This is a genomic window from Autumnicola psychrophila (assembly GCF_031846645.1).
Lineage (GTDB): Bacteria > Bacteroidota > Bacteroidia > Flavobacteriales > Flavobacteriaceae > Autumnicola > Autumnicola psychrophila.
In genome coordinates this window covers 1-57,671 of record NZ_JAVRHN010000013.1, presented here as the reverse complement: position 1 = coordinate 57,671, position 57,671 = coordinate 1, and the positions used below count along the sequence as shown (strand labels likewise).

At 37.7% G+C, this 57,671-nt stretch carries 37 protein-coding genes and 1 tRNA gene; 14 read left to right on the top strand and 24 right to left on the bottom strand.

Features of this window, described 5'->3' with window-relative positions:
• Positions 1–107: 107 nt before the first annotated feature.
• Together RM541_RS15100 and RM541_RS15095 are read right to left on the bottom strand one after the other, a co-directional pair.
• Positions 108–2,384: a xanthine dehydrogenase family protein molybdopterin-binding subunit gene (locus RM541_RS15100; protein ID WP_311500969.1), complete on the bottom strand. Its 2,277-nt coding sequence runs from the start codon at positions 2,382–2,384 to the stop codon at positions 108–110.
• Between the two features lie 25 nt (positions 2,385–2,409).
• Positions 2,410–2,874, bottom strand: a complete 465-nt coding sequence (locus RM541_RS15095) for a (2Fe-2S)-binding protein (protein WP_311500968.1) — start codon at positions 2,872–2,874, stop codon at positions 2,410–2,412.
• 757 nt (positions 2,875–3,631) lie between these two features.
• Here RM541_RS15095 and RM541_RS15090 point away from each other — a divergent pair.
• The 3 genes from RM541_RS15090 (at position 3,632) to RM541_RS15080 (ending at position 7,413) form a co-directional block, all read left to right on the top strand.
• Positions 3,632–4,777: an MFS transporter gene (locus tag RM541_RS15090; RefSeq protein ID WP_311500967.1), complete on the top strand. Its 1,146-nt coding sequence runs from the start codon at positions 3,632–3,634 to the stop codon at positions 4,775–4,777.
• Positions 4,778–5,286: 509 nt separating this feature from the next.
• A complete protein-coding gene (locus RM541_RS15085; protein WP_311500966.1) occupies positions 5,287–6,630 on the top strand; it encodes a glucuronyl esterase domain-containing protein in 1,344 nt (447 codons plus the stop codon).
• A gap of 27 nt (positions 6,631–6,657) precedes the next feature.
• Complete coding sequence (locus RM541_RS15080; protein WP_311500965.1) at positions 6,658–7,413, top strand: ThuA domain-containing protein; 756 nt, start codon at positions 6,658–6,660, stop codon at positions 7,411–7,413.
• A gap of 351 nt (positions 7,414–7,764) precedes the next feature.
• Here RM541_RS15080 and RM541_RS15075 read toward each other — a convergent pair whose 3' ends face one another.
• From RM541_RS15075 to RM541_RS15055, 5 genes are all read right to left on the bottom strand, one after another.
• Positions 7,765–8,685, bottom strand: coding sequence for a glycoside hydrolase family 2 TIM barrel-domain containing protein (locus RM541_RS15075; protein ID WP_311500964.1), 921 nt, complete (start codon positions 8,683–8,685; stop codon positions 7,765–7,767).
• Complete coding sequence (locus RM541_RS15070) at positions 8,630–9,577, bottom strand: sugar-binding domain-containing protein (RefSeq protein WP_311500963.1); 948 nt, start codon at positions 9,575–9,577, stop codon at positions 8,630–8,632. Before RM541_RS15070 ends, RM541_RS15075 begins: the two co-directional genes overlap by 56 nt.
• A 103-nt stretch (positions 9,578–9,680) precedes the next feature.
• Entirely contained in the window at positions 9,681–11,189 is a 1,509-nt protein-coding gene (locus RM541_RS15065) for a RagB/SusD family nutrient uptake outer membrane protein (protein WP_311500962.1), read from the bottom strand.
• Positions 11,190–11,199: 10 nt separating this feature from the next.
• Complete coding sequence (locus tag RM541_RS15060) at positions 11,200–14,232, bottom strand: SusC/RagA family TonB-linked outer membrane protein (RefSeq protein WP_311500961.1); 3,033 nt, start codon at positions 14,230–14,232, stop codon at positions 11,200–11,202.
• A gap of 133 nt (positions 14,233–14,365) precedes the next feature.
• Positions 14,366–17,704 (bottom strand): CRTAC1 family protein, encoded by a 3,339-nt coding sequence (locus RM541_RS15055; protein WP_311500960.1) that lies wholly within the window; start codon positions 17,702–17,704, stop codon positions 14,366–14,368.
• A gap of 640 nt (positions 17,705–18,344) precedes the next feature.
• On the opposite strand from RM541_RS15055, the gene RM541_RS15050 reads away from it, so the two are divergent.
• The 6 genes from RM541_RS15050 (at position 18,345) to RM541_RS15025 (ending at position 30,084) form a co-directional block, all read left to right on the top strand.
• A complete protein-coding gene (locus RM541_RS15050) occupies positions 18,345–21,014 on the top strand; it encodes a substrate-binding domain-containing protein (RefSeq protein ID WP_311500959.1) in 2,670 nt (889 codons plus the stop codon).
• 242 nt (positions 21,015–21,256) lie between these two features.
• Positions 21,257–22,600, top strand: a complete 1,344-nt coding sequence (locus RM541_RS15045) for a sugar porter family MFS transporter (protein ID WP_311500958.1) — start codon at positions 21,257–21,259, stop codon at positions 22,598–22,600.
• A gap of 10 nt (positions 22,601–22,610) precedes the next feature.
• Positions 22,611–24,203 carry a glycoside hydrolase family 32 protein gene (locus tag RM541_RS15040; protein ID WP_311500957.1) on the top strand — a complete coding sequence of 531 codons (1,593 nt, stop codon included), beginning with the start codon at positions 22,611–22,613 and terminating at the stop codon, positions 24,201–24,203.
• Positions 24,204–24,207: 4 nt separating this feature from the next.
• The gene (locus tag RM541_RS15035; RefSeq protein WP_311500956.1) at positions 24,208–27,363 is read left to right on the top strand and encodes a SusC/RagA family TonB-linked outer membrane protein; all 3,156 of its coding nucleotides are present in this window, start codon (positions 24,208–24,210) and stop codon (positions 27,361–27,363) included.
• Positions 27,364–27,373: 10 nt separating this feature from the next.
• Positions 27,374–29,089, top strand: coding sequence for a RagB/SusD family nutrient uptake outer membrane protein (locus RM541_RS15030; RefSeq protein ID WP_311500955.1), 1,716 nt, complete (start codon positions 27,374–27,376; stop codon positions 29,087–29,089).
• A gap of 98 nt (positions 29,090–29,187) precedes the next feature.
• Complete coding sequence (locus tag RM541_RS15025) at positions 29,188–30,084, top strand: carbohydrate kinase family protein (protein WP_311500954.1); 897 nt, start codon at positions 29,188–29,190, stop codon at positions 30,082–30,084.
• A gap of 277 nt (positions 30,085–30,361) precedes the next feature.
• On the opposite strand, the gene RM541_RS15020 is transcribed toward RM541_RS15025, so the two are convergent.
• Positions 30,362–32,176 carry an RNA-directed DNA polymerase gene (locus tag RM541_RS15020; protein WP_311500953.1) on the bottom strand — a complete coding sequence of 605 codons (1,815 nt, stop codon included), beginning with the start codon at positions 32,174–32,176 and terminating at the stop codon, positions 30,362–30,364.
• 441 nt (positions 32,177–32,617) lie between these two features.
• On the opposite strand from RM541_RS15020, the gene RM541_RS15015 reads away from it, so the two are divergent.
• A complete protein-coding gene (locus RM541_RS15015) occupies positions 32,618–33,832 on the top strand; it encodes a site-specific integrase (protein ID WP_311500952.1) in 1,215 nt (404 codons plus the stop codon).
• A gap of 149 nt (positions 33,833–33,981) precedes the next feature.
• Here RM541_RS15015 and RM541_RS15010 read toward each other — a convergent pair whose 3' ends face one another.
• From RM541_RS15010 to RM541_RS15000, 3 genes are all read right to left on the bottom strand, one after another.
• Positions 33,982–35,220: a Shedu immune nuclease family protein gene (locus RM541_RS15010; RefSeq protein ID WP_311500951.1), complete on the bottom strand. Its 1,239-nt coding sequence runs from the start codon at positions 35,218–35,220 to the stop codon at positions 33,982–33,984.
• A gap of 94 nt (positions 35,221–35,314) precedes the next feature.
• Positions 35,315–36,295: a nucleotidyl transferase AbiEii/AbiGii toxin family protein gene (locus RM541_RS15005; protein WP_311500950.1), complete on the bottom strand. Its 981-nt coding sequence runs from the start codon at positions 36,293–36,295 to the stop codon at positions 35,315–35,317.
• Position 36,296: 1 nt separating this feature from the next.
• Positions 36,297–37,019 (bottom strand): DUF6088 family protein, encoded by a 723-nt coding sequence (locus RM541_RS15000; RefSeq protein WP_311500949.1) that lies wholly within the window; start codon positions 37,017–37,019, stop codon positions 36,297–36,299.
• An 894-nt stretch (positions 37,020–37,913) separates the two neighbouring features.
• Between RM541_RS15000 and proA the strand changes: the two genes are divergently transcribed.
• Together proA and RM541_RS14990 are read left to right on the top strand one after the other, a co-directional pair.
• A complete protein-coding gene (gene proA, locus RM541_RS14995; RefSeq protein WP_311500948.1) occupies positions 37,914–43,703 on the top strand; it encodes an anti-phage protein ProA in 5,790 nt (1,929 codons plus the stop codon).
• Between the two features lie 57 nt (positions 43,704–43,760).
• Positions 43,761–44,549: an ion transporter gene (locus RM541_RS14990; RefSeq protein WP_311500947.1), complete on the top strand. Its 789-nt coding sequence runs from the start codon at positions 43,761–43,763 to the stop codon at positions 44,547–44,549.
• A 599-nt stretch (positions 44,550–45,148) separates the two neighbouring features.
• Here the strand turns inward: RM541_RS14990 and RM541_RS14985 are convergent.
• From RM541_RS14985 to mce, 12 genes are all read right to left on the bottom strand, one after another.
• Entirely contained in the window at positions 45,149–45,607 is a 459-nt protein-coding gene (locus tag RM541_RS14985) for a DUF6730 family protein (protein WP_311500946.1), read from the bottom strand.
• 18 nt (positions 45,608–45,625) lie between these two features.
• Positions 45,626–46,489 carry a relaxase/mobilization nuclease domain-containing protein gene (locus tag RM541_RS14980; protein ID WP_311500945.1) on the bottom strand — a complete coding sequence of 288 codons (864 nt, stop codon included), beginning with the start codon at positions 46,487–46,489 and terminating at the stop codon, positions 45,626–45,628.
• Positions 46,486–46,782 (bottom strand): mobilization protein MbpA, encoded by a 297-nt coding sequence (gene mbpA / locus RM541_RS14975; protein ID WP_311500944.1) that lies wholly within the window; start codon positions 46,780–46,782, stop codon positions 46,486–46,488. Before mbpA ends, RM541_RS14980 begins: the two co-directional genes overlap by 4 nt.
• Before the next feature lie 116 nt (positions 46,783–46,898).
• A complete protein-coding gene (locus tag RM541_RS14970; protein WP_311500943.1) occupies positions 46,899–47,798 on the bottom strand; it encodes a DUF8464 domain-containing protein in 900 nt (299 codons plus the stop codon).
• A gap of 239 nt (positions 47,799–48,037) precedes the next feature.
• Entirely contained in the window at positions 48,038–49,261 is a 1,224-nt protein-coding gene (locus RM541_RS14965) for a primase-helicase family protein (protein ID WP_311500942.1), read from the bottom strand.
• 33 nt (positions 49,262–49,294) lie between these two features.
• Positions 49,295–49,585, bottom strand: coding sequence for a helix-turn-helix transcriptional regulator (locus RM541_RS14960; protein ID WP_311500941.1), 291 nt, complete (start codon positions 49,583–49,585; stop codon positions 49,295–49,297).
• A 124-nt stretch (positions 49,586–49,709) separates the two neighbouring features.
• A complete protein-coding gene (locus tag RM541_RS14955; RefSeq protein WP_311500940.1) occupies positions 49,710–50,384 on the bottom strand; it encodes a hypothetical protein in 675 nt (224 codons plus the stop codon).
• A 547-nt stretch (positions 50,385–50,931) separates the two neighbouring features.
• Complete coding sequence (locus RM541_RS14950) at positions 50,932–51,492, bottom strand: hypothetical protein (protein ID WP_311500939.1); 561 nt, start codon at positions 51,490–51,492, stop codon at positions 50,932–50,934.
• Positions 51,493–51,500: 8 nt separating this feature from the next.
• A complete protein-coding gene (locus RM541_RS14945; RefSeq protein ID WP_311500938.1) occupies positions 51,501–51,854 on the bottom strand; it encodes a hypothetical protein in 354 nt (117 codons plus the stop codon).
• Entirely contained in the window at positions 51,844–53,184 is a 1,341-nt protein-coding gene (locus RM541_RS14940) for a hypothetical protein (protein WP_311500937.1), read from the bottom strand. The genes RM541_RS14945 and RM541_RS14940 overlap by 11 nt, the downstream gene beginning before the upstream one ends.
• A gap of 453 nt (positions 53,185–53,637) precedes the next feature.
• A tRNA-Ile gene (locus RM541_RS14935) sits at positions 53,638–53,711 on the bottom strand.
• A gap of 107 nt (positions 53,712–53,818) precedes the next feature.
• A complete protein-coding gene (mce, locus tag RM541_RS14930; RefSeq protein ID WP_311501014.1) occupies positions 53,819–54,253 on the bottom strand; it encodes a methylmalonyl-CoA epimerase in 435 nt (144 codons plus the stop codon).
• Positions 54,254–54,476: 223 nt separating this feature from the next.
• On the opposite strand from mce, the gene rbfA reads away from it, so the two are divergent.
• Together rbfA and RM541_RS14920 are read left to right on the top strand one after the other, a co-directional pair.
• Positions 54,477–54,872: a 30S ribosome-binding factor RbfA gene (rbfA, locus tag RM541_RS14925; protein WP_311500936.1), complete on the top strand. Its 396-nt coding sequence runs from the start codon at positions 54,477–54,479 to the stop codon at positions 54,870–54,872.
• A 1-nt stretch (position 54,873) separates the two neighbouring features.
• A complete protein-coding gene (locus tag RM541_RS14920; protein WP_311500935.1) occupies positions 54,874–56,076 on the top strand; it encodes an ABC transporter permease in 1,203 nt (400 codons plus the stop codon).
• A 478-nt stretch (positions 56,077–56,554) separates the two neighbouring features.
• Here RM541_RS14920 and dusB read toward each other — a convergent pair whose 3' ends face one another.
• The gene (gene dusB, locus RM541_RS14915) at positions 56,555–57,547 is read right to left on the bottom strand and encodes a tRNA dihydrouridine synthase DusB (RefSeq protein WP_311500934.1); all 993 of its coding nucleotides are present in this window, start codon (positions 57,545–57,547) and stop codon (positions 56,555–56,557) included.
• Between the last annotated feature and the right edge of the window lie 124 nt (positions 57,548–57,671).

Below are 57,671 nucleotides of genomic sequence, written 5' to 3'. Positions count from 1 at the left end.
TCTGAATTTGTCATGTAATTTGTTTGGGCCGGTGACTTAGAATTTTTTCCCCTTCATCCTCCACCCAACATTTGAATCTGATCTTTTTCATTTTAGAAAGCAATCTCTCAAGTTTTAATCTCCCGGCTTTCAGTTTTTATCTCAGGCAGGAATGGTTGTTTATAGATTCTTTTCCCGGTTGCCCTGTACAATGCATTTGCCAGAGCTCCCTGCACTGGAGGAAACGCAGGTTCTCCAAGGCCTGTAGGATCGATGCCATTCTCTATAAAATGTACATCAATTTTCTTTGGAGCTTCACGATGGCGAATTAGCCTGTAAGAATCAAAATTACTTTGTTGGCTTACCCCATCTTTAAACGTCAACTCGCTATAAAGTGCATGTCCAATCCCATCTATCGTCCCGCCTTCAACCATGTTTACTGCTGCATCGGGATTGACCACAATTCCGCAATCTACCACACAGGTAACTTTGTCAATGACGGGTTGATTATCTTCCAGGTCCATTTCCAGAACCTGGGCTACATAGGAATTATGGCAGTAATATGCAGCAACACCTCTGCCTGAAGCCGTACTTCCAGTATTCCAACCTGATTTGTCTCTTACCAGTTCCAGCACAGCTGCATAACGGGCCGGATCATAATCATTATTTTCTCCCACAGGTTCTTTACCTGCACGTTCAAGCATATCGAGACGAAACTGAATAGGATCTTTACCCATTTCTTCAGCTAATTCATCCAGAAAGGATTGTTCTGCTCCTGCAATAAAATTGGACCTGGGTGCTCTAAAAGCTCCTATGGAAATTTGGGAGTCTATGGTCCAGCTTTCCGCAAGGTAATTATCTACAGCCCCCGCCGGAAAACGATTGGCAAAAAGCGGACTTTCACCTACTCCCCCTGCATTTACATGAAAGGCAGTAAGATTATTGTTGCCATCCAGGGCAGCCCTGTAGGTCACCTGGTAAGCCGGTCGATAAACACCATTGGTCATATCGTCCTCGCGTGTATACACGAGTTTCACAGGCGCCCCTACTTTATTAGAAATAACAGCCGCTTCTACTAGAAAATTTCCATAAAGCCGGCGGCCAAAACCACCACCCATACGGGTCATTTGTATATCTATATTTTCAAGGTCCAGTCCTAATCGCTTACTAACACTTTTTTCTGCAAACTCCGGGGTTTGGATAGGCCCTAGCAATTCTGCTTTTCCATTGGTGACGTTAGCAAAGAAATTCATTGGCTCCATACAGTTGTGTGCAAGAAAAGGGCAGCTGTAGGAGCGCTCGATTACACGTGCTGCATTTTTAAAAGCTGCCTCAGGATTACCATCCTTCCTTACCATTTCAGATTCTTCAGGACCAATATTTGCCATTAAGGACTCATGAGTTTCAGAATTTTCGAGTCCGAGAGTATCCCTCAAGGCAGGAGATTTTTCAAGAATTACAATCTCTTCTGTCAGCTCCGGTTTCAGGTCCCATTCTACCTTTAAGGCTTTTTTAGCTTTCATCACCTGCCATGTAGATTCACCTACTACCACTACGAGTTTTGAAAAAGCAGCAACGTCGCTCCATTCCTTTTCCATATCGTCGGGATAAGTGTCTATGGTAAAAACATCCTTTATCCCCGGCATTTTCCTGGCCTCATCTGCATCCATGGATTTAAATCGTAATCCGAAAGCAGGCGGTTGAACGATCATGGCAATAAGCATATCATTCCGATTGACATCAAGACCAAATAAGGGCTGACCTGTAACTATCTTTTTAGCATCCACATTTTTTCGTGAGGTGCCTATAATTTTAAAATTATTATTTTCTTTAAGCACTACTTCTTCAGGCACTTCTACCTTTGCGGCAAATTTCGCAATTTCCCCATAGCCAATAGATCTGTGACTTCCTGAGTGAGTTATAACTCCGTTTTCCACAGTAAGTTCAGAAAGCGGAACATCCCATTCCTTTGCCGCAGCGATGAGCAACATTTGTCTCGCTGTAGCTCCTGCCATTCTTAATGGTTCCCAGCTTTGCCGAATAGATTGGCTTCCTCCTGCAATTTGCCTCGAGAAGATATCTGTGTTTAATGGTGCCTGTTCTACAATCACGTTGCTCCAATCTACATCCAGTTCCTCTGCAACAAGCATTGGCATAGCAGTTTTTACATTCTGGCCGATCTCCGGATTAGGAGAATAAATGGTCACTACTCCATTATCACCTATTTTCAGATAACCATTTATTTCGAACCACTCCTCTGGCATTTCCAGCGCCATTTCCTTTCCGCTTTCCTCTGCCGCACGTTTACATGCCAGCCAGTTAAAACCTATTAGTAATCCTCCACCGGCAAGAGAGACATTCTTAATAAATGATCTTCTGCCCATTCCTGTTTTTACTTTACTCATTTCTTTCGGATTTGATTAACTAAGGTTATGCGATCTGAGAATTTGAAGCTGTTTTAATGGCAGCTTTTATTCTGGTGTAGGTGCCGCAGCGGCAAATATTGCCGTTCATGGCATTTTCTATTTCAGCATCACTGGGACTGGGGTTACTGTTGAGCAGGGAAGCGGCAGACATGATCTGGCCTGCCTGGCAATAGCCACATTGGGGCACATCGTGCTCCAGCCACGCCTTTTGTACAGGATGATCCCCTTCTTCAGAAAGTCCTTCAATTGTAGTTACCTTATTCTCTTTAATTGATGAAACGGGAAGCTGGCAGGATCTAATGGCATTACCATTTAAGTGTACAGTACACGCACCACACTGCGCAATTCCACAACCGTATTTTGTTCCCACTAATTTCAAATGATCTCTTAAGACCCAGAGTAACGGAGTATCAGGATCAACATCTACCGAGAGGTTTTTCCCGTTTATATTTACATCAAATTGCGCCATGATTAACTTCTATTTTAGTTTACGTTTATTAAAGTATGAAAAAAAATATTATGAATAGTTAAATTCCGAGAAAATAGAGGTCTAAAATGTACCGATTTAGTGGAATTTGATCTGAAGTATTCTCACTTAATACTTTTACAGGTGAAAATAAAAATTTCCTAATTCCAATTAGCCCCTAGTAGTGCAGCTTAATTTTGCCGATTGGTGTGAGCCAAAAAATGCCAGTTATCGGGCAAAAGAGATCATTTAAAAGGGAAATTTTGGCTGAAAGAGATTTTGAGATTTCACTATACGCTAAATTCTGCATGTTTGATATTTTGAAGATGATAAACAGGACTAGTAATGATCAATGCCAGACTTTATTAGACTTTTGATTCTTTAATTAAGGTCAAAACAACCTTTGGAACCTGAAAATTTCTTTTCATAGTCAATTAAAGAAAGTACCCTTCTAAAGCCGACCCTCAAAAAAGCACAATTTTGACCATCTATTAAAACGGGCATCAGTTATTCTTTAAACATCTTCTTTATCGGTTACCAATTCCAATTATCGATCAATAGCAGAATGCAAAAAAAGACATTCTTAAGGGTAGATTAAAATTAATTTAGAAAAACGCTATTTATGCTCAGTTTCAGTCCTCAGACTGTGCAGGTTTCTTTTTCTTCCGAAGAATTAGATGTTTCTAAAGAAAAAATAACGTTACATTACCTTTTCTGTTTAAGAATTACCCCTGATATTTGCATCTTTTCAAATTGTAACATGGAAAACAGGAAGAAACAACGCGTTGCATTGAGTATTTATTTTTTTCTTTCGGGCGTCTGTTTTTCAACCTGGGCTTCACGTATTCCCACAATTAAATCTGCTTTTGATCTTAATGAAGCTGAACTGGGAAACCTCCTACTCACCATGCCGGTAAGCTCCCTTATAGGATTGCCAATTTCGGGCTGGCTTGTTTCCCGCTTTAACAGTCGCCCTCCTTTACTGGCTTCGGTTTTATGCTTTTCGGTAGCACTTATAGGAATTGGGTATGCGGACACTCTCTTCTTGCTGGTTATTGCGATATTTCTGTTTTCCTTTTGTATGAGGATCCTAAATATTGCCATGAATACCCAGGCGATAACCCTTCAGAAAAACTACGGAAAGAAAATTAACGGATCTTTCCACGGACTCTGGAGTACCGGCGGACTTACGGGTGTAGGTTTTTCTACCTTAATGCTTAAACTGGATGTCCCGATGCTGGAGCACCTGGCGATGGTTTCTGCTATTACTTTTATTGCTGCAATTGTCTCCTACAGGTTCCTTCTTACCAACGACCGTGCACCGCAGGGCAACAAATTAAAACTGGGGAAGCCAGATAAATTTATCCTTTATCTGGGGCTGCTGGTATTTTTTGCTGCACTTTGTGAAGGGGGAATGTTTGACTGGAGCGGTGTCTATTTTAAAGAAGTAATTGGGGAAGATATTTTTACTCTGGGGTACTTTATCTTCATGGTTTTTATGGCTTTTTCCCGCTTTATTTCCGATTTGCTCGTGGACCGTTTCGGAATGAAAAGGATGTATATTTACAGCTCACTTTTAATTTCCATAGGAATAATTACAGTGATTATTTTTCCGTATTTCTGGCCTGCAATTGTCGGGTTCAGTTTTGTAGGAATGGGAGTGGCTTCTATAATCCCAATGACATTTACCTTAGCCGGAACCTCATCTAAATATTCTCCCGGAATGGCAGTTTCTATTATCGCTACCTATGCGATTGTAGGGATGCTTCTTGGCCCACCGCTAATTGGATATCTTGCCAACGCTTTTAATTTGCAATTATCGTTTATTCTCTTTGTAGTTTCGGGGTTAATGCTGATTCCGGTTTCACAGCTATTTTTTCGGTATAAATATAAAGAGGAAGCATAGTTATTTTGGGCGTAGTTACGGCTTCAGGAGAATTCTCTTGTTTTTTTCCATGCTTTATAAAACATTCTTGCCAAATAAATTCACTTTCAAAAAATTCTTGAGGTAGTATTTGAAGCTGTTGCCGGCCTGTAGGCTTGCTTTTGAAATTTTCAATAAACCTATGCTTATAACAGGCTTCTGAATATTAAAATGAATCAGCTAATCACAATTAAAAAGAAGCAATCGTTTTCTTTAACCACACTACTGCGAGCATAGCATAGTCAAAATGCAGTACTGCAGAAAGATTTTAGTAGCCTGGATAATGTAAAGTTACAAAAGTGGAGTAGCGGTTTTGTATTATGACTCTGTGATGATGTATTTCAAAAAATTTCTTACATTTATCGAAACCGATTGCATTGTAATAATCTTATTTATAAAAAATAGAGAATAATTTTTCTTTGATCAAGAAAAAAAGTTTAGTAATAAATGCAGGTTCGTCTATCCCGAAAAAACAGTAAATTCTCTAATAAATGAACAAATCCTTTTATACCTTTTTGGTTACACTGGCTCTAGCTTCCCAGTCCTTTGCACAGTTTTCGCAGCAGAACAGAGACAGTGTTAACAGGTTAAGTAATGAAGACCACCAGTTAATGATGAAGAAACTGGAAATTGAAGAATTACGACCAGGCCCCTCGGGGAATCCTGAGGATCCCAATGCTGCAAATTCTGATGAATCTAAAGCCTCGCCCTATACAAGCTTACCCGATCCCCTGGCATTTGATGATGGTTCCAAAGTAAAATTTGCAGAGGATTGGGAAAAACGAAAGGCCGAAATTAAGGAACATTTTGATCGTGAAATTTATGGACGGGTTCCTGAAAACGTTCCTGATGTACATTGGGAAGTAACCAGCACAACAGATACAGTTATTGGTGGATATGCTGTAATTCAGAAAAACTTGGCAGGCCGGGTAGATAACTCTGCCTATCCCGAAATAGATGTTGAGATTGAATTAAGCCTTACCACCCCTGCCACAACGGGTGAACCTGTTCCCGTTATCATGGAATTGGGCTGGAACTGGCCTTCGCATATCCCACGGCCAGCTACGGAAGGAACTCCCTGGCAGGAACAATTACTGAAGAAGGGCTGGGGCTATGCCGTCCTGATCCCCACCAGTCTCCAGGCTGATAATGGCGCCGGTTTACGTGAGGGCATTATTGGTCTCGTTAACAAAGGGCAGCCAAGGAAATTGGATGACTGGGGAGCGCTGCGGGCCTGGGCATGGGGAGCCAGCAGAGCTTTGGATTACTTCGAAACCGATCCCACCGTGGACGCAGAACGTGTGGGAATAGAAGGCCTTTCAAGATATGGCAAAGCTGCTATTGTGACTTTTGCCTATGACCCTCGTTTCGCCATTGGTTTTATAGGCTCTTCCGGAGCAGGCGGAACCAAGATTTTGAGACGGGAATATGGTGAGCAGGTAGAAAATCTCGCCTCTTCAGCTGAATATCACTGGTTTGCTCCGAATTTCATAAAATATGCAGGACCTCTAACGCCAAATGACCTGCCGGTAGACGCGCATCATTTAATAGCAATGGCCGCTCCAAGGCCGGTCTTTATTAGTTCTGGCGATCCGGAAGTAGAAGGAAAATGGATAGATGCAAAAGGAATGTTCTTAACTGCTGTACATGCCAGTCCTGTTTATGAACTCTTTGGCAAATATGGGATGGGCTCGAGTAATTACCCTCAGGAGCATAGGGCACTGCTGGACGGGGAAATTGCCTTTCGTGAACACAGGGGTGGACATACCGTAGTCCCAAATTGGCCCTATTTTATTGAATTTGCAGATAAGTATTTTTCAACTGAAGAAGATTAACTATATTAAACGACTAAACTTAAAAACGTGAAAAATCTAATTATCCTTTTCGTACTACTTTTTGCCATGCAGACATCTGCTCAAAACCAGTTTAATGTCCTCCTTTTCACCAAAACTGCCGGATGGCATCATAAGTCCATAAACGAAGGAGTTACAGCAATGCGAACTATGGCTCAACGGCATAGTTTTGATATGCAGTGGCATGAGGACGCCACCAGGTTTAATGATGAATTTCTTGAACAATTTGATGTTATCGTTTTCCTGAACACTACAGGTGATATTCTAAATGATGAGCAACAAGATGCATTTAAAAGGTTTATCCAGTCGGGTAAAGGTTTTGTAGGCATTCACAGCGCCTCGGATACAGAATACGACTGGCCATGGTATAACGAGCTGGTCGGGAAAATGTTCCACATCCACCCTTTGGAGCAATCTGCTATGGTAGATGTCGTGGACACTAACTTTCCCGGAATGGAAATTTTTCCAAAAAGGTTTCTATGGACTGATGAGTGGTATGAATTTCTTCCGGAAGAGTACTCTGAAAATTTAAACATCCTGCTTAGTGTAGATGAAGAATCTTATGATCCGGAGGTTCAATGGGGTGAGAAAGTCGGCAAAGGAATGGGCGAGCATCCAATAGCCTGGTATCAGGATTTTGACAACGGAAGGTCCTTTTATACAGGACTGGGCCATATCGCGGAAATTTATAAAGATCCTTGGTTTTTACATCACCTATACGGAGGTATCTACTGGGCTGCCACGGGAAATGGAATTAAAAAATAGTTACTGATCATATTTAGAAATAAGGACATTTAATCTAATCTATCATCAAAAGAAATTTTTCTTCATATTTTTCATTTAATTGTACTGGTGGGGTTTGTATTTACCCTCTAATTCTGAAAATATAAATTCGAAAAATACAAACGAAGATGCAAAAGTACAGGTAGCGGATACTTTTGCATTTTCCTGAATTAAAAGAAGACCGCTGTAAATCATCCCATGACGGGAAGAATATATAATGACAAGAAAACCTTTATAGAAACCTAATAATAAGCAATTTGCTAGCGCAGATATATCAAGATATTAAAAAAACCGGGATTTTAACACATCCCGGTTTTTCATATTTCTTATAATCTAGTCCAGGCTTTCGTAATAATTCTGAAGCACGAAATAAGCTTTCTTCTTTTCCCCGGTTTCGGAAATTAGTCCTTTTCTATTCCAGAAATTCTGATAGACTGGATGTTGTCTTCTCGGAGATTTAAAATCAACCAATATCCAAGGAGTCATGCCTCTTAAACCATCGATTTTATTCAACATTTTTAACTGCTCCTCATAAATAAATTCCTGGTGCTCCTCGCTCCACATAGTTTTTTTAACACCGTGAAAACCTGCCAAAGCTCCTCCTCCAAATTCGGTTATAACTACAGGTTTGTCAAAATGAATATCGAAGGTATATTTGGACAATTCTCCAGGCTTGTCCCAGTACCAGCCTCCATACTCGTTAAAACTTGCCAGGTCCAGCTTCGCACCCAGAGGATCATCAACTGTTACCGTGTAACCTTCCCGTTCTACTTCCAGCGCTGCTGCCACAAGGCGGCTATCATCCAGACTCCTGACTTTGGATACCAGATTACCCATAAATTTGTTTCTCGCCTCTGTAACGGGCGTTTCATTTCCAACAGACCAAATGATGACACTCGCCCTGTTCTTATCACGTTCAATTGCCGCTAATAATTGATTTTCGGCGTTTTGATAAGTTGCTTCATTCTCCCAGGAAATTGTCCAGTAAACAGGAATTTCTGCCCACACCATTAATCCCATCTCATCTGCAAGACGTATCATCTTCTCATTATGAGTATAATGTGCTAAACGAACAAAGTTGCAGCCCAAATCTTTTGCCCACTCGAGCATCATTCTCATATCTCCTTCTGTCCTTAACCTTCCTTCAACTAGTGGATTCTCATCGTGTATAGAAATTCCTTTAAGGAATACTGACTTCTCATTTAGCAATGATATCTTTACCCTGAGTTTTAATGGTCCTGAAACCAATATCATCTTTAACATTTTCGTTTCCTGCAGAAATTTCAACTTTGTAGAGAACCGGATTGGTTGGAGACCAATACATAACATTGCTAACGGGAATTTGAAAATTAACTTTTCCGGACGCATCTGTATTAAACGATTTATTTATTCCAAGTTCAGGAATTTTAACCAGAACAGTGCTCTTTCCGGAGACACCGTTTAGCTGCACATAACCGTTAATAACATCCATGTTATTATCGGCCAACTGCACCTTATAATCAGAAATAAAAGTTTTAGGAGTGATTATAAGATTCACATCCCTTGTAATTCCGCCATAGTTCCACCAATCGGTATTCACGGTGGGGACTTCATCTTGTTTCCTGGTATTATTGACCATAACAACCAGAAAATTTTCCCCGTCTTTCAGGTTCTCTGTAACTTCAAACTGAAAGGGCGTAAAACCTCCTTTATGAACTCCAAGTTTTTCACCATTCAGGTAAACATGTGCTTCATAATTTACTGCACCAAAATGGATAAAATACCTGTTATTCATTTCCGGGGAGATCGTAAAGTCCCTTTTGTACCACAAGGTGCCCTCGTATAATTCCAGATTCTCCTCCTGTGAATTCCAGTCGCCCGGTACCGTTAAAGTGGGTGAAAGGTCAAAATTATATTCTATACGTCCCTTGGTGTTGTCGTCATTCAAATTTACAAAGAAACCACCCTTACCCGACGGACTTTCATCAAAAGGCTCCTGCCTGTAATCCAGGTAACCCATTTGATAAGGGTCTATAATGTAGTTCCACCTTCCATTAAGGCTCATTTTCTCCCTATTTTCCACATTTTGAATAAGCCTTTGAGAAAAAACTGGAAAGGAATAAATTGCAGCAATAAGAACTAAGACAAAAAATTTTATAGATTTCATTTGATTCACAATTATTTTGAGGATTTATTTAATATTTGATTGGTATAAAAAAAGCCCCTTCAATTTAATGAAAGGGCTTTTAAGTTCAATATTAAAAAGGAGATTAATATCCAGGATTCTGATCTTCCTGACCAATATTTTCATTCGCTGAAATTTCATCATTAGGAATAGGCCATAGTTCGTTCTTTCCTGCCTGGAAACCATATTCTGAAAGATAATCTGCAGCAAGTCCCCATCTCACGAGGTCAGGGAAACGTACTTGCTCTCCTGCCAGTTCAACCATTCTTTCATGAACAATAGCGTCAAATACTTCTTCCTGAGAAAGATCCATAGGAAGAGGGTCTAACTCTGCTCTTTCCCTTACCTCGTTAATGTAACCAATAGCTTCAGATTGATTTCCCAGAGCATTTTCAGCCTCAGCCATCATTAAAAGAACATCGGCATAGCGAATCACTTTCATGTTTATACCCGAAGCCTGATCCTCATTAACATCTTTATAATAATTCTGATATTTCCTCCAGGCTGCTCTTCTTTCAAGAGGTATATAAGTTTCACCTTCAGGAACTGGAGATGGTGCAGGACCTGTACGAATTACTGTTTCACCTGCCCAAGAATCTCCATCGGTATAAAAAGTTTCATCAAATCTGATATCTCCCTCTTCGTATTCATCCAGAAGATCTTCGGAAGGATAAACGTTGAACCAGTCATTAAAACCATACTCCTGACCACGGAAGGTGACTTCATTTGCATCTTCACCAGAGGAATTGGAATTCCACACTGCAGAGTTACCAAGGTCATCATCAAACTGAACTTCAAAAATAGATTCAGGTCCAAATTCTTCCTCTTCCCTGAAATTAGCGAAATAATCATCTTCTAAAGAATATTCACCATAGATATCATCAAAAGCATCGAGTGCCTGCTGATATTGTTCTCTATAGAGATGGGTTTTTCCTAAAAGTGCATAAGCAGCACCTTGAGTCGCTCTACCATTTTCTGTACGGTCTTTTTCCCATAGAGATTGACTGGCATCATTTAAATCTGTCACTATCTGATCATATACCTGTTCCCTAGGAGTACGGGGAAAACCAGAACCGTCATCAGGAATATCAGTAATTAGTGGAATATCACCGAAACGGGTCACCAGTAAGAAATAGTAAAAAGCTCTCATATATTTAGCCTCCCCAATAAACCGGGCCTTCTTTTCATCACTTAAAAGCGAAGAAGGAATAGCATTAATCCTTTCTTCATTATTAATAACAAAATTAGCTTTATTTATACCTCTGTAGCAAGAGTCCCAGTACCAACTGATAGGCGGGTGGCTTGCATCAAAAGAATATTCAAGAAAAGCTCTCTTATCAGCTTCTAGTTGAGGGTTACCCGCATTTTCATGAGACATATTATCCATTTCAAAGAAATAAAGTCTCGTGTACAGTCCAATTGTCTGCATATTAGCGTAAATAGCATTTACAGCTGACTGCACCTGGGCTTCTGTCCTAAAATAGGTCTCAGGAGAGAGACCACTGGGGTTGCTTAGTGCGAAATCTTCTTCATCACATCCATTTACAGCGAACAATGTGACAAAGCTCATTAAAATTATTTTGATTTTTTTCATAATTATTTTTTTAAAATCCTAATTGAAGACCAAATGTTATAGACGTAGGCTGCGGATATAATCCGCGGTCTATTCCTATAGCCCCTGCGCCCTGGAAAAGAACATTATCTACACCAATTTCCGGATCCAGACCAGAATAGTCCGTTAGAGTAATCAGATTCTGACCGCTCAGGTATATTCTCAAATTAGAAAGCGATTCACCAAATACATTTTCATCAAAAGTATATCCAATATTTAAATTCTTTAATCTGGTATAAGAGCCATCTTCTACAAAACGATCTGATGCATTAAGGTTTTGCGGTGCTCCCAAAGCACGAGGTATAGTATTTGAAGTACCCTCTCCTGTCCAACGGTCTAATACAGCTACTCCACTATTAAATAATCTTGGCATACCCTCAAGATCGTATAAATTTGTATTATAAACATCCTGACCATATGCTCCCTGGATAAATAAGGAAACATCAAAACTTTTGTACTGGGCACTTAAATTAAGACCCATGGTAAGCGTTGGATAAGGATTACCTATTACCGTCTTATCTGCCGCAGTTATATCACCATCCCCATTAATATCTACAAACCGGATATCCCCCGGCTGCACCACTGTTTGATCAGGATTTGCAGTGTAAACCTCATCTATCTCAGCCTGGTTTTGAAAAATACCATCAGTCTTTAAACCATAGAAGTGAAATAAGGCTTCCCCAGGCGCAATCCTGGTAAGATATTCATTTTCAAAAAACCCTCCCTGTACCTGATCAAGGCTTCCAATTGAAAGAACCTCATTCCTGCTGGTTCCCAGGTTTAAATTGGCAGACCAGGTAAAATCTCCCTCGTAATCATTAAAACCAAGGTCAGCCTCAAAACCATTTGTCTCTACAGACCCTACATTGGAAGCTATTGTGGGTACGTTATAACCCAAACTAAGCGGCAGTGGTAATTCATAAAGAAGATCATCACTACGGTTGCTATAATATTCCAGAGATAATGTAAATGTATTATTAAAAATGCCCAGATCAAGTCCAATATTTTTCATTGTAACTTCCTCCCATTTTAGGTTTGAATTTGGAAGGCCCTCAGCAGTAGTACCTTGTAGAGCTGCACCTGCAAATGGATAAATAAAACTTGTAACCAAAGTTGAAGAATAACGATAATTACCAATCTGATCGTTACCGGTTGTACCCCAGCTACCTCTGATTTTTAAATTGTTGATATCGGAATCTTCCATAAAGCTTTCTTTAGCTACATTCCATCCTGCAGCAACAGACCAGAAATTACCCCAACGGTTATTAGCACCAAAACGGGTGGACGCATCTCTACGGAAGGAACCTGCCAAAATGTATTTCTGATCGAAATTATAGTTAATACGGCCAAGGAAACCAACTCTTCTGTATTCAGATGATGAGGATGATAAATCAGATTGATTGTTGGAGACTTGTTCAACTTCATCACTTATAGGATTTTGGCTGTTGGCGTCAAGGCTTTCGCTGTCAATCCTTTGGTCCTCTGCTAATGCAAGAATCTCGAAATTGTGCAAATCTGCAACATCGAACTTGTAATTTAAACTTTGAGTAAGGGTTAGGGATTGATTCGTTCCGCTGTTTTTAGTAATCTGTGCAAATGCTATAGATCCTGTTGAACCAATACTATCATCGTTGTAAGACGGAATAAAGGTGTCGTTATTATACTTGTAATAATCCAAACCTGCCTGACTTTTAAAAACAAGCCCATCAATTATTTCATATTCAGCAAAAAGACTACCTAAAATGGTGACACCTTTATTTACTGCACTTCCTATGGTTTGCACACGAATAGGGTTTGCAGCATCCTGTCCATCCACTGGGCTGTTAGGACCCTGAAAGCCCCCTAAATTATCAGGATTATAGACCGGTAAGTAAGGAGCTGATTTTATAGCGTGTTCTATTAAGGACCTACCTCCGTCGGCTCTTTCAGGACTTTGCACCGTGAAAGCCACATTCAGAGTTTGTCCAAAGCGAAGCTTTCCAAAATCAAAATTACTATTAGATCTAAAATTGAACCGCTCAAATTCTGTTTCAACAATCGCACCTTCCTGATTAAGGTACCCTCCGGAAAATCTGAAATTACTATTTTCACTACCACCAGAAAGTCCAAGGTTAAAACTTCTTAGAACTCCTGTTCTGAAAAGTTCATCCTGCCAGTTTGTTTCGTTGTCAAGTAAATCTGCATACTGGGGATTTGTAATACGTGCCGGAACAGGATCTGATATTTCTCTAGCATATTGTATATACTGCTCTGTATTCAAAACATCATAACGATTGCTGTTGAACTGCACCCCGGAATAGGAATCAAAACTTAATTGAGCTTTTTGAGAAGCTTTTCCTGATTTCGTGGTAACAAGTACGACACCATTCGCACCTCTGGAACCATAAACTGCGGTAGTAGAGGCATCTTTTAGAACTTGTATATTCTCAATGTCGTTTGGGTTAAGACTACCCAGTCCACCTGCAATAACACCATCTATAACATATAATGGGTCGTTGTTATTAGGTGAAGCCAATCCTCTAATCCTTACTGCAGGGGAGTTTCCCGGCGCACCTGAGTTGATAACCGTAACACCTGAAGCTCTTCCCTGAAGCGCCTGCTCTGCAGTAGCTACTGGAAGACTGTTAATTTCTTCTGTATCTATAGAAGAAATGGCTCCGGTTACCTCGGCCCTTGACTGAGTTCCGTAACCCACAACTATAACGTCATCTAAAGACTGTGCATCAGCAACCATATTTATGTCTATAACAGACCTTCCATTAATTGCTATTTGTTGTGTCTCATAGCTAATATAGCTAAAAACAAGTCGGGCATCAGGCCCTAAATCTTCTTCCACTTCCAGAGAATAATTTCCATCAAAATCTGTTGTAGTACCAGTTGTTGTTCCTTCGAGTATCACGTTAACTCCGGGAAGCGGACCATTTGCATCAGTAACTGTTCCTGTTATGACTTCCTGGGCTGAAATAAATCCACAGCAAAGAAAGCACATGAAAAACAGACTATTTTTAAAGTAAATTTCTCTCATATTGATTAATTGTATGTTAGTTGTTTTAAATGTAGAAAAATAATTCTAATACGTAATCGTTTTCGACGAAAATTATAGCAAAGCCATAACATCATAAAGTATTTACTACAACATTGGTATTAGATACTGCCTTCTATTGAGTTTCTGCCAACTGCTCGGGATTTACTTCCACGAACTGCAACAGATCATTATTTTTAACCGCAACAACCACATTTTTGTTTCGAAAGCTTAGTGATAACATATCTTTGACATCTCCCGGTATAAAAAATCCTGATTTAGCAGGTTTTGTTGCCTGAAAATTACCAGCTCCGTCTCCTTTTAAGAACATCCCATATCCCGCGTCATTCCTGGTCGTCTCCACTTCTGACCAAAAGAGGTTTCCAGCAATTAAAGCATCAATATTTCCGTCATTATTGTAATCGTCTACAAGAATTTGGTTTATTGAAGAAATTTGAGCTTCCGAAGGTAGTTCATGCCTCACAAATTTACCGTTTCTGTTTTCCAGATAAACACTCGCAAAGGATTTTACCTGATAGTGAAGTGAATTCTCTAATTCTTCCTCTGTATACACATCTTCGAGAGTAGCGGTTGAAAAAGATTGATAATCGGGAAACTTATTTTTTATTCCCGGAATCTGTTGCGAAGAGCATTCCCGACCACGTAAAGGAAATTTTTCTCCTTCATTATAATAGCTCAATACAATATCCTGTTTATCATTCTGGTCAAAATCATTAAAGTAGATATCGAACGTCTCATCTTCATTGGCCGTGTATTTGTAATTGCGCCCTAGGTTACCAACCAAAAAATCCTGATCACCGTCATTATCAAAATCGCCGGATTTAATGCTCCACCACCACCCTGTAGTGTCTGAAGTTAAACCAAGGTTTTCTGAAACTTCAGTAAACCCTGTTTCTGAATTTTGGAAAATCCTGATAGGCATCCATTCCCCTACAACAATTATATCTTCCCATCCGTCTTTATTAATGTCCGTAATTTCAGCACTTGTTGCCATACCTAAAGACTGGAATTCCGGAGCTATGTTCTTCGTGATATCAAGATATTTGGCCTTTCCATTTTCTCCAACGTTCTTCAGTATATACGTTTTTGCAGGCAAAGGGTAATGTCCCGGGACCAGACGTCCTAATACTAAAAGGTCCTTTTTGCCGTCTTTATCAAAGTCGGCCTGATAAACTCTGGATCCACTGGTGCGCATTTCAGGCAAAGCTGACTCGTCCTTACTAAAATTCCCCGCACCGTCGTTAATGTAAAGTCTGTCCTGCAGATATTTGGAATCAGGTTCAAATTCGTTTCCGCCACTCACAACGTAAATATCATTATAACCATCTTCATTCGCATCAAAAATCAGGGCACCCAAATCTTCATACTTTTTATCCTGCTCAAATGCCGCACTCCTTTGTTTTTCGAATCCCAATTCATTCTGAAAATATAAACCTGCTTCATGATTGGAAGCAGCCCCTATAAAGAAATCCTCTTTACCATCTCCGTTTAAATCACCAACTGCGGCACCCGGACCAAAAGTAGAAGTGCGATGAGGAAGAAGAACCTCTTTAACAAAATCATTGTACTCATTTTCAACATGGCGATGTTGTGGAAAAGAAGTTGTATCCTTTATTGTTGCAAAGAGCTGATTGCTTACATCACTTTCTTCTTCTGTAGTCTTGTTTGAATTTTTATAGTTAAAAGTAAGTGACTGATTTGATTCAACATCTTTCATCGTCTCAACTTTACCATCTGGCCAGACAACTCTTATTTCATCAATAATTTCAGCTTTTGACAGACCGAAATGCAACATAGGCGCAACAGAAGACTGGAAGCCTCTTGTAAGTGTAAGCTCCTGCATTTGTTCTATTTCATTAGCCTTTACATAAGCCCTTGCACCTAATCCAAATGAGTTCTTCTCATTACCTTCAAACTTTATCTGAACAAAATTGTTTTGTTCTGAACTGGTATTTTCAAAGAAAGAAGCATGGTCATCTATATTGTTAATGACGATCTCTAAATCCCCGTCATTATCTAAATCTGCATAGATAACACCATTAGACCACCCTTCATATTCAATACCCCATTTTTCATTAGCTATTTCAAAAGAGAGATCGCCATTATTCTGAAACATGAAATTGTCAATCTTTTCAGAAGGAATATTCATGCTTTTTTCAAGTTGATTTTCTTTCACCAACCTCGTATCCTTTAGACTATTGAAATAATCATTATTATTAATTTCTCTTCTTGTGCCATTTGTTACAAATAAGTCTTTATGCCCATCGTTATTAAAATCAGCAAACAAAGGACCCCAACTCCAATCTGTAGAAGAAGCTCCTGTTATTCGGGATAAATCAGCAAAAAAGGGATTATCATCTTCAAAAACACCGGTATTTGTCTGAAGGGTGTTTTGCATGTACTGATAGTGAAAACCAGCATCTACAGTACTCCAAAATAGATCTGGGTTCATACTTGCCATGTTGGCTTTTTTCCTCCTGTTTTTCTTAGCAGACATATCTACCTGATATATATCCAGATTCCCATCATTATTATAGTCTGCTATATCCACACCCATACCATAAAAAGCAGTATGTGAGGTGGCATTTTTCACAACTTCCCTAAAAGATCCTTCTCCATTGTTTATATAAAGATAATCGGGCGAACTGAAGTCATTCGAAATATAAATATCCGGCCAACTGTCATTGTTCAGATCCCCCACAGTAGCAGATAGTGAAAGCCCAAAGCTTCTTACTCCCGCTTCATCAGTCACATCTGTAAATTTACCACCATCATTGCGCATTAAGTGATCAGATTCAAGATCGCTTACATTCTTCATCTTATATTCGTAAATAAAATTAGGAGAATCGAATCTGGTTGGGGGATAATTGGCTATATAGACGTCCAGATCTCCATCTTTGTCATAATCAAAAAAGGTCGCCTGTACACTATTACCAGGATCATCGAGACCATATTCTTCTGCTTTTTCAACAAATGTTCCGTCTCCGTTATTTATAAAAAGCTGATTGTTTTTTGGGCCGAATTTTCCACCTACAGAGAGGTATATATCCAGGTATCCATCTCCATTCACATCTGCCATGGTAACACCTGTATACCAGCGATCATCTCCGGCAACTGCTGCAGTTTGAGATATATCTTCAAAAACTAGATTTCCCTTATTAAGATACAGCTTGTTAGGTACTTGATTTCCGGTGAAATAAAGATCTTCCAAGCCATCATTATTGATATCTCCGGCAGCAACACCTCCCCCCATGTAGATATAGGAATAACTAAAATAGTTAAGAGAGTCGTTCTCTGTCAAGTTATTACTGAATTCAATTGCGGAACTTTGGGAAGAAACCTTTCGAAAGATTTCAGTTTCTGATGATTCAGATGATCCAATTTCATCCTCGTTTTTACAACTGCTCAGTGAAACAAACGTAGCAATTATCACCATTTTTAAGAAAATCCTCATTACATACCGCTATTTGACAAAATGTCTTTAACATTAAATTAACGGGTGTAATTTAAGCAATTCTCATTCTCTGAAGAGAAATTTATAAAATTATTAGTCTTGTTTCAAAAGCTTCATATGTCACAGTCCCTTTAAGTCTAACAAAAGAAACAGTAACTACCTCTAGAACAATAGGCTTTCAATTAGATTTAAAGATCGAGCGTGACAAATTCTTGGGGTAATTTAAAATGGAAAGCAACGATTTCACGTTGAGGATTTTGAGAAGAATTATCGGAAGATTACAAATCTTTTACATAATAAAAGTGTTTGTATTTTTGGAATTAGGTCATAGAGGAAATTATTCCGGCGGAAAAATGTTCCATATCCACCCTTCGGAGCAATCTGCTATGGTAAATGTTTAAGTCCAGCATAGGCAAATAAATTTATTCTCTATCTTTCAAGTCTATTGTAGACTTATTTTATTCTAAAAGAGAAGAATATGAGGCAATAAAGAAGTCATTAAGAAAGAATTGAAGAATTTTTATTATTCTTAATTAAAATAACGGAGAATCTACTCTCTGTTTCATTTTTATTGAAAGTTATGAAGAATCTGTGTTGTATAGTTTTCATTATTTTCTCGTTTTCTGTGATCTCTTGCGAGATGAATAGGAAACAAGATGATATTTATACAATAGGGTTTGTACAGGCGATGACTACCGATAATTGGCGGAAGGAAATGAACAGAGCAATGCAGGTAGAAGCTTCAATGCATCCAGGTTTTAACCTTGTCATTAAAGACGCTCAAAATGATGTTGCCAGGCAGATTAAACAAATAGAAGAGTTTATTTCTGAGGATGTAGATATTTTAATTGTCTCCCCAATTCAATCGGTTCCTATTACTCCTGTTGTAGAAAAAGCAATGAATGCGGGGATTCCCACAATAGTTATAGATCGAAAAATTGATGGAAGCAATTATACAGCATACGTTGGAGCAAATAATGTTGAAATTGGTAAAAACGCAGCTAATTATATTGTTTCCAATTCAGACCAAAACCAGGAGTTAAAGCTCGTTGAGATTACCGGTTTACAAACTTCCTCTCCTGCTTTTGAACGCAGCCAGGGTTTTCAAGAGGTGTTAGCCAATCATGAAAATATAAATATTGTTGCTACAATAGCTGGAGATTGGGAAAAAACTTCTGTAGGTAATCATTTGGGGTCTATTCTGGACTCAGTGGAAAGTATCGATTATATTTTTGCTCATAACGATCGTATGGCAATGGGAGCCTGGGAAATGGCCCGAAGTAAAAACCTGGAAGATAGCATTCAAATTATTGGAGTGGACGGGCTCTTTGGCCCAAGTGGCGGAATTCAACTTGTAAAAGAAGGCATTCTTACAGCTACAGTGCTTTACCCTACTGGCGGGGCTGAGGCTATTAAGCTTGCCATTCAATTACTGGAAGGAGACCAAATTGCTAAAAATAATCTTCTGAATACGGTAGTAATAGATAAGTTGAATGTAGATATCATGCAGAACCAGTTCAATAAAATGAACCAGCAGCAAAATGATATTGAGCAGCAACAAACAGTAATTAAGGAACAGGTAATAACCTATAATTCGCAATCCAATCTTTTGAAGATTATGGCTGGCTTAATACTTTTGCTTTTACTGCTTGGTACCTGGGCTGTTTACCTTGTATTTAAACTAAAAAAGCGAAAACGCATACTGGAGCTAAACAATGCAAAAATAATTACCCAACGCAATCAAATTGAGAAATTTGCAGAGCAATTAAAGATATCCAATGAAGTAAAAATTAATTTTTTTACAGCCCTTTCGCATGAATTTAAAACCCCGCTAACTCTAATTACTAGCGCTATTGAAAGTATAGCACAAAATCCACATAAGCAACTTAAAGAATTCGCTTATGAAACCAACCTTATTAGCAAAAATTCCGGTAGGTTGTTACGACTTATTAATGAACTGCTGGATTTTAGAAAATTGGAAAGTGGGAATTTTTACCTTAAGCCATTAAAGACTAACCTTTACGAATTTATAAGAAATATATATGAAGATTTTCAAAGTGAAGCGTTAAGGAAATCCATTGATTTAAAACTGGAGGCTGACAATAAAGGACTGATGGTTTATGTAGATAGAAATATGATGGATAAAGTATTTTTTAATATGCTATCCAATGCTTTTAAATTTACCCCTAAAAACGGAAAAGTTATAATTAGCATCAAAGAAAACGGTCAGGAAAAGGTTGACGTGCTTTTTAATGATTCGGGGATAGGAATACCTAAAGAGGATTTTCAAAAAATATTTGATCCGTTTAGACAGGCTGGAAATAACACCAAACCCAGTTCCGGACTTGGTCTTTATATTACCAGGAAATTTGTAGAACTACATAAAGGGAATATTTCAGTTTCATCACACCAGGGAGCGGAATTTAAAATTGAATTGCTGCAGGGTAAAAAGCATCTTTCAGAATATAAAGTTTCAGAAAAGGATTTAAAACTTCAGCAAGAAGAATCAGAAAAATTACTGGACAGTAATTTCATTCCTGAAGAGCTTCCTGAGCCTATAAATGAAAATACTGAAACCATTTTGATTATTGAGGATAATGAAGATTTATCTTATCTCTTGAAGAAGAGATTGCTGGCAGAATACAACGTAGAACTTTCTGATGGTTCAGATGCCATTGAAAAAGCACTGGCAATAATTCCAGATGTAATTATTTGTGATATTCATCTTCCGGAGAAAAATGGTTTTGAAATTTGTAATGAACTTAAAAGCGATTTACGCACCTCTCACATTCCCACTCTAATTCTTACTGCACTAAGCGATAAAGAATCTAAGATAAAGGCTTTAAGAGCTGGCGCAGACACATATATATCTAAACCTTTTAACTTTGAGATTCTAAAAGAATCTTTAAGAACTGCTCTATTTAACAGGGAAAAATTGCGCTACTATTATACTAACAAAATAGATCAGGTAAAGGACAATGCGTTTGAAGATTCAGAACAAACATTTCTTAAGAAACTAAACCATATCATTGAAAAGAATTTAAAGTCTACGGGTTTTAATGTAGAGGACCTGGCGCAACAAATGGAAATTTCACGGGTGCAACTGTATAGAAAAGTAAAAGCGATAATGGGAATTAGCATTAGCGATTATATAAATTCTCAAAGATTGAGTAAAGCAAAAAGTCTTCTACAGGAAACCCACTTAAACATCTCTGAAATTGCATATGAAGTTGGTTACACCTCTCCCGGTTATTTTTCCACATCTTTTAAGAACAAGTATGGTTCTACTCCAAAACAGTTCAGAAACTAACCTGAAAAAGCTATATCGATTTCGAAATCAGATCTTCCCCATGTATCAGAATTAAACTTCTTGTATCAAATTTAAAACTATAACGGTTTCGTTAATTTCATATCACAAACTTAACTAACTGTAAAACAGTGAGTTAAACATATTTTGCATTTATTTAACAATTTTATAATTATTTATCAAATTACTAAAATACAGGCAGCAGTTTTAAACATAGCTTAGTTTCATCAATTAGAAATTACGATATGAATAAAATTTTTGCCTGGTCAATTAGTGCCGCCTTAGCAGGTTTTCTGTTTGGATTTGACACCGTGGTAATTTCCGGAGCCGATAAACAGCTACAGGAATTATGGGGAACTTCTGATGCCTTCCACGGATCTATAGTTATGGCGATGGCACTTTGGGGAACTGTAGTAGGTGCCATTTTTGGAGGAATTCCCACAAATAAATTTGGAAGAAAAAATACCCTAATAATAATTGGAGTGCTTTATCTTCTTTCAGCATTAGGCTCGGCCTTCGCAAATGATCCAATTACTTTTGCTGTTTTTAGGTTTATTGGAGGTTTAGGAGTTGGAGCCTCTACTATAGCCGCGCCAACCTATGTTTCTGAAATCGCTCCTCCAAAACAAAGAGGCCGTTTGGTATCCTTATACCAATTTAATATTGTACTCGGAATATTGATTGCGTTTCTATCCAATTATCTACTGCGAAATACTGGGGAACAACCCTGGCGATGGATGGTGGGGGTAGAAGCTGTTCCGGCTGTAATCTACCTCATTTTTGTACTATTTATACCAAGAAGCCCCCGATGGCTAATTGCAACTTCAAGAACTGCGGAAGCAGAAAAAGTATTAAGGATAATTACTCCTGAAGGTGATATTAAGGCTAAAATGAATGAAATTCAGAGTCAGTCTGATAGTGAGGATACCAGCGAAAGCATTTTTATGAAAAAATATCGCTTCCCTCTGATTCTGGCGTTTTTAGTGGCATTTTTTAATCAATTATCAGGAATTAACGCCTTCCTTTATTACGCTCCGAGGATTTTTGAAGCAGCTGGCCTTGGAGAAAGTACAGCACTATTAAGCAGTATTGGTATAGGGGTGGTAAATTTAATCTTTACACTTTTCGGAGTATTTCTAATTGACAGATTGGGAAGAAAACAGCTTATGTTTATTGGATCTATAGGTTATATCGTATCACTCTCACTTGTCGCGTTTGCTTTCTTTCTGAATTGGGGAGGATTGTGGGTACCAATTTTTCTATTTCTTTTTATAGCAGCCCATGCAATAGGCCAGGGAGCGGTAATCTGGGTTTTTATCTCTGAAATTTTTCCCAATCACCTGCGCGCTTCGGGACAGGCTTTTGGATCTTCCACTCATTGGATTATGGCAGCAATGGTGCCCTCTGTAATTCCCGTTCTTTTCTCCACAATTGGACCCGGCTATGTTTTCGCCTTTTTCGCCGTAATGATGGTCTTTCAGCTCTTCTTTGTCATTTTTATGATGCCGGAAACAAAAGGTAAATCTCTGGAAGAGTTAAGTGAAGAATTATCTGTGGGTAAACAAAAAATTAAATTTAAAAACAGTTAAGCTAAATCATATGAAAAAACTAATTCTAATTTCTGCTTTTTCCTTATTCTCAGCACCTGTACTGGTATCCTGCCAGGGGGGAAAAGAGAATACCGGAGACAAAACTGAAGAAGTCGCTATTCAAAGTGACCTTGACTTTCGTCCTAATTTCCATTTTACACCCGATTCCGGATGGATGAACGACCCCAACGGAATGTTTTACTTAGATGGAACTTATCATTTATTCTTTCAACATAATCCCGATGATAATGTATGGGGACCGATGCATTGGGGACATGCCACCAGTACAGATCTTATTACCTGGGAAGAACAGCCAATAGCGCTAGAACCCGATGAACATGGAACAATTTTCTCTGGAAGTGCAGTTGTTGACCACAACAATACTTCCGGATTGGGTGACGGTAATACGCCCCCGGTAATTGCAATTTTCACCTATCACGATGCCGAAGCAGCCGATGCTGGTGAGGATGATTTTCAGACGCAGGGGATTGCATACAGCCTGGACAAAGGACAGACCTGGACTAAATATGAGCAAAATCCGGTTCTTCCTAATCCCGGAATAAAAGATTTTAGAGATCCAAAGGTAAATTGGTATGAAGAAGATCAGAAATGGGTTATGGCTCTGGCCGTTCAGGACCACATTAGTTTTTATTCCTCTCCCAATTTACTTGAATGGGAACGTGAAAGCGATTTTGGACAGAACATGGGCGCTCATGGAGGTGTTTGGGAATGCCCCGACCTGTTTCGAATGACTGTAGAAGAAACAGGAGAAGAGAAATGGGTTTTACTGGTGAGTATAAATCCCGGTGGACCTAATGGAGGTTCTGCTACACAGTATTTTGTAGGAGATTTTAATGGAACAACTTTTACTCCAGATGAATCGCTTAACAAAATTGGAGAGGAACATGATTACTGGATAGATTTTGGGAAAGATAACTACGCCGGTGTAACCTGGTCAAATATCCCGGAAACCGATGGGCGGGATATCTTTATAGGCTGGATGTCTAACTGGCAATATGCAAATGAAGTTCCTACAGAACAATGGCGTAGTACAATGACGGTGCCCAGAAATCTAAAATTAAAAACAGATGGTGATAGCTATAAGATCTATTCTTCTCCTGTAAAAGAACTGGATAAATATATAGTAAACACTATTGAAAAAAGAGAAATGCAAGTTTCAGAAGGCACGGCCATAACTACAGATTCAATAAATCTCGCTAAAGCACATCTCACTTTTGATATTACCAATCTGGAAGACAAAACATATGAATTTGCACTACTGAATTCTGTTGGCGACACCTTAAAATTTGGATATGATCATAACGATAAACAATTTTATGTAAACCGAAAAAATTCAGGATTAACAGGGTTTAGCGAGACTTTTACGGAGAAAAAATCGACTGCAACAAGAACTTCAAAATCTGAAAATTTACCCGTAGAAATAATTCTGGACAAAACTTCTATTGAGCTCTTTTACGATAATGGTGAAACTGTAATGACAGAAATTTTCTTTCCCAGACGTCCATTTGAAACGCTGAAAGTAGTGGGTGATGACAGCTTCATTATAGAAAATGTAAAAATTAATCAACTAACATTAAACTAATTATATGAAATACAAAGCACTTATAGTATGTTTTATCCTGCCCTTGTTTGGTTGGGCCCAGGGGATAGAAGTGAGCGGTACGGTTACTTCTGCCGATGATGGAATGCCTTTACCGGGAGTTTCCATTATGGTAGAAAATACAGATAAAGGAACCGTTACCGATTTTGATGGAAATTTCGACTTAGAAAATGTAGGGCCAGACGCCACTCTTGTTGTTAGTTATGTAGGATTTCAAACCCAGAATGTTCCTGTAAATAATCAAAATGTTCTGGAAATATTACTTAAAACCGATCAACAGCAATTAAGCGAAATAGTAATTACTGGTTACGCGAGAGAACGAAAAGTAGACCTGACCGGAGCAGTGAGCGTGGTGGAAGTATCTCCTATTAAAGAACAAAGCATGAGTTCGGGAAGTCCAATTCAGGCAATGCAGGGACGTGTTTCCGGCTTATTTATTGAAAAATCCGGAGATCCTACGGGAACCAGTAACAGGATCCTTATTAGAGGGGTTACTACCCTTGGAAACAACGATCCTTTATATGTTATTGATGGAGTACCGACTGTTAGGCAGGAAGTATTTGCCAGTATTAATCCCAGTACAATAGAGACAATTCAGGTTCTTAAAGATGCCTCTGCTTCTTCTCTTTACGGAGCCAGGGCTGCCAATGGGGTTATTATCGTTAGTACCAAAAACTCTGTAAACGATCAGAAGCTTAGTGTCACCTATAACTCAAATGTTTCTTTTCTATCAGAAAAACCACAACGGTACGAAATGCTTAGCGCTCTGGATAGAGGCAGGGTTCTTTTTAGAGCTTCTGTTAATGATAATGCTGATCCTAACAGTGGTTATGGTGAAATTTATAATTTTAACTGGAATGAAAATTTCGATAATCCTGTTCTTAACAGTCTGGAGGTTCAGCCTTTTGTTGGTGGAGATCAAAATGTTCCTGTAGGTGATACAGATTGGCAGGATGAAATTTACGAAACAGGATATGTTTTCAATAACGATCTTACCGTTTCGGGAGGATCAGACAAAGCTTTTGCTTTACTAAATTTAGGTTACTTAAAAAATACAGGTATATTAAAATATACAGGTTACGAAAGATATACAGCGAGATTAAATTCTAATTTTAAACTTTTTAATGACAAGGTACGTTTCGGGGTCAATTCACAATTTGTGACTTCCAGCGAAACTCTGGCTTCTAATGATTTAGGAAGTGCACCAACACCTGGGCTGGGAATATCCCTGGCGCCAACCATACCTGTATATACTGCAGATGGCTCCTTTGCAGGGCCCCTGGGATCTGGATATTCAGATAGGAATAACCCTCTTTACATTCAGTATATAAATCGCTGGGACAATACCAACAGGACCTCAATTTTTGGGAACATCTTTGCTGAAATTGATTTGTTAAAGAACCTAACTTTTAGAAGTAGCCTGGGTCTTGATTACAATGATTTTAAAAGTAAAGATATTGAACCCACTGTGCAGAATGGGTTTATTACAAGAACTAATAATAGTCTCATTTTTGATACCAATAAATTTACCAGTATGATCTTCACAAATACCCTCAACTACAATCTTGAGGTGGGCGATCATAGAATAGGAGTTCTATTAGGTACCGAATCTATTAAAAACGATTTTAAAAGCATTGTAGCTTCAGCCGATGGCTTTGCTGTAGAGACAGAGGATTATTTTACTCTTTCTGCTGCCACAGGTCAAAGAACTTCCAATGGCATTTCCACCGGTAGTCGCCTCTTATCTCAGTTCGGAAAAATTAACTACGGTTTTTCTGACAGATACCTTGCTTCTTTTACATTGAGAAGGGATGGATCATCTAAATTCGGGCAGGAGAATCGATATGGAACTTTTCCAGCGGCCACTGTTGGCTGGAGAATAAGTAATGAGGAGTTTTTAAAGAATAATCAAATTCTTAACAACCTAAAAATAAGGGCAGGTTATGGTGAGGTTGGAAACCAGGCAATTGGGGATGTAGCGAGGTTTGGCTTATTTGAAGCAAGGTATGGACCAAACCAGAATATTTACGTTCCCGACTTTTTTAACATTTATTATAATGTTGGTACGGCCTATGACCTGGGTGGCAACAACACAGGAAATCTTCCTTCAGGGTTCGTATCCATTCAGGCTGCTAATGAAGGTTTAAGATGGGAAGAAACCCACGAAATAAACATAGGAGTCGATTTTGGCTTGTTGAACAATAACATTGCAGGTTCTTTTGACTATTTCACACGGGACACAGAGGGGATTCTTATTCAACCTCCTATTGCCTCTGTAATAGGAGAAGGTAGAGACCGCTTCTTAAATGGCGCTACAACTTCAACAAAAGGTTGGGAACTTTCCCTTGCCTATTCGGAGACATATGAAAACGATCTTTCTTTTGCAGTTTCTACTAATTTTGGAGCTTTTAGAGATGAAATCACTGATCTTCCTGAAGAAGTTAGAACTGCTTATGCTGGCACGGCACAAAATTCAATAATTGGACATTCTCAGTTTTCCATTTTTGGATATCGTACTGACGGGTTATTTCAAAGTCAGGAAGAAGTAGATAATCATCCCTCAGGAGGTGTGCAGATAGGCAATGCCCGCCCGGGCGGAATTAAAATTGTAGATATAAATAATGATGGTACCATAAATTCTGATGACCGCGATTGGTTAGGCACTACCCTTCCAGATTTGGAATATGGAGTAAGAATAGATATGGGTTATAAGAACCTGGATTTTTCCATCTTTGGATCAGGTGTTACAGGAAGAATAGGTGTAGATCCTTATATTTTCTGGAATAACTTTGCTCAAGGTAGAGAAAATGCAGGCCCCGGCACGTTAAGTGCGTGGTCTCAGGAAAACACCAGTACTTCAGTTCCGTCTTTATCCCTTGTAAATAATTTTACAGAGACTTCAGATTACATTTATAGAAACAATTCATATTTCAAAATAAGAAATATACAATTAGGATATTCTCTTCCAGAAGATCTTATCTCAAAATGGGGAGGAATGAGCAATATGCGTTTTTATGCCCAGGGAGAAAACCTCATTTGGTTTACTCCAGATGGATATATTGGTTCTGATCCTGAACGTACCGATGTGAACAGAATTCCCGTACCTACTACCCTTTCTGTTGGATTAAGTGTAAACTTCTAAAAAATATAATATGAAAAAATATAATAAATTATTCTCTGCTATAGCTTTGGTAATCACCTTTACCGCCTGTAGTGATGAGTTTCTGGAATATCAACCTGAAGGAGTACTTTCTTCAGAAAATGTGGCTACTGCTGAAAATGCTGAAGCCCTTGTAGTTGCTGCTTATGCCGGCATTGCTAACGATGAAATGATCGGGCCTATAACCCACCAATGGGTATACGGAAGTGTTCGCGCAGATGATGCCTACAAAGGTGGTGGCGGCCGTGGAGATGTTGATGTAGTAGACCGTTACGAGCAATATAATCTTACCACTCCAGATTATGGAGACTGGATGGCACCAAGAACCTGGACAAACTATTACAAAGCGATTTCACGGGCTAACTTTGCCTTGCAGGTAATAAAAGAAATTCCCGGGGAGTCTTATTCAGAAAAGACAGAACGCATTGCTGAACTCCGTTTTTTAAGGGCACATTCTCACTTTATGCTAAAACTGCTTTTTAAAAGCATTCCTTACATTTCAGATGAATTAAGTGATGAGGAAATATTGGAAGTTTCAAATGATCTTCCAAATGATGAGCTATGGAACAAAATTGCTGAGGATTTTATTTTTGCTTTAAACAACCTTCCTGAATCGCAGGAAGAAGTTGGAAGGGCAGATAAAAGTGCAGCGGCCGCATATATGGCAAAGCTTAGATTATACCAGGCTTATGAACAAAACGAACAGCATGCAGTAGTAAACATTAATGCCTCCCGCCTGGAAGAAGTAATAACTTATACCGATGAAGTTATTGGAGACCTCGCGCCAGACTTTGCGCATAACTTCCTGGATGGATTCGAAAATGGGCCTGAATCAATATGGGCAGCGCAGTTTTCTATAAACGATGGAACTGAGGTGGGAAGAGTAAGCTATGTTACCGGATTAAATTCTCCAACAGGAAATCCATTGTATGGCTGTTGTGGGTTTCATCAGGCAAGTCAGAACATGGTCAATGCTTTTAAAACCGATTCCAACGGACTGCCTTTACTGGACACCTTCAATGAATCAGACATGACAGACCTGGACTTTTCTGGGAGTATCGATCCGCGGTTTGATCATACAGTGGGGTTTCCTGGAAGACCATTTAAATACAGAAACACTGTAATTGAAGAAGGAGATATGGTGTACAAAAGAAGTTGGGCAAGGGATCCGGGTGTATACGGCTATTATGGTAATATGAAAGAGCAGCAGGCACCCGATTGTTCATGCCTGGTAAAAGAAGGCCCTTTTATTGGAACTTCAGTAAATTATGAATTTATCAGGTATGCAGATGTGCTGTTATTTAAAGCAGAAGCGCTTATACAATTGGACAGACTTGAGGAAGCCCGTCTTTTAATAAATGAGGTACGACTCAGGGCCGCCTCCAGTACCACACTTCCTCTGGAAGCCGGTGCCAGTAACGATTATAATATAGGGATTTATGAATCTTTCCCATCCAAAGAGTATGCTTTTAAGGCTTTAATGTTCGAAAGACGTCTTGAATTTGCCATGGAGGGCTGGCGATTTTTTGATCTGGTAAGATGGGGCATAGCTGAAGAAGTTTTGAATGCCTATCTGGAAGAAGAAGAGGAAAAGAGAGATTTTCTTTCGAATGCATTTTTTACAGCAGGGAGAGACGAATACTATCCTATTCCTCAAAGAGAAATTGATTTTACAGGAGGGTTATATCAACAAAACCCCGGCTATTAATTTATTAAGGTAAGGAATTTGTAAACCTGTAAAAAGAAATCCAATTTTCTTTTTATAGGTTTACTACTATTCTATTAAACTTTTGAAATATTGGTATTATGAATTTAAAAGCAGTTTGTTTTGGTGAAATACTTTACGATATTTTTCCTAATGAAGAAAGAATAGGTGGCGCTCCATTAAATGTAGCTTCAAGACTATCAGGGTTAGGAATTAAAACCGAAATGATTAGCAAAGTTGGAGATGACGAAAAAGGCGAAAAGCTGATTTCATACCTAAAATCTAAAAATATTAAAACTGAAAATATAAGCAAAGACACTGAATATTGTACAGGAGTGGTAAACGTCACTCTTTCAGAAAGTGGCTCAGCTACCTACGATATCGCACATCCTGCAGCCTGGGATAAAATCAGGATATCAGAAGGAATAAAAAATTCTGTAAAGGAGGCCGATGCTTTTATCTTCGGAAGTTTGGTTTGCCGCGATAAAGTAAGCCGGGAAGCACTTTTTAAACTTTTACCCGAAGCAAAATACCGGGTCTTCGATATTAACCTGCGCCCCCCATATTATGAAAAAGAAACTTTGGTAAAACTAATGGAGCAGGCAAATTTTATAAAATTTAATGATGATGAATTATTTGAAATTGCTGAAATGCTTGGTTCCCCTTATAATTCCTTAGAACAGAACCTTCAGTTTCTTTCAGAAAAGACAAATACAAAAGATATATGCGTCACCAAAGGACGTCACGGTGCGGTTTTGCTAAAAAATGGTACACGCTATTATAACAGTGGTTTTAAAATGAAGGTAAAAGACACAGTGGGCGCGGGAGATTCGTTCTTAGCCAGTTTAATTGCCGGATTGCTTAAAGAAGAAGACCTGCAAAGAACATTAGATTTTGCCTGTGCAGTGGGCGCTTTAGTAGCCGGGGAAGAAGGCGCAAATCCGATTCTAAGTAAGAAGAGAATCTATGAATTTAGCCGAATACCTGAAAAAGAATAAGCTTCAGAAAACCGGGCCTCATATACCTCGCAGGATCTAAGTTAATATCCGGCCTGGAACTGTTCTAAGCGCGTTTCAGAACTCTACACAGACTTTTACACTACCACAGAGTTTACAGACAACTACGTGCGTTTAAGTGCTATTTTAAAAGAGTTTGAAGTCAAAGATCATATAGATCAGCCATTTCTACAAATCAAAATGATTGATCTAAATAGAAAAACCTTGCCCCTTTATAGAAGATTGGATGAAAAAAAGGAAAATTTTAAGACGGTGATGTTTATTTGATATTATACTGTAGTTCAATCCATTTTTTATAATAGGGATCATCAATGTGGTGTCTGATCTTCTCTTTTATGTTATCATCATTTTGATAAACTGAACTATTTAAAAAGGAGCAAAGGACTAGAAATTTATTTAATGGATATATTTTATATTTATTTTTAGGGAAAAGATACATACTAACCTTTCTTTCAATCTCAGTTGAGTTTTTAAACTCAATTAACGTATTAGCAATAGACACTACTTGTTGTTCAGCAGTAGAAATTTGGCTCTCTAAAAACTTCTGTACTTTATCTTCCTTAAACATAAATAATCTCGCCATTATAGAGGTAACCTGTCTCCTAGAAAAAGGATGAGTTTTCCATATATTTTTATATTCCTCAATGAAATTAAATAATTCTACTGGATGATCATATTTTGTTTTGACCCACAACAAGCAGTAAAAATCGAAAATTTGTTTCCTTGATTTGCTGAAATATTTGATTTTTGCTATTGCGTTTTTAATAAATTCATCGCCATCTTCATTTAAGGGGATATTCCAATCCGTTATCAAATGACATATACTAAATAAAGAAATATCATCGTGAAGTTTTAATTCGTCGAAAATTTCTAGAACCACTCGTGAAGTTCGTTTGCTATAGCCTAACATTGAAAGATAATATAATAAATTCGGTCTTATCCCAGGGGTCTCATTGTATAGCTTAGGCACATCTTTCAAAATACGTTTGGAGTTAAGTTTTCCAAATGCAGTAATGTATCTTTTTGTTACTTTTTCAAAATATTTAGCACTAGCATTATTTTTCAGATGTTTTCTAAATCGTCTACTTAATTCTGAACCACTTCCTAATTCCTGTCTATTTTCAAAACTATCCAGAAAACGATTTTCTTCAATCAGAAAATGAAATTCGGCTTCTTTGGAATTATAAATATTAGTTTTTTTAAGGTTAAGGGCAAGCCCCCTGCTTTTCAGAACATCTGAAGCAGAACTTAAGGTATTAACCGCCTCTTCTCTTGTATCAACTCCTATAGTTACATCATCCATCCAACGTATAAAGTTGTTGTTCGTTTTCTTCATCAGGATTGAATCAAATTCAAAAAGAAAAGAATGAGCCAATAATCGAACTGCTTCTAAATTGGAGGTGGGCAGTCCTCGCCCAGTGTAGGGTAAGTAATCAGGAAGCCAAGAATTCCGTTCAAGAATTCCAAAAAGTATATCTAATAAAGATTCCTTCTTATCTATGTATCCCGTTATGATCTTTCTTAATTCGGGGATATAGATTGAGTCATAATAATTAGAGAGATCAGTAACAATGATTAGTTCTTTTTCCTCATTGAAACTGTATATTTTTTTTTGCATTTTCTTCCAATTCTTCTTCCAGTCGAATCCATAATCATCTTTATCTTCTTTAAGCTGATAAGGTTTTTTTAGGTTATGCCTATCCCTAGAATAAAATGAATTTTTAGAAGGTTGATTGGAAAGAACTTCTTTGCTAATCCATTCAGTTATAATTTGGAGCACTAAGGCATCTATCGGTTGAGGAATAATTAAATGTCTACAGATTCCGAATTTTTTTTCAATTCTATAAATTAAAGGTTTTGAACTTGAATACATTCCATTCAAGATATCAGTTCTCAATAATTGAGCTCTTGAATCAATATTATAATTAAAGTCATAATAATCGTAAATATCTAGAATATCAGTCTTTCTTAATTGATCTCGCACGACTTTCCTCCATATACTGCTAATGTAGTTCTTGGTGAAAATTTGGGCTAATTCTTCTCTCCTTAATTGATGGAAACGATCAGTTATCATTGATTAGTTGAAGTTAATGATTAACAAACATAAGAATTTAATATTATAGGGATTAAACCGCGTTTAAAAGCAAGAAGTTCAAAAATGAGAATTTAAAAATTTTCTAGTATAGCTATTTATCGCTAATAGCGATGGGGTAACAACAAGTACACAAGAATAAATAATATAAGTATTTAGTCGTCCCCTCATTAATCCCCTGCAATAAAAAAAGCCCTACAAACATACTGTTTATAGGGCTTCACAAGCGTTAAAAGTGGTCCCACCTGGACTCGAACCAGGGACCACCTGATTATGAGAAGTTGAATTTGAGTATCTTTTATTTTCTTTTACCTTCCTATGTATTGATATTCAGTATTTTATGAATTTTTATTTTGCAGCCATTTTCATATAATTTATCTTTAAAAGACAATTTGTTGTACCTATGTTGTACCCGTTTTATAAATGCATATGATAAACGTCAGGATAGTTTTACGGAAAAAGCGTCTTTCAAATGGAGACTTTCCGGTATGCCTAAGGGTTACGAAAGACCGAAAAACAAAATATTTTAAAACCATTTTTAACGCCAATGAAGATGAGTGGAATTCCAGTGCAGGTAAATTTAACAAACGAAACGCTAACTACCTCCAGAACAATAGGCTTTTAATTAAATTTCAGGATCGAGCGTTACAAATTCTCGGAGAAATGAAAATTGAAAGTGACGACTTCACATTGGAAGATTTTGAAAAAAAATATCGTGTTCTTTCAAATCCGGTCCAAAATAATGTTTTTACTTTTTGGAACGAGATTATTGAGGAAATGACAGCGGCCGGAAGAATTGGAAATGCTAGAGTAAATAAAGAGGCCTATAAATCAATTTTAAAATTTAATGGTTCTAAAAATCTGACTTTTAAAAACATCACACCAACTTTTCTTAATAAATATGAAGTTTTTATGCGGGCAAGAGGTGGGACCGATGGCGGCATAGGGGTTCCTATGCGTGCGCTACGGGCACTATATAATTTTGCCATTGAACGTAATATGGTTAAGGAAGAGTATTATCCATTCAAAATCTATAAAATCTCGAAGCTAAAAGGGAAAGGATTGAAAAAGGCATTGAGTATGGAGCAAGTAAAGAAAATAGTCACACTTGACTTGGAGCAATATCCTTGGTTGACCAACAGCCGTAATTTTTTTGTCTTTAGCTTTTATACCCGAGGAATGAACTTTGCCGACATGATGAAGCTGGAGTGGAAGCAAATCGATGATGATAAAATTTATTATACCAGATCCAAAACTAAAGGAACCTTCATCATTAAAATAGTTCCTCCAGTTCAGGATATCCTGAACTTCTATAAAGAACAGAAACGAGATACGAAGTATGTCTTTCCCATTCTCTTACACGATAACCTTACCCCCTCCCAGGTTGCAAACAGAAAACATAAAGTACTTCAAAGATATAATCTTCAATTGAAGGAAATTGCTGAAATCTGTGGGATTAATAAAACACTAAGTAGTTACGTAGCCAGGCACAGTTTCGCGAATTGTATGAAGCAAAAAGGCGTAGCAACTGATATCATCAGCGAATCTTTGGGACATCAAAATATGGCCGTTACCCAAGCTTATTTGAAGGAGCTTGATAGTTCCGTACTGGATGACGCCGTTGAAACCTTGCTTTAAAATTTTTAATTCACTCCAGCAATTTTAATTCATTTTCAGGAGGCATTAATCTAATTCATGAACATTAAATCCTTTGAATATTGTTCCAGAGGATGTGCAACGGAAAATTTATCTTTTAAACTCAGTTTTTTCAGCCTTAATATGTATTGTTATTCAACAATGGCCTCACTATTTTGGAACTGATATATAGTGGATTTCAATCTCTGTAACAAATCATCATAAGTAATAATGTCTATAACATTATTATATTTTCTCTTTATAACCTCAAAATCGGATTTTTGCTGAGCAGATAAGTTGTTATCCCTACCCATTATTATAAAACCTTTAGGATTAATAATCTTAATTTCAAGATTTAATGGCAGTTTATCTTTAAGTTTCTGAGTGATGAGCTTTTCACCCTTCTCACCCCATCTGTTTAAATAGAAAATATATTTTTCCAATTGCATGACCGTTCCCGAAAGTTCTCTTTTTGGAATAAAATTATCTCTGTAAACCCCCTTGGTCATAATGGAATCTTCGAAGGGTTGTTTGATTTCTATGATATCTATATGGCCATTACTATCTACTAACATGAAATCCAAGAACTTTCTTTTACCTATGTCTGCCTTTACAAAAACACTCTTAAAACTCAAAATATACTTCGGGTACAAAAGGAGTATAATTTGCAAAATTTCGTTCTGCCAAGTATCTTCATTATAAGCATTCACATCATTGAGCATACTTTCTAGTTTACTTAGTAGAAACTGAAATTTGGTTGTCTCATATTCCTGGAATTTTTTAATCAGGTTTTTCCCTTTTTTTGATGGCTTCTTTCTTAAATATCTTTTAAATTTAAATTCCTCATCTGAAGTGCTATCGAAGTAATTTCTTAAAATTGAACTAATCCGTGATTTAGCATAAAGCCCTTTTTCATATGAATTTGGGAAATTATTAACTAAGTTATCAAATTCATCTTTTGGAATTGAAACTGAGTGGTTTCCACCGATATAAATGTCTTCATTTACCAGTTGTTCAATTTGTGCAAAAATGGAAAGATTATTTTCGGCATAAAAATAATCTGGAACAAGAGAAATTGATTTGTGAAAGAAAACACTAATTTTTTTTGTTATAACACCCTCTAAAATTTTGTAGTACTCACCTGCCAATTCTGCAAACACAAAAGAGTATGTTTCATCTGGTCCATATAATTCTACTAGCAAATCATAATCGTCTTGTTCGAACCTAACCTTATCGTCACCATAAAGGTGGTGAGTTTTAAAATTGAATGTACTTTTATAAGTTAGCTCATCATCCTGTTTCAGTCTATCCCTCATCCAGTTAGGTGGCACATTTTCTCCATAATGGTAAATGAAGATTATCTGGTTACCAACTTTTTCAAATTCAAACATTTAATATCTAAGTTTTAATTTAGAAGTCTCAGAGCTAACTACTTTGTATTTCTTATAGGATCAAAAACCTTTTAAATATAATAATGCTGCGACGTCAATTTTGATTTAATTTCCATTCTATAGCTTTGAGTCGCCCACCTACTTTTCTTAAAGTTTCCACCAATGCCTCCTCTTCGGGAAGATTTCCCGTAACCAAATCTCTAAAATTACCCTTGTACTCCGGACTTAACTGCACCCACACATCTTTTGGTTGGTCAAATATTAAAGCTGTTGCAGGATGTGCGGCTAGCCATTCATTATTATTCTTATATCCAATCATATCATCTTCACCAACTTTAACTAGCATTTTATTAAACTCACTGCTTTTAAAAAACTGGTGAATTTCCTCATCCTTTAGCATTTGATGGATGTCATATATATGCCGGATTTTGTTTCTCAAATCTATAATAGGAGTTTCTGATCGGGAAAATCTCACGAGGCTCATAATTTTCTCACAGAATGTTCTATATGTACTCAATACCTGGAGAGTAAATGGATTCAAGGAATATTGTGCGATCAAGTCTTCCTGGCCCTTGCCTTTCATCATTTCATAAATATACGAGCTTACGTGCATTTTAGAATATGGTTCAAAATTTCCTAACCAAGTTGCTTCCAATACAACATGCTCTCTTACCTGCCCAAAGTCTCCATCAAAAATTTTTGCATATTGATGAACAGTTTTCCGGATGTTTCCCCTTTTTTTGGTCAAGTCTTTAACCTCTATTTCAGGAATTTCCTTTTCTACAATCTTACTTATTTTCCGAATCTTCCTCTTTAACTGGTTGTCATTCTCTCCCTCTTCGCGAAGTACTACCAAGTCAATATCTTCTGAAAATCTTTCAATTAATTTATGACATTTTGAAAGTGCTGTTCCTCCTTTAAACACTGCTTGACTGGCAATATCTGAATGAAATATTTCATGTAGGGCTACGGTTACCCAGTAATCTTTTTCCACATAGATCTCTCTCATTTCCAAATATTCTGCTGTGGCAAGAATAGCGTCCTCCAATAATTCTCTGTTTTTATGTAGGTTCATGTTAGTTAATATTCCATTTTGGTGCTGTTGGTAAAATATCCTCTTTAATTCCCATATTGTATGAAGTAAGAGGGTTTAAACTATTCTTTAAAACTTCAACTTGATTCTTGGAAGAAGCCTCTAAGATGGCTCCTAACAATGCAGTTGCCCGTGGCGGGTATTTGAGAGCATACCTTACCAACTTTAAAAGATCGTCTTCTACGAGATTCGAGATTTTGTTAGTTAGTAAACCAATAGCCGATTTTTTATCCATATCAGATATGGTTTTAAAATCTTTTAGTGCATCTAGTATTTCGAGCAAGTAGTAATTTCCATTAGAAACTTCCACATAACTCTTCACTGGTTTCACTTGGGTTTTTGCTATTTTGGTTACTACTCGTTTTACTTTACTGGCTACTTTGATGGTCTTAGGTACCTGGGTGGTTAAACCCATCCGATTATATAATGTACTTCCGGTTATGTAAGCAATTCGTTTTCCATCTCGAAATAAGTACGGCTTTAGTAATTCTTCTTCCTTTGGCTTTAGCTCACCAAAGACAGATTGTTTAGGTTTATAGAAAACTCCGGTAGAGGTTCTTTTAATAACACCTTTCTTTACAAGTCTTTCCACAGCTTTGGCAGCTGCAATATATTCGTCTTGATTCACCCCTAGCTGTTGATACTTGAAAGTCGTCCCTTCTTTCATTCTGTTTACCTTGAGCTCTATTTTCTTAGTTACCTTCATCTTTAGGGATAATAATAAAATCAAAAATATTAAAATTATTTAATTTGTCAAGTATATTGCACAAAATACTTGACTTTTAGATCTTTCATTATACTTTAGAAGCTACTTGATTTATGATAAAAAATACTTTACCTTTACTGGGTTCATCAATTTTCAAACACACAATCAAACTACAAACACACAATCAAACTACAAAAGAAAATTGATGAACCCAGTTCTCTTCTCCATTTCTACTCTCCAGAAGAAGAAACAATAATTCTATTTTTTGTGAGGCAAAATTCTCTTCCTGTGAAGATTTTACTAAGTAAATTGTCTTCTTTAATGACTGTAAGGATCTTAAGTATATTCCTTATTTGACTTCATTTAAGTTGAAAATAAAAATACTAATAAACAATAAATTAGGTCTTCTAAAACCCCTCCGCGTTTTCTCCTTTTGCTTTACTCTTCCTGAAATTACTTTATACCCTATATTGAGTTGAAGTAAAAATACTCTCGTATTAATCTGTAGTTTCGACTGATCTTTGTTTTTCTAGCGAAATACAGCCAATAGCTTGCCTGTACTATTATGGCAAAATGACATTTTCTCTATTCCTCACCACATTATTCATTTTTTTTAATATTTTTATAGACCGTCGCTGCAAAATTACTATTGTCCCTACCCTAGAATTATTCGCAGTCTTTAAATAATCCCACCATTATGACCCAAGTGCTAGGGCTTACAGAACCTGTAAGATTGCGAAAACCATATAGGCCAAACTATAAATTGGTTAATCATTCCTGCCGGTTTGATCCTTTATTATTATTTTTGTCCCCTTCATACCCCATATCTTCTGGATTAATTCTTCTAAGCATTCCAGAAGCTCAATATTTTATTAATACCAATTATCTAAATCTATGAACATTCAACTGGATCTTTTAGCCAGGGAGCGAATGAACCTCGCCCTACTACAAAACCGCATCCCTCTCATTCAAAAGCTACAGATTGGCAACGATACTGAAGATCATTTGGAGAATCTGAAATTAAAGATCATATCAGATCCACAGGGAGTTTTGAGCGGGGAAATTGCAATTTCCTCTATTCCTCCTGGTGAAACTTTCATTGTAGAAAATCCAGTTATAAGCCACTCCTGGGATTACTTCAGAAATGTTACCGAAAAGATTCGGGGAAGAGTTTTAATTGATTTACTGGATGCCCAGGGCAATACAATAGCAAAAACTTTTCAGGATTTAGAAATCGAGCCAGAGAGTGTTTGGTTAGGGCAACAGGCGCCCCTGGAACTTCTGGTGAGCCACATAATGCCAAATAGCGAAGTCGTTCAGCGTATCAACCGAAAGGCTGCAGATTTTCTTAAGGAACTGACAGGAAATTCTGCTTTGAGTGGTTATCAAAGCAAAGATCGTGAGCGGGTATATCAGACAGCTCAGGCAATATACCAAGCTATTCGAGAAAAAAACATAACCTATTCAGAGGCTCCCGCGAGTTTTGAAGATACAGGCCAAAAAATCCGCACGCCAGAGCAGATCCTCAAGCATTCAATGGCTAACTGTTTGGATATTTCTCTGTTTTATGCTGCTTGTTTAGAACAGGCGGGTATCCATTCTCTAGTGTTTATCATACAAGGTCACGCTTTTGCCGGCTTTTGGTTAGAAGATAAATTTCTACCGCGACCTCTGGAGGAAGATGCACAGTTTTACAGGAAAAGGATGGAACTGGATGAAATGGCGGCTATAGAAATTACCAATGCCACTGCTGACATCAATATAAGTTTTTCTCAACTGGAGAGCCTAGGTAAAGATCACTTCAAAAATGAGGAAAATTTTATCTGTGGTATAGACGTGACTCATTGTCGACGACATGCCCGAATCCACCCCCTGAACGATTCTGCGTCATTAGCTAATCGGACAACAGAAAAAAGGGAATTGAGAAAGGAAGAAGCGGAATTAGAAAGTCGAAGGTTTAAAGAATTTCAATTACCTGAAAATGTTGAGGCTCGGGAAAAAGAGCTGGATAAGTGGAAAGACAAGCTCCTGGACCTTAGTTTTCGTAATCGCCTTTTGAACTTTCGTCCAAATAAAGGAACTGTAGAAATCCTTTGTCATAGCCCGAACGAAATTGAGGATATTCTTGCTGATGGTGCAGCCTTCGAAATATTGCCTGAACCAAGGCAAAGTTCTTTGAACCTCCAACGGACGGACCAACAAGAAATCCTAACTGACCAGATTACTTTAAATTTTGAAAGAAAAAAGCTGTTAACCAAAATTTCTGAGACCAAATTTCAGGCAGTATTGAACAGCCTATATCGTTCGGTAGTGAATGCAGAGGAAGAAACTGGGGCTAATACATTATTCCTTGCCCTAGGTATCCTTTCCTGGAAGGAGACAGATCGCAGTCAAACAGAGAGGAGATCTCCACTTCTGTTGCTTCCTGTCAATCTTAGGAAAAAAACAGTTGGAGGTAAATTTTCCCTGTCACTCCGTGACGATGATACAGTATTGAACTATACCCTTCTTCAAAAACTTAAAAGAGATTTTGATTTGGAATTCCCTGGTCTGGATCCCCTTCCTGAAGATGAATCGGGGGTGAATGTTCAACTGATATTTGACATTATTCGAAAGATAATTCGTGACAAACGCGGATGGGAAGTTAAAGAAGAAGTGTGGCTAAGTGAATTTTCTTTTCAGAAGTACCTCATGTGGAAAGAATTGGATAACCATTATGAGGACATGTTGAAAAGCCCTGTCATTCGTACAATAATGACGTCTGAAGCCCCGAAAGAAATTCCAGAATTCGTTTCCGAGGACAAGGTGGAAGAACTACTTCACCCTAAGGATATGTACTGCCCATTATCAGCAGACTCGTCCCAAATGGCGGCAGTACTTTCAGCTGCGAACGGTAACACTTTTGTTCTTCAAGGACCTCCGGGCACAGGAAAATCTCAGACCATCGCTAACATGATAGCACACTGCATTGGCATTGGCAAACGAGTACTCTTTGTTTCCGAAAAGAAAGTTGCATTAGAAGTTGTGTACAGGCGCTTGCAGGAAATTGGTATTGGTCCGTTCTGTCTGGAACTACATTCTAAAAAATCAGAAAAAAAGGAAGTTGTAAAGAGCTTCTACAATGCGCTGGAATTTAATTCTGACGGACTTAATGGGGAATGGGATCAGGTTTCGGAAGAATTAAAAACCTCAAGGGACGGGTTAAATAACTACTTCCGGGAACTTCATGAAATAAGTCCTTCAGGTATTTCCGCGTATAAAGCCTTTGGATTGGCTGCCAGAAGTTATGATATGCCGAAGGTTGATCTGGAATTTAAAAGTTTTCTTGAATACCCTTTAGCAGAACTTAGAGAACTTGTTTCGAAATTAAAAAATTGGGAGGAGTTTGCTGAAAGCTTAACAAATGAAGAATATTTAGCTTGGGCCACTGTCCAGAAAAAGGAATGGAATAGCAGAACCGAAGATGTAATAATTCAATTGCTGAACAAAATTCACTCCCTGATTAAAGAACTTGAAAGAATTAGTGCGGACGCCAATCATAAGCTTCCGCTTAATCCAAAATGGAAAATTGTCAACTGGTTAGCCTTGGGAGATTTTGTAGATAAGATATTGGCTACACCTGAAATTACGTCAGGGTTTCTCAAACAAGGAGATTTTCCGAAATATCAGTCAGAATTCTATGAGAATTTAGAACACTTAAAAAATCAAGCGGAGACCCGGCAAAAGCTGGAGAAGATCTTTCAGGCAAAAGTGTTTCAAGAGAATTTCTATGAGTTAAAGCAGCAACTACAGGAAACACGGGAGGGGTTTTTCCTTATCTCATTTTTCAAGAAGCTTAAGCTTAAAGGAAGACTTAAAAATCTGATAAAAGATAAATTAGAACCGCTGGAAAAATATGATCAGTACTTCGAAGCTGGAATAAAATATCAGGAGGGGTTAATAAAAGAAGAAAAGGCTTCCCGCTTTGTGAAAGAAGCAATAGGAGAAGAATACCAGCTGACAATTGACGGGAAATTCCGAAAGGCCATGGCCTGGGCAGAAGATGTGAATAAAGATCTTTTAGCGCTCTACTCTTCAGATTTCGGAACAGCCGCTTCAGCTAAAGCTTTTATTACTACTCTTGTTAAAAACCGCTCCTTAGCCCTGGCAGAATCCAGCGAAATTAAAAAAGAACTGGTGCAAAAGCACGAATTCCTAATTGTAATGAGAACTAATCTGAATTTGCTGAAGGACGAACTAGAGCTAAAGCCTGAATGTTTTGAAGTGAAAGCGGCTGAATTGGCACAAAAACTCGAAGCTATTCAAAACTCTTTTTCGCTGTTTAGAGATGTAACGACAATGAATGTGCTAAAATCTGAACTTTCCCAAGCAGGCTTAAATCCGCTTTTTGAAAATGTGGATAAAGGAGAAATCTCGAAATCAAATATTTATCAGGTTTTCAACTATAACTTTCACCGTCAATGGCTACAGGAGAAAAGTGAAGACTCAAATACATTAAACAGTACAACCGGCCTTCAGCTAAACAAGTTGGATTCTGATTTTAAAAACCTGGATCTCAAATACAGAGCTTACACTGAAAAGGCCCTCTCAGGTAAAATATCTGCTGATAAACCAAGAATGGGGAATCTAATTTTACCCGATTCGCCGGTGGGTCTTATTGTGAAGGAAAATAAGAAGAGTAGGAGGCATCTTCCTATTCGTAAGTTCTTGGATTCCATTAGTTCAGTAGCGCAGACCCTTAAGCCATGTTACCTGATGAGCCCAATGTCCGTTAGTCAATATCTCCCCGTCTCACCAGATTTTGACATAGTCATCTTTGATGAAGCTTCACAGATTCCCCCTTGGGATGCTATAGGGGCATTATCAAGAGGAAAACAGGCAATAATTGTTGGAGACACTAAACAATTGCCACCAACCGCTTTCTTTAGTATGAAATCTGAAGATGAATCAGATGAGAAAATAGACTGTGAAAGTGTTCTTGAAATGTTTGGCAGTATATACCCGGAGATGCTTCTTAAATGGCATTATCGAAGCCGCTCTGAAAGTCTTATCAGCTTTTCAAATCACCATATATATGACAATCGGCTTAATACATTTCCCGCCAGTGACACTGAAGATGACAAGGTTTCTCTTATGATAGTAACAGGAAAGGAGGCCTTTTACGATAAAGGGAAGTCAAAAACAAATGTCGGGGAGGCTAATGCTGTAGTTGATGAAATTTTTAGCCGATTGAAAGAAGAAAGCAGCACGGGCTCTATTGGGGTGGTTACTTTTAGTTCTGTCCAAGCGAACCTTATCAGCGATTTAATCGATGTACGTTTGCAGAAGGAACCACAGTTCGAAACCTTTTTCGACGTCAATAATCCTGAATATATTTTTGTCAAGAACCTAGAAAATGTACAGGGAGATGAAAGAGATTTGATCCTATTTTCGGTGGGCTACGGGAAAGACAGCCTTGGAAAAATCAGCCGCAATTTTGGTCCTTTAAATAATTCGGGAGGTGAACGTCGTTTAAATGTCGCTGTGACCCGAGCCAGAAATGAAGTGAAAATATTTTCAAACTTTCACCCACGGGAACTTGATGTTAGCACAAGCACCTCAGAAGGACTCCGGCTACTAAAAGAATATTTGCTTTATGCACAGGAAGGTCATACAGCTCTCCTTCGTCAACAGTCTTTTAACAATGTTGATGAGTTTGATTCCATTTTCGAAAAAGAGGTTACTGATGCACTCCGAAAAAAAGGCTGGGAAGTCCGGACCCAAATAGGAGTTGGTGGTTATCGAGTAGATCTGGGGGTTGTACATCCTGAATATTCAGGACGCTTTTTAGCAGGTATAGAGTGTGATGGTGCGCGTTTTCACTCTGCCAAATCGGCAAGAGACAGAGATATTCTTAGGCAGATGGTGCTGGAAGGTCTTGGCTGGGCAATTCTAAGGATCTGGTCAACTGACTGGTGGTACGACAGTGGAAAATGCATAGATAAGCTTCATCAGGAGTTAGAAGCCCTGTTAGCTGCGCCACGAGAGGCCATTAAAAAGGCTGTCAAAGACATAGCCATTCCCGATTCTATTGCCGAAAATGAAAACTCAAATTCTCAAGAGAATGAAATGGATGTACTTCAGGAAAACTTGCCGCCAGTTGTAAACTCTCAACTATATGATCCTACAATGTTGGAAATAAATCCAATAGGCGAATTTTTTGAGAATGCTAACTTAGTAAGTAACCAAATGAAAGGGCTGGTTCAAGCTTTAGCACCTGTTTCCAGAGAAGAATGTTTCTCGAAAGTATCACGCTCCTGGGGATTTGCCCGAAGAGGAAATAGGATTGACCAATTTTTAGAAACTTGCTCTAAAGGCATCCATCGAACTAAATCCAATGGTCAAATATTTTTTTGGAATACTCCAGAAGATGTTGGATCTATTGAAGCTCTTCGATTACCACCAGAAGGTCAACAAAGACACCCTTCATCAATTGCACCTGAAGAGCTACTACATGGCTTTACACCAATTCTCCAAAGCAACATAGAGGTCTCAAAAGATTTACTTTTTAAGGAAGTTGCGAAAATGCTTGGGTATAGTAGGATTTCAAAAGAAAACATGAAGTATATGGAGCCCGCTTTGGAATTACTGAAAAATCAGGATATGTTAACCACAGAAGATGAAGTTGTTTTATGGCGTGGTTAAATTACTATAAAGACAACTCCTTTGACCAATGCTCAAAATTCATAAATTGAACAACTATTGAAAAGAAAAATTTATAAAATCTTAGCGATTTCCAAACAGTCAGGGGATCCAAGCTGGTATTTCGATATTTTTATTATCAGTCTTATTTTCTTAAATATTGTGGCTATAATTCTTGAATCTGTCGCCCCGTTAAAACATAAGTATCAGGAGCAATTCTTTCTTTTTGAAGTATTTTCAGTAGTCATTTTTACAGTAGAATATCTACTGAGACTATGGACTGCCAATCTAGAACCTAAATTCTCACAGCCTATAGTGGGTAGAATTAAATTTGCTTTTTCTCCTCTTGCAATGATCGATCTTCTAGCAATACTCCCCTTTTTCCTTCCATTCCTTGGAGTAGACCTTAGGTTATTAAGAATGTTAAGAATGTTCAGGATTTTCCGTTTGTTTAAAATTGCCCGATATTTAAAAGCCCTTAAATTAATGAAGCGGGTTTTGGATAAGAAAAAGGAAGAACTTATGATTTCTCTGATCTTTACCATTTTCCTCCTATTGATGGCTTCTACATTAATGTACTATATTGAAAACGAAGCTCAGCCTGAAAATTTTTCAAGCATCCCTGAGACCATGTGGTGGGGGATTGCAACCCTTACCACGGTGGGTTATGGAGATATTTATCCTATTACAGGTTATGGGCAGTTTTTAGGTGGGGTTATCGCTATAATTGGAATTGGGTTGTTCGCCCTGCCCACTGGTATACTTGCTGCAGGATTCTCTGAAGAAATTTCCTCGGGAGAGAGAAAAGCAGAAAGTTGTCCTACATGTGCCCAGCAGTTGAAGAAGTGATTTACTGGGATTCACAGAACCTATCTCTTCCGCTGAATGATATTGCACTTGAATTTAAACCATTTATTTAATTGGGATATTCAATCTTGGATAATTTTAAAACCTAATTAATAAAATTTTATAGACTTTTTTAAAAATCAATTCCCATGTCTCCTTTAAAGAGATAATCCTTACCTTGATCTGTGGAGGTATGCCTCATAAAAAATATTTTTCCCCCAATAGCGCCCCTCATAAAATATCGGGTGTGTATTAGGGGAAAATATTCACTCATTAATAGAAGGAACATCCTTATTTAGCCCCATATCTACCATAACCTTACCTGCGCGAGGTTCCTGTGCTGTTTTTATAGCGTACGGGAAGTTAAGCGTTAAGTAAAAACAGCATAGGGCGCATCCTACTTCTGTTTTACATTACCAGTAAATTTCAGCCTGTTATCAAGGCTTTTGAGCCCATTTACTGGAATATTTACTCATTATCCACTGATCTAAAAAATTGCTTTTATTTTTTACTGATTTTTTGCCGTAAATTTCAACGGGTTTACTGAGGGTTTCAGGCCATTTGCCGCAAATTTACTAATTTTTGCTACAGGCCATTTGTCATTACAAACCCTGGTATCCACTCTCTAGCCACTTGCAGTATGCCTTGTGGATTTCCGGATATGCTTCAAAATAATCATCGTATCGCTTATTTTGAGATTCCATGATCATCTGGTAGATTTCAAAATTTTGCTCTGTTTTTTCTTTTGAGGTGTAACTAAAGTATCCTATTAAACTTAAAGCAAATATTCCCATACTACCAAAAAGTATCAAAAGGTAATTTGGTATCAGGCTGGCTTTCTTTAATTTCTTATCAATGCCCTTTAGAATTTCATCCCTTTCCTGGCTTTCCGTTTCCTGCTTTTTCAGAAAGATGTTTAATTCTTTTTCCAGAACTTCAGTTGTAATTGGGATGCTGAGATCAAATAGTTTATCCGAAAGTCGTTGAAGCTCTAGAACAGTAGTTTTAAAATCAGCCATCTCATCGGCCATCAGTTCCATAATCTCATCTAATTTTTTCATTGCTCAAAATTTTAAAATTTATATTCCTATACCGGTATCCAGTGCTTTCAGAGCTCCCTTTATAAGTTCTTTGGCTATTCTGGTTGTTAGTTTATTACTTAACTGTACAGTTTTGTTCATTATTAGCAGACTTTTTGGTACTTCCTTTAACCTGGTAAAACTCCTGTTTTGAGAAATTTTCGCAATGAGTCTATTGCCACCCATATCCCGGTGCACCTCACTTGCTTTAAGATTTACTCCTTTGTATTCCACACGGAACCCCTGTAGTTGATTGGATTTATTGATAGTGGGAATTACATCCACTTTATGAGCTTTCATTTTGCTCATATATTCATCCATGGACTTTGGCCTTGTGTGAAGGACCCGGTCATTTATGATTTTGATTTCCTGTCGAAGGTTTTTGAACTCCTGAAGCCTTTCCTGTTGTATTTCCCTCGCCCTGTTAAATCCTAATTCCTTTGCGACCTTATCTGCCGCTAGTTGGCTTCGTTTTCCGATAAAGCTGTCATTGTAGGCCTTTCCATCAAAACCAATTCTATTGGTATAGATATGGATATGGGTATGTGCCTTATCCCGGTGAACAAATCCAATGGACTGATTGTTTTGGAGGTTCATTTCCTTTAAAAACTTTTTAGCGATTTCTTCCAGGTCTTTTTCGGTTAAATCCTTTCCGTCCTCAATCGACGGGCTTACTATAAAGCTTAAGGTGTTGTTGTGGCAACGCTCATTTTGTGACTGAATAATTTTGAACTCTTCCGTTATCTCGGCGGGAGTATCTCCCGCCAGATGTTCTTTCAGCACCACTTCAGCCTCTTTCTCCTGGTTCCAGCCATAGGATATGGATACCTTTGTACTGGAAATTGAATGTCCTTTCCCGATCATTTTTTAAAGTTTTTTAAATGGTTCCTGATTTCTTCCGCCAGCTTCTCTACCGTTGCAGCTAATTGCGGATCCCGCTTTTTAAACATGCTGCTGATCCGGGCAAAGTTATTTTTGTATTGCACCAACATCCGGTAGTATTCCAACTGCTCTGGGGTAATCCGTTCTACAATATTTCTTTCAAAAGCAGTAGATCGGAGATATTCTGAAAGTGAAATTCCTGCCCTGGCCGCTCTTCTTTTTAGCAGCTTCTTCTCGTAAATCGAGCAGCGGATCTGGATATATTCCCTTTTCATTTTTTTCCTTTTAAAGTCTTTGCAACCTCCGGGCGTAAAGCAAGAATGTCATGACAATGACACATCTTGCTTTACTCTTTCAACTGAAATTCTCCATTAGGCATTTACAGTCATATTTATTTCTCTCCTTCAACTTTTTTATTCTTTGAATTAGAAATCAATTTTTCATTCAGGTCTTTATGGGGGTGGTAAGAAACACTGCAATCAGTGACATTTGCAAAAAATCTTAAAAGCGATTTAGTAGCTTTTTCTCCTGCAGGGTCGTTATCCAGGAAGAGAAATACTTCGTGGTATTTAGAAACAATGTTTTTGATGTCTTTCAGGAAAACAAGGGAATTAAGTACAATACCATCTGAAGCATTTACTAAACTTTCATTTAGAACTGCCAGGGTAAGAAAATCAAAGATGCCTTCAGTTACCACAAGTCGATTTGATGAATGATCAATAAAGCTATATGATTTAGGAGAAGAGGAATTCTTGTAATATTTATTCCGAAGCTCCCATCCTCCCAAATTGTTTTCTAATCCTACAGCAAAGTATCCCTGGCCTTTCAACGTGTACCAAACTTCTTTACAGTACCTCCGGGCAACTTCAACAGGAATTCTTCTCGAGCGTAAATACCCTTGTAAAGCGTAATGCTTCAGAGTCCCTACAGCTGTAATTTTAATTTTGTTTTTAGAAGGGAGTTGTGGTGTAGTCGCAATAAAATAAGGAATTATAGTGTCCGCTTGTAAGAATTGCACTGCCTCCTTTATAGAACAGGTTTTCATAGCCATAATCAAGTCTATAATAGAACCTCCTTTGCCAATTCCGAAGTCATACCATAAGTTCTTACGCAAAGAAACGTTGAAAGAGGCTTGGGTTTCTGACCGAAGGGGACTCAGAAACCAAGCTTCTTTCTCCGATGTTCTGCTGGGGAAGTGCCCTAATTTTGCCAGCGTTTTTACGATGCAAATATTACGGGCGCTTTCACAGCTCTTGGATATACTATTTTCTCTTCTCATTTCACTTTTCATTGATGAGTATTACTAATCCTTACTGTTCCCACTTCATCATTATTCTTTGATGAAAAAACGATGAGGAAAACGATGCGGCTGAAAACCCAGAGTATCACTAGTCTTATTTATATTTTCTCATCATTCATCAAAAAAAAAGAATAACCTAATGCTGTTTACTAGTAATATACTCTAAGGATGATTTGGAATGATGATTATTTGAAGGAAAGACCTTATAAATTGTACCTTTCACAGGTGTATCACTTATTCATCATCTCATCACTTTGCTGTTCTTGGCCAAAGCGCTGCAGTAAAAAAGATGCTGTAACAGTATAGTATCTTCCTTTTGCAGGAATGAACCCCAGTCCGCCATCCACCCACATGATCATCTTTTGATAGCTAAGGGAATTGTCCTGGTTGCTTAGTTCCCAATCCTTTTTTAGTATCTGCCGCAATTGCGTTAGGTCCGTCTTAATCCGGGTGCGGTTTAAAACATGCAAAGCATCCACGGGACAAATATTTACTTCATCCACTTCATAAGTTTCCATGACGCTCAGGATTATATTGGCCAGTTCCTTTTCCACACGATTTCGGTTATTCTGCATCAAACTGGTTAAAGCATCGGTGCGTACCTCTTCCGGTGCAAACCACATCCTCGTGCTGTGCCTGCTAGTTAACTGGCGCTGATCCAGGTAAAATAGAAAAGCCGGAATTTCTGCCTTCAGGTCTTCTAAAAAATGGGTTTCTTCTTTTTTTAAGGAAGGAACTTTTAATACCCAAAAGCGCGTTTCCTCACTATCGATTTTAATGAAGTTTACCTCATTGTTACTGCAGAGAATAAACTTGCTAAAAAATTCCACCTCGCGTTTGTCCTTGCCTTTGGCTTCCAGTTTATTAAAATCGGTGGTACTTAAGTATTTGATCCGTTCTGTAAGTTCTTCTTTGTTGAAAAGTACTTCATCGATACATATAAGAAGTTTGTTGGCCCAATCAGCATTAAACTGGCTGCTGAAATTGTCATTGGTGAGGTAAGTCAGGTTATTGTCAAAAATGGCTTTTAGCCATTTAAGAAAGGTTGTCTTACCTGTAACCCTCTCTTTGGAGACCAGGCACAGGATAGGTAAGATCTGGAGCGGCCTGAAATACAGTAGCTGTATATAATCAAGTCCCAACTCGAACTGGTTCCCAAAAATATGCTTAACAAAGCGTAGTGAAATATCCACCTTCCCTTCCTGCGGGATATGAGGCAAAGGAGAATAGGTATTGTAAAACCCATGACATTCCTTTTTAAAATCTTTATGACCGGGAAGGCAGGTGAAGCCATCATATTTTTTAATGGCGCCAATAAAAGCTTTACCGTGATCATTGCGGAGGGTCTCAATGTTCCATTGAACCAGGCTCTCATTAAAGTGCCCTGAAATGGTAGGTATCTGTACAATTTTATAGTAGCAGGTACCCACCCTGATATAGGATATATTTTTCATCTCAAAAAATTTAGGATTATTGAATGGAAAAACCTACTTCCGGTTCTTAAGCAGCTTTTGATTAAACTGCTGCTCCAGGAATTCATCAGAAAGGTTCGGTTCCCCCAACAACCAGACATCTATTTTTTCCTTATCAAAAAACTTCTGACGGATATTAGAATTATTACCTGTAGGGATAAGCTTTAAATGGGTAAGCTTATAGATCTTGCTTTTGGAGAGTCCGGTATATTGTGCCAGGTCATCCACGTTCATTACTTTTTTGGTGTGGGTCAGTAAAACTTTAATATCTTCTAATAAACCCACCATTTGTTCTTGCTCATTCATAACTATCGTATTTAAAATTAGAAATGAGTAAAAGGCCTTTTACATTTTGCGCAAGACAAACTTAGGAAAGCAAATACCTATAAATCAATAGGATAATTCAAATAAGAAGATAATTACGCTATAATTATTCTATTCCCAGCATCTGCCGGACAAGCTTTCGCTGATTGCGGGAATTAATTTTTTCCTGATCGTTTTTCCAGGTGGAAAAACTGGTTTTTAAAGTGTTTTCTTTTAGCGGCTCGTTGTTCATTAGGAAGGAATCCATGAGTAAGTTGAAGAAGCTCCGTTTCCGCTCCCCGGAAAGATCCTGGATTCCTCCAACAATTAGTTCATCGAAAAGAACGAAAAGGATTCGATGGTTGGCCGAGTCACCGCTTTTGTTGCCCATAGTAAAATTGATCTTTTTTCTGACGCACAACCCTTTTATCAACCTGATGAATTGTTCTTTTGATTCTTTATCCAGGTTGAGTAGTTCGAACCTTACCTGCAATTTCTTAAGAGGGATTAACCGAAAATCATGACGCTCGGTTTCTAAATACTTATTTGATTCGTGGAAAATGGCCAGCCAAACCAGAACCAAAACCATTACTGCGAAAAGGATTAAGAAAACAGGGAAATTATAAGTAATAGATCCTGGACCGAAAATAAGGCTGAAGCTCAAAATAAAAACAACAAAGATAGAAAGGATGAAGAGAATAAGGTTGGTAGAGCTATTCTGCACTTTCTCTTCCAGGAAATAATTTATCCCTGACCTCCATTTAGCCAGTGCTTTTCCAGCATTTAGAATAAATTTTTCCATAGCTCTCGATTCTTTAAGCTATTAAATATAATCAAAAGAAAAAAGGGAGAAGGTAGTAAGAGATCGCTAAATGATTGTTTGAGTAAATCATAAAAAGCAGCAGCAAAGAAGTTTAAAAATAAGGTTAATATGCAAAAGGTCAGGTAAGAATTTATGTTGGATGTGATATGAATTTTTTAAGCTTGATTTTCTTCAACTTTTTTTAAGTTTCCTAAGGAATCCAATAAATACAGTGCAGAATTCAGTTTTCGACTTTGCTAATATTAATGTTAATAAGCCACAAGAAATGTGGTTGTCCAAGATATAGTCAAATCTATCCAAGCGAATGAAGATGTTATAGGCTATTAAATTCGCGAATGTGATCTTTACAATTATCCGTATATTATAATGGCAGGAGGTTTTAACACACAATTTTTCGATAGTTTGAAATTGAGCTAGAACCTTTCACTAGTATTAATTGAGACAGTGCTAAATATAAACACTGAGATGACCAAGCCTTTAAAATTTGACAACTCCTAATTTAAGGACCTAAAAAGTTATACCAGATTTATCTTGTTTCAATTAAATTTATTTCCTCAAATAAATTAGCATATAGCGTTGTTTGGTTTCGGTATATTTCCGAAGAAATTACACTAAAACTTTTGCTTTCATCACTTATACCTTCATCTAAATTTTGGGTGTAGATATCATCTAATTCGTTTATTATCTCATCAATTCTATTCGCCAAATTTGGATCATATGCTCTTACCAAAGAACTAAAATTATTGAAATAAGACCTTTTCTCGTTCTTGAACTGATTCATTTTTTTTCTTTGTAGAAGAAGATATTGATCATGTGGCAAACTACTGGAGGTCCTTAATTCATTAATCGATTTTTTCAGTGTTTCTTCTGTAGATGAATAAATTTTTTCAATGCGTTCTAAATTCGGCTGAATAATAATACTGAGGAACCAATTATATTTATTATTCTTTTTAGCCCTTTTAGCAGATGATATTCTCTCTCCTAAGTAGGTCAAAATTACAAGAAGAAGTCCTATAATAGCAACGATATTTTTTTCAAGAAAGTTTCCTTCTGGAGACGTGAATATTTCTATGTGGTAAATGTCCAAAGAAAATGCTACTTTAAATCGTTATATTCATTAATTGCTTGACGTTCACACTCCTTTAAATCCTCCATTAAACCTTCTTTTACTAATCCGTTTTCTTCCAAGATTTTAAATCTATATTTATCTTTAAAGTTTTTGAAGCCTTTCAAATGTTCTATACTATCGAAGAAAAGTCCTAAATAAAAGGAGGCGTTAAAGGAGATTGTATTAGAGGGAATATTAATAAAATACTTATTCGAATCTTTATCTGTAGTGTCGAGTTTTAGCTTTTCACGAACCTGTTTGCCCTGAGGTCTTCCGGTAAAGGTGCTACTTTTAGTACCTCTATGTTCAGGTAAAAGATTAATTGCTTTTCTATCCTCCATTTTTTACAACTTTAGAGAAATTTTCCTTATTCATAAAAATTTTTACCTGCAATATTGTTCCCGGAAAAGACTCTTTATTAGCAAATATACATTTCCTGTCGGGAAGCTTTCCTAAGTTTTGTTCTTTGTTTAAAGATAACCAAAATCTCATGTCCTTTTCATAAGGAGCATATTCATCTGTACAAGTAATAACTGTGTGGCCTGAAATAAGATTCATTTGAGGTTTATAAATAGCTTTTTCTTTAGCAAATTTACCTAAATTGATAAAAGCCTTTATAAAATTCATTGTTCCATTGCCCCTACTCTTTTCATCATATTTTAACCTACTTACACCTTCTTGAAGCCCATATAAAGTGTAAAGAGATTCTTCGGTGAAGTTCCCATCATGCTTTCCTCCTAAAATGTTCATATGGTTAAAATAATACCTCCGCATCTTATCCCTTACAATAATATTCTTTTCTTCTGTTTTTTTAAATCCTTCATAAAACGAATATCCATAATTTACTATACATAGATTTAACTCTATTGTCAAATCAGAATCATCGGGCTCTTTAAAAGAAACTCCATTAATATAATATGTATTTAATTCACTATGATCTTCCGCATTACCCAAAATTTCACCTAATAAATTCTGTAAATATTTCGAGGCTTTTGGTTGTAGTTCATATCCAGATGGACTCATTGATTTGTTAACAAAATCATTGACCTCTGTACAGAGTCGGCCTTTTATATTTTCTTTATAATTAGATTTTGATTTAGATCCAGATTTTAAATCTAAAGCTAAGAATCCGGACTCTTCCAGCTCATCCATTCCTTCAAATTCATCTATAATATTTAAAGCAAATAACATTTTATTTGTTTTAAGATGACTAGATGGTTTAATTTTTAATTCTTTGGTGATTTTTTTATATCTCGAATCATTAAATCTTGCTTTAAAGGAATAGAAGTTCTGAATCATGATTTGTAAAATGGTCCCAGTACCAATACTTAGAAATTTACAGTTTTTGAAATCAATCGTTATGAACTCCTTACTCCTAAAAAGAGCATAATGTAGATTATTGAAGGTTCTAGTTGTTCTATCAAAATCAGAAGTAAAAGACAATCTTTTTGGAACCTTTATAGATTTTGATTCGCTCGGGATACTATTAAACTTTTTATCAAAAAATTTGATAAAACTTGTTCTATATGGTAATGAGAGATGAAGTAGCTCCGAATTACTATCAATAGATATATTTGGTAAAACAGATTTCTGTTTTCTGCGTTTTAAATCATTTTCAAATCTTTTATATCCTTGATGTTGCTTAATCGTTTCCTTTTTTCTACTATTCATTAAAAGTAAAGTATTACAATAATTTGAAATATACGAAAAACAAGGATATATGGGAATTAAAGGTAAAAAACATAGATTACATACATTTTCTAATGTCTCTTCTTTTTTTTTACAACCCTAAAAACCTACTTAAATCACAACTGAGAAAAAACAAACCCCTCCTCTTTACTTTATATAATGACAGAAAATGGAAGTTTAACTTCTAATAAGTAAAAACGCTAAGCAATTGGTTCTGTAAATTGAAGTTAAAAATTTACTCCCAAACATTTAAACTTCTAAAACCATTAATTATGCCAGGCAATTTAGGATCCTGCCTAAAAGGGTACAATCAAATCTTCTGATTAACTATCTGAGCTGAGCTAAAAAATGTATTTAAAATTTGTTGTACCTATGTTGTACCCAACCAAAAAAAGAAAGGCTTCCGATTCCTCGGAAGCCTTGTCTTTACTGGCGTGGTCCCACCTGGACTCGAACCAGGGACCACCTGATTATGAGTCAGGTGCTCTAACCAGCTGAGCTATAGGACCGGCTCATTGGTGTTATGAGGGCGCAAATTTATATAATTCTATCTTACACAGCAAACAATTTCTTTTAATTTTTACACCCGCCTTTCCCCGCTCTATAAAAGCTTATCTTACAAACCTTTCTTTTCTGCAAATTCCTGCGAGGGGATAATCTCCTGGCACAATTCCACCAAAACCCCGTTAGAACTTTTCGGGTGCAAAAAAGCAATCATTTTATTGTCAGCGCCTTTTTTGGGAGCATCATTTAACAGCACAAAACCTTCAGTTTGAAGCCGCTTAATTTCAGCTTCAATATTATCTACCGCAAAAGCCAGGTGATGGATGCCCTCTCCCCGCTTTGCTATAAATTTCGCAATAGGACTTTCAGCATTAGTTGCCGCCAGCAATTCAATTTTGCTGTCCCCAATCTTAAAAAAGGAAGTAGAAACACCTTCGCTCCCCACTTTTTCCGTTTTATAATGTTCTGCACCTAACAGCGCTTTATAGGTTTTATTCGCTTCTTCAAGATCCTTAACGGCTATGCCTATATGTTCAATCTTTTTCATTTTAGTATCTTCAAAATCTTTCTCTTTATTTAAATCATCTTCAGAATAAAAACAGACTCCTGAAAATTTAGACTCATCATCACTTAGTACCTCTAAATTCTTTTTCTTTATTCTTACAGTAAAGCGGTCTTTATTCTCTGTTTCCAAAAGTATAGATTTAACCGACTTTACCGGAATCCTCTAAATTAAGAATATTAAAATATAAATATGCTATTTTTGCATTATGGAAGAAACTAACAGACAGAAGAAAATAGGAGGCGTACTGCAGAAAGATCTGGCCGATATCCTTCAGAATAATTTAAGGGATGCGGGCAAAACCGGGATTTTGATATCCGTTTCCAAAGTAAAAGTCACTACAGATCTTTCTATAGCAAAGGCATATCTTAGTGTTTTTCCGCCTAAACACGGCGAAGAAATTTTGGAAGAGATTAATGCCGTAAAGCCTAAAATTAAGCACGAAATGGCGCAACGGACAAAAAATCAGTTACGCAAAATGCCCGATATTAATTATTATATCGACGATTCCCTGGAATATATCGAAGGAATTGAAAAATCTATAAAGGGAACAGAAGATCCAATCTCAAATCCCGATTTACTGGACAGAAGGAAAAAGTCGTGACTTGAAATTTTCACTCTACATCGCCAGGCGATACCTTTTTAGCAAGAGCAGTAATAATGCGATCAATATTATTACCATTATCGCCGGCATAGGCGTGTTTGCAGGTGCTTTTTCATTATTTATTGTCCTTTCCGGATTTTCGGGACTGCGCAATTTCAGCTTATCTTACACCAACCAATTCGACCCCGATCTTAAGGTGCTTCCGGCGACTGGAAAGACAATTTCGTTTACTGAAGAACAGTATGCCGATATTGGGCAAATTGAGGGGGTCACCAATTTCAGTAAAATTATCGAAGAGCGGATTTTCCTGGACTACCGCTCCAAGAACCATACGGCGTTTATTAAAGGTGTAGACGAGAATTACCGGCAGGTAAGCAATATTGAAGAGGCTATTTTTGATGGTACCTGGCTTACTTCCAGCGAACCGCAGGTCGTTGTGGGCATTGGGATTAGCCGGTTGCTGGGTTTAAGCACTTTTAATTACAATGAACTGCTGAATATTCTCGTTCCCAGGCCCGGAAAAGGCCAGATTACCAATCCTATGGATGCTTTTAATAAAAAGCAGGTGATCGTAAGCGGAATTTATTCTATCAATGAAGAATTGGACGATAAATATGTGTTTTCGAACATCAATTTTGCCCAAAATCTGCTGAATTTAGAGGATAACCAATATTCTGCTTTAGAGTTAAAATTAGCTCCGGGTGCAGACTCTGAAGTGGTTTCAGAAAAAGTCAAATCCATATTTACTGAAGAAGTTATTGTAAAAAACCGGGCACAGCTTAATGAAGTCCTCTATAAAATGCTCAATACCGAAAATCTTGCGGTATACCTCATCTTTACCTTAGTGCTGATAATTGCCCTTTTTAACGTGGTAGGTTCCATAATTATGGTAATTCTCGATAAAAGGGACAACGTGAAAACACTTTTTAGCCTTGGTGCGACACCAAACCAGATAAAAAACATTTTCTTCCTGCAGGGCATGCTTATGTGCGTGGTAGGCGGCGCAATTGGCCTGGGAAGTTCCCTTTTGCTCATTTATCTCCAACTGCAGTACGACCTGGTAATGATCACGTCCAGTTTACCTTATCCCGTAGCGATTACTGCGGAAAATATTTTAATCGTGATCCTGACTATTGGAATTTTAGGTTTAGTAGCCTCTTATGTCGCGGCAGGCCGAAGCAAAAAAGCCTTAAGAGCGGTATAGTTTTTCCCTAAACAAATTCACGAATATTTTGCTTTGAAATCATTTTAAAGCTCCTCCCCTTATTTTCAAAGGGAGGTGGCCGTTAGGCCGGAGGGGTTTCTAACTTCCTCTACTTGTCCTGATTCTTTGTTCTTGCAGCGAAGCGGTCTCTAATCTTTTTTCCTTACGCAAATTCACGAATATTTTGCTTTGAAAAACATTTTAAAGCTCCTCCCCTTATTTTCAAGGGGAGGTGGCCGTTAGGCCGGAGGGGTTTCTAACTCCCTCTACTTGTCTTAATTCTTTGTTATTGCAGCGAAGCGGTCTCTAATCTTTTTTCCTTACGCAAATTCATATATACTTTGCTTTGAAAAATCATTTTAAAGCTCCTCCCCTTATTTTGAAGGGGAGAAGGCCATTAGGCCGGAGGGGTTTCTAACTTCCTCTACTTGTCTTGATTCTTTGTTATTGCAGCGAAGCGGTCTCTAATCTTTTTTCCTTACGCAAATTCAAATCCGGAAAATTCCTTTTCCACCTCATCAAAAGCAGCAAAAACATCGGCGGCATCATCGCTGGTCACCATTTTCATGCGGTATTCTTTAAAATGCGGAATACCTTTAAAATAATTGGTATAGTGCCGACGGGTTTCAAAAACGCCCAGCTTCTCCCCTTTCCAGTCGATAGACATTTGTAAATGTCGTCTTGCAGCATCAACACGCTCCTGAAGACTTGGCGGCGCAAGGTGTTCTCCGGTTTCAAAGTAGTGCTTTACTTCCCTGAAGAACCACGGATATCCAATACTAGCCCGACCAATCATCGCGCCATCCAATCCGAATTTGTCCCGCATTTCCATAGCTCTTTCGGGAGTATCCACATCTCCGTTTCCAAATACCGGAATGTGCATCCGCGGATTATTCTTTACTTCTGCAATTGGTGCCCAGTCAGCTTCACCTTTGTACATCTGCGCCCGTGTGCGTCCGTGGATGGATATTGCTTTACAACCCACATCCTGAAGCCTTTCTGCTACTTCCAGGATTTTTATAGAATCGTGGTCCCAGCCCAGGCGGGTTTTTACCGTTACAGGCAGCTTAGTATGCTTTACCATGGCTTCGGTAAGGGAAACCATCAGGTCGATATCTTTTAAAATCCCTGCTCCCGCTCCTTTGGAAACCACTTTTTTCACCGGACAACCAAAATTGATATCAATAATATCCGGACCAGATTTTTCCACAATTTCGACCGACTGTAGCATGGATTCAAGGTTAGCACCAAAAATCTGAATTCCCACAGGTCGCTCTTTTTCATAAATATCAAGTTTCATCACGCTTTTCGCTGCATCGCGAATAAGCCCTTCCGAAGAAATGAACTCTGTAAAAACAACATCTGCGCCCTGCTCTTTACAAAGCGCTCTAAAAGGAGGATCGCTCACATCTTCCATTGGTGCAAGCAACAACGGAAATTCTCCTACATCTATGTCTCCAATTTTAGCCACAATAATTATTTTAAGTGTGCAAAATTAAGCAATAACCAGTCCATCCACAAAAAGTTTATAAAAACCTGAGTACTACTTTGTGTAAAGGTCGAAAAGTGGCATTTTCAGAGCATCACCAAAAACC

What these genes read in the sequence shown, in the direction of transcription:
- RM541_RS15060 (WP_311500961.1), bottom strand. Translation starts at nt 14,232, where the DNA reads ATGAGAGAAATTTACTTTAAAAATAGTCTGTTTTTCATGTGCTTTCTT.
- RM541_RS14970 (WP_311500943.1), bottom strand. Translation starts at nt 47,798, where the DNA reads ATGAAAAGTGAAATGAGAAGAGAAAATAGTATATCCAAGAGCTGTGAA.
- RM541_RS15000 (WP_311500949.1), bottom strand. Translation starts at nt 37,019, where the DNA reads ATGAAGGTAACTAAGAAAATAGAGCTCAAGGTAAACAGAATGAAAGAA.
- RM541_RS15045 (WP_311500958.1), top strand. Translation starts at nt 21,257, where the DNA reads ATGAATAAAATTTTTGCCTGGTCAATTAGTGCCGCCTTAGCAGGTTTT.
- RM541_RS14945 (WP_311500938.1), bottom strand. Translation starts at nt 51,854, where the DNA reads ATGGAGGATAGAAAAGCAATTAATCTTTTACCTGAACATAGAGGTACT.
- RM541_RS14965 (WP_311500942.1), bottom strand. Translation starts at nt 49,261, where the DNA reads ATGAAAAATATATCCTATATCAGGGTGGGTACCTGCTACTATAAAATT.
- RM541_RS15095 (WP_311500968.1), bottom strand. Translation starts at nt 2,874, where the DNA reads ATGGCGCAATTTGATGTAAATATAAACGGGAAAAACCTCTCGGTAGAT.
- RM541_RS15015 (WP_311500952.1), top strand. Translation starts at nt 32,618, where the DNA reads ATGCATATGATAAACGTCAGGATAGTTTTACGGAAAAAGCGTCTTTCA.
- RM541_RS15100 (WP_311500969.1), bottom strand. Translation starts at nt 2,384, where the DNA reads ATGAGTAAAGTAAAAACAGGAATGGGCAGAAGATCATTTATTAAGAAT.
- RM541_RS14985 (WP_311500946.1), bottom strand. Translation starts at nt 45,607, where the DNA reads ATGAAAAAATTAGATGAGATTATGGAACTGATGGCCGATGAGATGGCT.
- RM541_RS15050 (WP_311500959.1), top strand. Translation starts at nt 18,345, where the DNA reads ATGAATAGGAAACAAGATGATATTTATACAATAGGGTTTGTACAGGCG.
- RM541_RS15030 (WP_311500955.1), top strand. Translation starts at nt 27,374, where the DNA reads ATGAAAAAATATAATAAATTATTCTCTGCTATAGCTTTGGTAATCACC.
- RM541_RS15065 (WP_311500962.1), bottom strand. Translation starts at nt 11,189, where the DNA reads ATGAAAAAAATCAAAATAATTTTAATGAGCTTTGTCACATTGTTCGCT.
- mbpA (WP_311500944.1), bottom strand. Translation starts at nt 46,782, where the DNA reads ATGAAAAGGGAATATATCCAGATCCGCTGCTCGATTTACGAGAAGAAG.
- rbfA (WP_311500936.1), top strand. Translation starts at nt 54,477, where the DNA reads ATGGAAGAAACTAACAGACAGAAGAAAATAGGAGGCGTACTGCAGAAA.
- RM541_RS15025 (WP_311500954.1), top strand. Translation starts at nt 29,188, where the DNA reads ATGAATTTAAAAGCAGTTTGTTTTGGTGAAATACTTTACGATATTTTT.
- RM541_RS14960 (WP_311500941.1), bottom strand. Translation starts at nt 49,585, where the DNA reads ATGAATGAGCAAGAACAAATGGTGGGTTTATTAGAAGATATTAAAGTT.
- mce (WP_311501014.1), bottom strand. Translation starts at nt 54,253, where the DNA reads ATGAAAAAGATTGAACATATAGGCATAGCCGTTAAGGATCTTGAAGAA.
- RM541_RS15035 (WP_311500956.1), top strand. Translation starts at nt 24,208, where the DNA reads ATGAAATACAAAGCACTTATAGTATGTTTTATCCTGCCCTTGTTTGGT.
- RM541_RS15020 (WP_311500953.1), bottom strand. Translation starts at nt 32,176, where the DNA reads ATGATAACTGATCGTTTCCATCAATTAAGGAGAGAAGAATTAGCCCAA.
- RM541_RS14940 (WP_311500937.1), bottom strand. Translation starts at nt 53,184, where the DNA reads ATGAATAGTAGAAAAAAGGAAACGATTAAGCAACATCAAGGATATAAA.
- proA (WP_311500948.1), top strand. Translation starts at nt 37,914, where the DNA reads ATGAACATTCAACTGGATCTTTTAGCCAGGGAGCGAATGAACCTCGCC.
- RM541_RS14955 (WP_311500940.1), bottom strand. Translation starts at nt 50,384, where the DNA reads ATGGAAAAATTTATTCTAAATGCTGGAAAAGCACTGGCTAAATGGAGG.
- RM541_RS15055 (WP_311500960.1), bottom strand. Translation starts at nt 17,704, where the DNA reads ATGAGGATTTTCTTAAAAATGGTGATAATTGCTACGTTTGTTTCACTG.
- RM541_RS14980 (WP_311500945.1), bottom strand. Translation starts at nt 46,489, where the DNA reads ATGATCGGGAAAGGACATTCAATTTCCAGTACAAAGGTATCCATATCC.
- RM541_RS15040 (WP_311500957.1), top strand. Translation starts at nt 22,611, where the DNA reads ATGAAAAAACTAATTCTAATTTCTGCTTTTTCCTTATTCTCAGCACCT.
- RM541_RS15075 (WP_311500964.1), bottom strand. Translation starts at nt 8,685, where the DNA reads ATGATATTGGTTTCAGGACCATTAAAACTCAGGGTAAAGATATCATTG.
- RM541_RS15070 (WP_311500963.1), bottom strand. Translation starts at nt 9,577, where the DNA reads ATGAAATCTATAAAATTTTTTGTCTTAGTTCTTATTGCTGCAATTTAT.
- RM541_RS15090 (WP_311500967.1), top strand. Translation starts at nt 3,632, where the DNA reads ATGGAAAACAGGAAGAAACAACGCGTTGCATTGAGTATTTATTTTTTT.
- RM541_RS15010 (WP_311500951.1), bottom strand. Translation starts at nt 35,220, where the DNA reads ATGTTTGAATTTGAAAAAGTTGGTAACCAGATAATCTTCATTTACCAT.
- RM541_RS15085 (WP_311500966.1), top strand. Translation starts at nt 5,287, where the DNA reads ATGAACAAATCCTTTTATACCTTTTTGGTTACACTGGCTCTAGCTTCC.
- RM541_RS15005 (WP_311500950.1), bottom strand. Translation starts at nt 36,295, where the DNA reads ATGAACCTACATAAAAACAGAGAATTATTGGAGGACGCTATTCTTGCC.